Below are 56,878 nucleotides of genomic sequence, written 5' to 3'. Positions count from 1 at the left end.
CCTTTTTCTTTGCGCGCCTTTGAGGATTGAGCGATGAGTGATCCGTTGGACAAAGCCACGTCAAAAGCCCCGGCAACCTTAGGGGAGGGCTGTTTGAGCCGATATGACCCGGACGACCTGAGCAGTGAGGACGGCACCGAATTTCCCGGTGCCGCCGAGTTGTGGGAGCAAGAGCAGGCCAAGTCCGAGCCCGAGGACTCCTGATCAGATCCGGAAACTACCGACCAATTGCTTCAACCGTGCCGCTTGTTGCTCAAGGTCGGCACATGCTCGCAGCGTGGATTGCAGGTTTTCCACCCCTTCCTGATTGAGGGTGTTGATCTCGGTAATGTCCATGTTGATCGACTCCACCACTGAAGTCTGTTCTTCCGTGGCAGTGGCGACGGACTGGTTCATGCCGTCGATCTCGCCGATGCGCTGGGTCACGCTATTCAAGCGCTCGCCGGCCAGGTTGGCGATGTCCACGCTGTCGAGGCTGTGGCGCTGGCTGTCACTCATGGTGCTGACCGAATCCCGGGCGCCGACTTGCAGCTCCTCGATCATCTTCTGCACTTGCTGCGCGGACTCCTGTGTGCGATGCGCCAAGTTGCGCACTTCATCGGCAACCACCGCAAACCCACGGCCCGCTTCCCCGGCACGCGCCGCTTCAATGGCAGCGTTTAACGCCAGCAGGTTGGTTTGCTGGGAAATGCTGGTGATCACTTCGAGAATCTGGCCGATGTTCACCGTCTTGCTGTTAAGCGCTTCGATATTGCTACTGGACGCGCTGATCATCGCTGACAGCTGATTCATCGCCTTGATATTGCGCTCGACCACTTGCTGGCCGTCCTCAGCCAGATGCCGAGCATCGCTGGCCTGATGGGAAGCTTGCGCGGCATTGCGCGCAATTTCCTGAGCTGCGGCCCCCAATTCATTGATGGCGGCGGCGACGCTGTTGGTACGGTTGGCCTGCTCGTCGGAGTTGACCATCGACGAGTTGGATGCGCTGACCACCCGCAGTGCTACCTCATTCACCTGTTCGGTGGCTGAGGACACTTCGCGGATCGACGTGTGAATACGCTCCACGAAGCGGTTGAATGCGTTACCCAAGGTGCCGAATTCATCGTGATTCTGGATGGTCAGGCGGCGCGTCAGGTCCCCCTCGCCATCGGCGATGTCCTGCATGGCGCGGGTCATGACATGCAGAGGTTGCATCAGTACGCGGATCAGCATGCCCAGCAGGGCGATGATGATCACCACCGCAATCACCGTGGCGATGACCGCCGAGGTGCGGAATTCGCTGAGCATCGCGAAGGATTTGTCTTTATCTACTGAAATACCGAGGTACCAGTTCACCGAAGGCAGGCCCTTGATCGGTGTAAAGGTGACGATGTTGTCCTTGCCGTTGGCCTCGACTTCGCTGAAGTCTGCGCTGATCTTTGGCGTATTTTTCGGGTACACATCGGCCAGGGTCTTCATCACCAGGTTTTTATCCGGATGTACCAATACTTTGCCATCGGCGCTGACCAGAAACGCGTAGCCCATGCCGCCGAAGTTCAGCGCGCCAATGTTATCCACCAGGGTTTGCAGGCTCAGGTCGCCACCCACCACGCCGATGCTCTGAGTGCCTCGAGTGCTGGGGGTGGCCACGGAAATGATCAACTTGCCGGTGGCGGCATCGATATAGGGTTCGGTCAGGGTTGAGCCGTTGCTGCTCTGGGCGCCCTTGTACCAGGGCCGCACACGCGGGTCGAAGCCGTCCGGCATCTTGGTGTCGGGGCGGATGGTAAAGGCGCCCTGGCTGTCGCCGACGTAGGTCGCCATGAATGAGGACGTCAGGGTTTTCTGTTCCAGCAGGCCGGCAACTGCGGAAGACTCGGGGTTGATGGCGATGTTTTGTGCAGCGTTTTCCACCAGGGCAATACGCCCGCTCAGCCAGGTTTGAATATTGCTGGCGGTGACGTCGCCCATTTCATGCAGGTAATTGTTGAGGTCGTCGCGAATGGCGTTGCGTTGCAGGTAGTCGTTGTAGAGGGTAAACATCGCGAAAGCCGCGATGACAATAAGGGAGGCTGCAAGCAGGATTTTGTGGCTGAAGCGCAGATTTTTATTCATGGCTTGTAGGGTCCGCTAAGGTCTTAATATCCAAAGCGCGTCCTTGTGGGATGCGCAAAATGACAGCGTCAAAAAAGGTGTGATACTTCTTGTGATAGCTCCGGTGGTCCATGTAGGAACTATCTGACCTATTTTTAGACTTTGTGGGTCTTACATCTGCCTGTATCGACTTGGCGACACTAAAGATTAACCATGGGTGACGAAATGCCTGACTCCTCGCAACTGCTTATCGGTGCCGACCTTTCCGGCCAGCCCATCGCCCAGGCCATGCGGTTGACCAATCGCCACGGGTTGATCGCCGGTGCCACCGGCACGGGCAAGACCGTTACCTTGCAACGCCTGGCGGAAGCCTTCAGTGACGCCGGCGTGGCGGTGTTTGCCGCGGACATCAAGGGGGACCTATGCGGCCTGGGCGCCGCGGCGAATCCGCAAGGCAAGGTCGCCGAGCGCATCGCCGGCATGCCATTCCTGAATTACACGGCCAAGGCTTATCCGGTCACGCTGTGGGATATCCACGGGCAGTCCGGCCATCCATTGCGCACCACCATCAGCGAAATGGGCCCGTTGTTGCTCGGAAGCCTGTTGGAACTCACTGACAGCCAACAGTCGGCGCTTTATGCGGCGTTCAAGGTGGCGGATCGCGAAGGCTTGCTGCTGCTGGACCTCAAGGACCTCAAGGCGCTGCTTAACCATCTGCGCTACCACCCCGAATTACTGGGTGAAGATGCAGCGCTGATGACCACCGGATCTAGCCAGGCCCTCTTGCGCCGCCTGGCGGTGCTGGAACAGCAGGGCGCCGAGGCCTTGTTTGGCGAGCCGGCCCTGCAGTTGGAAGACATCCTGCAGCCCACCAGTGATGGGCGCGGGCGCATCCACCTGCTGGACGCCAGCCGCCTGGTGCACGAGGCGCCGAAGGTGTACGCGACGTTCCTGCTGTGGCTGTTGGCGGAATTGTTCGAGCAACTGCCCGAGCGTGGTGATGCCGACAAACCGCTGCTGGCGCTGTTTTTTGATGAGGCGCATTTGTTGTTCGCCGATACGCCCAAGGCGTTGCAGGAGCGCCTGGAACAGGTGGTGCGGCTGATTCGCTCCAAAGGTGTCGGTGTGTATTTTGTCACTCAATCGCCGGGCGACCTGCCGGACAGCGTGCTGGCCCAGCTCGGCTTGCGTATCCAGCATGGCTTGCGGGCGTTCACCACCAAGGAACAGAAATCCCTGCGCGCCGTCGCGGAGGGGTTTCGGCCCAACCCGGCATTCGATGCCTTGTCGGTATTGACCGAGCTGGGTACGGGTGAGGCGTTGGTGGGCACCTTGCAGGAAAAAGGCACGCCGGAAGTCGTCCAGCGCGTTTTGGTTGCTCCGCCGCAATCACGCATCGGGCCGCTCAGCGAAGCCGAGCGCGCCGCGTTGGTGGCCAGTTCGCCGCTGCAAGGCCGTTATGACAAGCCGATTGATCGGGAATCCGCTTACGAAGTGCTGATGTCACGCAAGGAGCTTGGCCCGACCGAAGAGACCAAGCCGACCACCGACGAGCCGAGTTTTACCGACAGGGCCGGTGCGTTTCTGGGCACCACGGCAGGCAAGGCGCTGAAATCGGCGATGCAACAGGCCGCCAATCAGATGGGGCGGCAACTGGTGCGTGGTTTGTTGGGATCGCTATTGGGCGGCAGCAAGCGCAAATAGAGACTCAGGGCTTGGGCTTGGCATGGGCTGCCAGCCGCTCAAGCGCTGCGCGCAAGGCAGGGTTACTGATCCCATCGGCCGTTGCCTGAATGGTTTCGGCGGCATGCGTCGACAGGTCGTGAGTATGCTCCACCACGCCGGGCAGGGTGGTGGGCGGTTGTACCTTGAACTGGATGCGCGTCAAGCCGCCGAACTCATCAAACGCCATCAACTGACGTTGCAGGCGTTTTTGCTGATAACGCAAACGCGTCGCCCAATGGCCATCTGTGACAATTAGCAGCAGGTTGCCTTCACGCCAGGACGCCACGCGGCAGTGTTCGCGCGCGGCCGGTTGCAGTTGGCTTTCGAGCAGGCGTTGCAGATGGCCCAGGCGTTGCGCATGGCCAAAGATGGCTTTCAGCGGCTTGGCATCGCGAAGCAACACGGCAGGCGCGCGGGCTGGCGAGGGGCGAAATGCCATTGTTGGACACCTTAAGTAACAGAGCCGCCATCTTAGCAGAAAGCGTCTGCATCTCCCCAGGCAAAGCATCCATGGGCTTTTTGTGCGTGAAATCAATCGGTAACTTCTGCGCTCCATGGGTTGAAGTTCCGGTAAAAGCCCTTATTTTAAACAGGCCCTCTCACAGCCTCATGCCAGCATCGGGGAACAACGCCACTTTCCTCACCCACGATTCCGGGTAGAATGCGCGTTCGCATGCGGCCGTGAGGGCTGCTCGGGCCACTCACGGTGCGCCCTCCATCCCTATGTGTGGAAGAACCTGCCGATATGTTTGCGCCTTTGTTAAAGAAACTTTTTGGAAGCAAGAATGAGCGCGAAGTCAAACGCATGCTCAAGACGGTGCAGCTGGTCAATGCCTTCGAAGAGCAGATGGTTGCCCTTTCGGACGAGCAATTGCGCGCCAAGACCCAAGAGTTCAAGGCCCGCATAGCCAAAGGTGAAACCCTCGACAAGCTGCTTCCCGAAGCCTTTGCGGTCGCCCGTGAAGCCGGTAAGCGTGTCATGGGCATGCGCCACTTCGACGTCCAGTTGATCGGCGGCATGACCTTGCATGAAGGCATGATTGCCGAAATGCGTACCGGTGAAGGCAAGACCCTGGTGGCAACCCTGGGCGTTTACCTCAACGCACTGTCCGGCAAGGGCGTGCACGTTGTGACGGTGAACGACTATCTGGCCCGCCGCGACGCCAACTGGATGCGCCCGCTCTATGAATTCCTCGGCCTGACCGTCGGCGTGGTAACGCCGTTCCAGCCGCCGGAAGAGAAGCGCACTGCCTACGCGTGCGACATCACCTACGGCACCAACAACGAATTCGGTTTCGACTACCTGCGCGACAACATGGCGTTCAGCATGGAAGAAAAATTCCAGCGCGAACTCAACTTTGCCGTGATCGACGAAGTCGACTCCATCCTGATCGACGAAGCCCGTACCCCGCTGATCATCTCCGGCCAGGCCGAAGACAGCTCGCGCCTGTACACCGAGATCAACAAGTTGATCCCGCGCCTGGAGCAGCACATCGAGGAAGTCGAAGGCGTGGTGACCAAAGAAGGTCACTTCAGCATCGACGAGAAGACCCGCCAGGTCGAACTCAACGAAGCCGGTCACCAGTTCGTCGAAGAAATGCTGACCCAGATCGGCGAGCTGGCCGAGGGTGAGAGCCTGTACTCGGCACACAACCTGGGCCTGTTGACCCACGTGTATGCCGGCCTGCGCGCCCACAAGCTGTTCCATCGCAACGTTGAATACATCGTGCAGGACGGCCAGGTCGTGCTGGTCGATGAACACACCGGCCGTACCATGCCGGGTCGCCGCCTGTCCGAGGGCCTGCACCAGGCCATCGAAGCGAAGGAACACCTCAACATCCAGGCTGAAAGCCAGACGTTGGCGTCCACCACCTTCCAGAACTACTTCCGTCTGTACAACAAACTGTCCGGGATGACCGGTACGGCCGACACCGAAGCGTTCGAATTCCACCAGATCTACGGCCTGTCTGTGATGGTCATTCCGCCGAACAAACCGTTGGCGCGTAAAGACTTCAATGACCTGGTGTTCCTGACCGCCGAAGAGAAATACGCGGCGATCATCAATGACATCAAGGACGGCATGGCCCAGGGTCGTCCGATCCTGGTGGGTACCGCCACCATCGAGACTTCCGAGCACGTATCGAACCTGCTCAACAAGGAAGGTATCGAGCACAAGGTCCTCAACGCCAAGTTCCACGAAAAAGAAGCCGAGATCATCGCCCAGGCCGGTCGCCCAGGCGCACTGACCATCGCCACCAACATGGCCGGTCGTGGTACCGACATCCTGTTGGGCGGCAACTGGGAAGTGGAAGTCGCGGCCCTGGAAAACCCGAGCCCCGAGCAGATCGCGCAGATCAAGGCTGACTGGCAGAAACGTCACCAGGCCGTGCTGGAATCCGGTGGCCTGCAGGTGATCGCCTCCGAGCGTCATGAATCGCGTCGTATCGACAACCAGTTGCGTGGTCGTGCCGGTCGCCAGGGTGACGCCGGTTCCAGCCGCTTCTACCTGTCCCTGGAAGACAGCCTGATGCGCATCTTCGCCTCGGACCGCGTGAAGAACTTCATGAAGGCGCTGGGCATGCAGTCCGGTGAAGCGATCGAGCACCGCATGGTGACCAACGCCATCGAGAAGGCGCAGCGCAAGGTTGAAGGCCGCAACTTCGATATTCGTAAGCAACTGCTCGAGTTCGATGACGTCAACAACGAACAGCGTAAAGTGATCTATCACATGCGTAACACGTTGCTGGCCGCCGACAACATTGGCGAGACCATCGCCGATTTCCGTCAGGACGTGCTCAACGCCACCGTCAGCGCACATATCCCGCCACAATCCCTGCCTGAACAGTGGGATGTTGCCGGCCTGGAAGCGGCGTTGAAGAGCGATTTCGGTGTGGACTTGCCAGTCCAGCAGTGGCTGGATGAAGACGACCACCTGTACGAAGAAACCCTGCGCGAAAAACTGATGGCCGAATTGCTGGCCGCGTACAACGAGAAAGAAGAGCAGGCGAGTGCCGAGGCACTGCGCACCTTCGAGAAGCAAATCGTTCTGCGCGTGCTGGACGACCTGTGGAAAGACCACCTGTCGACCATGGACCACCTGCGTCACGGCATCCACCTGCGGGGTTACGCCCAGAAGAACCCGAAGCAGGAGTACAAGCGCGAGTCGTTCACGCTGTTCTCCGAGTTGCTGGATTCGATCAAGCGCGATTCCATCCGCGTGCTGTCCCACGTTCAGGTGCGTCGCGAAGACCCGATCGAGGAAGAAGCTCGCCTGCGTCAGGAAGCCGAGGCACTGGCTGCGCGCATGCAGTTCCAGCACGACGAAGCGCCGGGCCTGGAAGCGCCTGAGGTATTGGGTGAAGAGGTCGATGTGGCCCTGGCTCAAAGCCCGGTGCGCAACGAACAGAAGCTGGGTCGCAACGAGCTGTGCTATTGCGGCTCGGGCAAGAAGTTCAAACACTGCCACGGCCAGATCGAATAAGATTTTCGCCTGACGCTGCAACACCCTGCGCCGCGACCGGCTTCTGCCGTCGCGGCGTTTTGCCATTAATTTCACCGTCGCTCACGACGGCACAGACATCACCCATTTTTAAGGAGCGCATTCATGGCTGTTGGTCTTGGTCCTTTGCCCACGTTGCACCCGGTTGCCGGTTTTGAACTCGGTATCGCTTCGGCCGGCATCAAGCGCCCTGGGCGCAAGGATGTAGTCGTGATGCGTTGCGCCGAAGGCTCGACCGTCGCCGGTGTGTTTACCCTCAACGCGTTCTGCGCCGCGCCGGTGATCCTGGCCAAGCAACGCGTGGCCGGTACCATCCGCTATTTGCTGACCAACACCGGCAACGCCAATGCCGGCACCGGCGAGCCTGGCCTGGTGGCGGCTGCGCGCACCTGCGCCAAGCTGGCCCAACTGACCGGCGTGGACGCCAGCCAAGTGCTGCCGTATTCCACCGGTGTGATCGGTGAGCCGTTGCCGGTCGAGAAAATCGAAGGCGCACTGCAAGCCGCGTTGGACGACCTGTCTGTGGATAACTGGGCGGCCGCCGCCACCGGCATCATGACCACCGACACCCTGCCAAAAGGCGCCAGCCGCCAGTTCGTGCACGATGGCGTGACTGTCACCGTGACCGGTATCAGCAAGGGCGCGGGCATGATCCGTCCGAACATGGCCACCATGCTCGGCTACATCGCCACCGATGCCAAAGTCTCCCGCGACGTGCTGCACAGCCTGATCCTGGACGGCGCCAACAAGTCGTTCAACCGCATCACCATCGATGGCGACACCTCGACCAACGACTGCTGCATGCTGATCGCCACCGGCCAGGCCAACCTGCCGGAGATCACCGCAGCCAGCGGCCCGCTGTTCGCCGCGTTGAAGCAGGCGGTGTTCGACGTTTGCATGGAAGTGGCCCAGGCCATCGTGCGTGACGGCGAGGGTGCTACCAAGTTCGTCACGGTTGAAGTCAACGGCGGCGGCAACCACCAGGAATGCCTGGACGTGGGTTACACCGTGGCTCACTCGCCACTGATCAAGACTGCGCTGTTCGCTTCTGACCCGAACTGGGGCCGTATCCTGGCGGCCGTTGGTCGTGCCGGTGTACCAGACCTGGATGTGAGCAAGATCGACGTGTTCCTCGGCGATGTGTGCATCGCCAGCCGTGGCGCCCGTGCTGAAACCTACACCGAAGCCCAGGGTTCGGCGGTGATGCAGCAGGAAGAAATCACCATCCGTATCGAGTTGGGTCGCGGCGAGTGCAGCGAAACCATCTGGACCACCGACCTGTCCCACGAGTACGTGAAGATCAACGCGGAATACCGTACCTAAGAGGATAAGCGCGGTGAAACGAGTGCATGTAGCAGCAGCGGTGATCCGCGGTGTCGACGGCAAAATCCTGCTGGCGCGCCGCGCCGATACCCAGCACCAGGGCGGCCTCTGGGAATTCCCCGGCGGCAAGGTGGAAGCCGATGAATCGGTAGCCGGCGCGCTGTCCCGCGAATTGCAGGAAGAACTGGGCATCCAGGTCACCACGGCGCGGCCGCTGATCAAGGTGCAGCATGACTATCCGGACAAACAGGTGTTGCTGGATGTCTGGGAAGTGTCGGCGTTTACCGGTGAGCCCCATGGCGCCGAGGGGCAACCGCTGGAATGGGTGGCGCCTCGGGATCTGCTCAACTACGCGTTCCCGGCGGCCAATGCGCCGATTGTTGCGGCTGCGCGCTTGCCTGCCGAGTACCTGATCACCCCGGGCGAACTGGAAACCCCGACGTTACTGCGGGGGATTCAGAAAGCCATTGCTGGCGGTATCAAGCTGGTGCAATTGCGTGCGCCCAACGGCTACGACCCCAAATACCGCGACCTTGCGGTGGATGCGGTGGGCCTGTGCGCGGGCAAGGCCCAGTTGATGCTCAAGGGGCCATTTGAATGGCTGGGGGATTTTCCTGCGGCCGGTTGGCACATGACCTCGGCGCAACTGCGCAAGTACGCGAGCAAAGGCCGACCGCTGCCGAAGGATCGCTGGTTGGCGGCGTCTTGCCACAACGCTGAGGAATTGGCACTGGCAGAAATGATGGACGTGGATTTTGTCACGCTGTCACCGGTGCAGCCGACCCAGACCCATCCTGATGCGCAGCCGTTGGGCTGGGAGCAGGCGGCGCAGTTGATCAGTGGGTTCAGCAAGCCGGTGTTTCTGCTGGGTGGGGTTGGGCCGGCCGAGCGGGAGAAGGCTTGGGAGGCTGGGGCCCAGGGCGTTGCTGGAATTCGGGCGTTCTGGCCTGAGGTTTGATGGTGTTCTGATGGGCCTCTTCGCGAGCAAGCCCGCTCCCACATTTTGATTTGTGAATACATTCAAAATGTGGGAGCGGGCTTGCTCGCGAAGGCGTCAGATCAGGCGCTGAATAATCAGTGGGGTTTAGCGGCAGCCTGCCATAAAACTTCTGTAACCCCCTGGCGCCTTGCAATCACCCGCGCCGCCACAAACAACAAATCCGACAACCGATTGATATACGCCAACCCCACGCCTTCCAACGGCTCGACCGAATTCAACTGCTGGCACCGCCGCTCTGCACTGCGCGCCAGGCTGCGACACACGTGGGCCTGGGCGATCAACGCCGAACCACCGGGCAGGATGAAGTTCTCCAGCGGCCCCACTTCTTCATTCCAGCGATCAATCGCCGCTTCCAGCCGATCCACTTCCGCCGCATTCAACGCCTTGTACACCGGCATCGCCAACTCGCCCCCCAGGTCGAACAAACGATGCTGGCATGGGGTCAGCACTTCGATCACATCCTTGAGCTCAGGATGTTTGCCGCTCTGTTCTTCAAGATTGGCCAGCAACAAACCCAACTGGCTGTTCAGCGTATCCACCTCGCCGATGGCCTCCACCCGTGGGTGATCCTTGGGCACGCGGCGGCCGTCGCCCAGGCCGGTTTCGCCTTTGTCGCCGGTACGGGTGTAGATCTTCGACAGGCGAAAGCCCATGGTCATTGCTCCAGTTGGGTGAGTTCGTAAGGCGGCAGTTGGCTGCCGGCCAGGGGTAAGCGCAAGGTAAAGCAGGTGCCCTGGCCGAGGGTGGAGTGCACTTCCATCTGGCCCTTGTGGTTGTTGGTGATGATGAAATACGACACCGACAGCCCCAGCCCGGTGCCCTGGCCAATTTCCTTGGTGGTGAAGAACGGCTCGAAGGTGCGTTTGCGCACGTTTTCGCTCATGCCGATGCCGTTGTCTTCCACCTGGATCTCCGCCCACGGCGGGTTGAGGCGCGTACGCAGGATGATGCGCCCCGGTTCGCTGTCGTCTTCCCGCAGGTGAATGGCCTGGGCCGCGTTCTTCAGCAGGTTGAGCAGGACCTGTTCGAGTTCGTTGGCGGTGCCGGGCACCGGACCCAGTTGGGGGTCGAATTGGCGGATGATCGCCTGGCCCTTGAAGTCAAAGCCGATGGCCAGGTCGAAATCGTTACCGGCGATCTCCACCGCCTGGTCGATCAATGCCGGCAAGTCGCAAGGCGCCATCTGCCGGTTGCTGCGGCGACTGAAACTGAGCATATGGGTGACGATCTTCGCCGCCCGTGCCCCGGCCTGCTGGATGCCATCGAGCAACTGCGGCACTTCGCGGCTTTGCAGGTACTGGTTGACCGTTTCCAACTCGATACCCACCTGTTCCGCGTGTTCCAGGTTCTTCGGCAAGTCAGGCGACAAGCGGCGGCGGATGTTCTGCACGTTATGCAGGATCGCGCCCAGGGGATTGTTGATCTCGTGGGCCATGCCGGCGGCCAGGCCGCCGACCGAGAGCATCTTCTCCGACTGCACCATCATTTCTTCCAGGGACAGGCGCTGGGTGATGTCATCGATACGGATCACCACGCCCCGTCCGGCACCGCCCATCAGCGGGTAGAAGGTCAGGGCGTAGTGCTTGGGCTCGTCGTCCTTGAACCAGGTGACGCGCTCGATGCGCTCCACCGTGTGTTGCTCGACCGCTGCCCTGATCTGCGGCAAGTAAGGCTTGAGCGGCTGGAAGGCCAGGTAGATCGGCTGGTTCAGGGCCTCGTCCAGGCGCGTGCCGGAGAGGGCGCTGGCTTCCTGGTTCCATTGGGTGACGTAAAGCTGTTCATCCAGGGCGATCAATGCCGAGGGCATCGAGTCGATGATGCTGTTCAGGTAATTCTGGAAACCGGTGAGTTTCTTCTCGATCTTGCTGCGGACCTGGACTTCCAGTTCCAGCTTGCGGTTGGTGTGGCGCGTCTCTTCGGCCAGGCCCTGGGCCTGGTCGTAGGCCGCCTGGGAGTCGTCCCGCGCACGCTTGAGCTGCTGCTCGCGGGCTTCGATGCGCGACAGCATGGTGTTGAAGGCTTCGGCCAGGCTGCCGATTTCATCGTGGTTGCCGCGACCGGCGCGCAGGGCGTAGTTCTCTTCGCGGGTGACCTGGCGCGACAGTTCTTCCAGTTCGTGGATCGGCCGAGTGATCAGGCGTTTGATCTGGCGGGCGATGACCAGCCACAACAGTACGCTGAAAATCAGGATGCCCAGGCTGGCTGTCAGTGTGCCGGTATAGAACGCCACTGGTAGCTCACTGCTGGCCACCAGCAGCAAATGCCCGGAGGGTTGGCCGGCGCGGGGCAGGGTGATGACCTGGTTGCTGCGAAACTCGGTGACACGCCAGGCCTCGATATGCCGGTAGTTATCGGGCAGGTGCAGGCGGTCGCCGTGTTGCATCTGCGCCAGGCGGTTGCCGTCGCCGTCGTACAGGGCGGCGGCGCGCAACGGCGAATAACTGGTCAGCTCATTGAGCAATGCGTCGGCCTTGGCCGGCGATTCGAGGGCTTCGGCGGCGAGCGCAGGGTTGGACACCAGGCGGCCGATGGCCTGCAAGGCCTGGGGCGCCATGCTTTCCTGGGAGATCCAGTAGGCGGCGCTGATAAAGGTCAGGTTGGCCACCAGCAGTACGGTGGTCAACAGCACCAGCAGGGCGGCCAGCAGTTTCTGCCCGACCGGTAGGTTTTCAAGACGCTGGCGCAGCGGCATCAGGGTTTTCCCAGGTGATAGACAGGCGGGCAGGGTAGCGCGTGGCTCAGTCGCGGGGCAATCCGCGTGCAAGCAACTGCTCGACCAGGCGCACTTGCAGCTGTTGAAGGTGCGGCAGGTTCAGTCGGTGACGGGCGGCCGCCTGGCAAGCATAGCCCAACAGGTAGCTGATTTCGGTGCGGCGGCCGGCGGCCACGTCCTGGTACATGGAGGAATAGTTGGCGGCGGTGGCCTGGATCACCCGTTCCACCTCGTGTTGCAGGTCCAGCGCGGCGGCGGGCTGGCCACAGCATTCCAGCAGCTCGCCGAGTTCGGCGCAGAGGGTGGCGACTTCGCACTGGTGGGCCTGTAGCTCGCCATTGCGGCACTGATACAGCACGGTCAGCGGGTTGATGGCGCAATTGAGCGCCAGCTTGCGCCAAAGCCGCGTGAGGATATCGGTGCTCCAGTCGTGGGGGATGCCGGCGGCGTGTAAGTCCTCCAGCCACAGCGGCGGAGTGGGGTGGCCCGCGTCGCCCAGCCAGGTGTAGCCATGGCCGGCGAACACCACGCGCCAGTCGCCGTCGCGAAACGCGCCTTCGGTGCTGGAGGCAAAGATGCAGCGGGCCTGGGGCAGTTGCGCGGCGACTGCGTCCTGGCTGCCTAGGCCGTTCTGTAACAGGATCAGTTCGGCGTCCGGTGCAAGGCGCTGTTGCAACTGTGCGACGGCGGCTTGAGCGTCGTAGGCTTTGCACGCCACCAGCAGGCGATGAATCGGCGCCGGGCTGTCAGCTGTTTCGCCGATCACCGGGTAGGTGTGTTCTACGCCTTGTTCCACCAGGGTCAGCCCCTTGGCTGCCTGATAACTGGCCAAGCGCGCTTCATCGCGCAGGATCAACCGCACGGGCACGCCAGCACGCGCCAGGCGAGTGGCCCAAAGTGTGCCCAGGCTGCCGGCGCCGAGAATATGCCAGGTGGTCGACATCAGTTTTTGCTCCGTAGGGTCGCCCGCAGCGAACGGGACGAAAGAACCGCTATAATGCCCCGGCATTTTAGCTTGGGCGCGCTCCATCTCTACTGAGCCCGCCCCTTATATTGGAGATATGACATGCCTTCGTTCGACGTGGTATCCGAACTGGACAAACACGAAGTCACCAACGCCGTCGAGAACGCCGTCAAGGAGCTGGATCGCCGCTATGACTTGAAAGGCAAGGGCAGCTTCGAGTTCAAGGAAAAAGAGCTGACCGTCAACCTGACCGCTGAAGCCGATTTCCAGCTGGAAGCGATGATCGAGATCCTCAAGCTGTCGCTGGTCAAGCGCAAGATCGACGCGCAATGCCTTGAAATCAAGGACGCCTACGCCTCCGGCAAGTTGATGAAGCAGGAAGCCATCCTCAAGGAAGGCATCGACAAGGAACTTGCGAAGAAAATCGTCGCCCACATCAAGGACGCCAAGCTGAAAGTCCAGGCCGCGATCCAGGGTGAGCAGGTTCGCGTCACCGGCAAGAAGCGTGACGACCTGCAAGAAGCCATCGCGGCCCTGCGTGCCAAGACCTTCGACATGCCGCTGCAGTTCAATAACTTCCGCGACTGATGGCACATTGGGGAACCTGCGGGCGTTTTTGACGTCCCACGCCCCACAACCTGCGCCTACTATTGAGCCCTTCGGGGCTCAATTGCTTTTATGGCCACTCACTACACCGAACATCCGGTAACCAGGAGAATGTAGATGGATTTGAATGCTGAAGTGGATCACCTGATCAAGACCTCAGAGTCGTGGCTGCCGATGATCATGGAGTACGGCAGCCGGTTTTTGCTGGCGTTGGTCACCCTGGCCATCGGTTGGTGGCTGATCAACGTGTTGACCCATCGAGTAGGTCGTTTGCTGGCACTGCGTAATGCTGACCTGGCGCTGCAACACTTCATCACCAGCCTGGCGAACATTGCGCTTAAAGTCATGCTGGTGGTCAACGTGGCCTCGATGATCGGCGTGGCAACCACCTCGTTCGTGGCCGCGATTGGTGCCGCCACCCTGGCCATTGGCCTGGCCTTGCAAGGCAGCCTGGCGAACTTCGCCGGCGGCGTGCTGATTCTGCTGTTCCGCCCGTTCCGCATTGGTGACTGGATCGAAGCCCAGGGCACCTCGGGCACCGTCGACAGCATCCAGATCTTCCACACCGTGCTGCGCACCGGTGATAACAAGACTGTGATCATCCCTAACGGCAGCCTGTCCAACGGGCTCATCACCAACACCAACCGCCAGCCGACCCGCAAGGTGGTGTTTGATGTGGGGGTGGACTATGAGGCTGATCTGCAGAAAGCCCGTGAAGTGCTGCTGGAGTTGGCGAAAGACCCTCGCGTGCTGGCCGATCCGGCTGCCGTGGCGGTGGTTTCGACCTTGGGTGACAGTTCGATCACCGTTTCCCTGCGTTGCTGGACCAAGACCGCGGATTATTGGGATGTGGTGTTCATGTTGAACGAACTGGCACGTGACCGTTTAAAAGCGGCGGGGATTGATATTCCATTTCCGCAGCGGGTTATTCGGGTGATGCAGGAAACAGCCGCCAAGTAACAGCGTTAGTCGTCTTGAACTTGGCCGTCAGGTCAGGTTCGAGGCGTTGATCTAGTTAGTTAGCTTGCTAGTTATTTTTTTACGCTGAAATATTGCAGTCATAAAAAAGCCGCTCCCTTGTTAAACAAAGGAGCGGCTTTTTGTTTAAGGCCGAGGCCTTAAGTCATCGTTGTAATCAAACCGTCAATTACAAGATGTTCAGCGGGTAGTTCGCGATCAGACGCAGTTCGTCGATCGAAGGCGAACCGTAGTAAACGCCATCACCCGAACGATAGGTGGCTTGACGCAGACGCAGGCTCAGGTCCTTGGCTGGACCGCTCTGGATCACGTACTTGGCTTCGATATCGCGTTCCCACTCTTTGCCGTTCGAGGTCGTGGCGGTTTGAGCGCCGCTACCGGTTACGTAACGAGTCATGAAGCTCAGGCCTGGAATGCCGAAGGTCGCCATGTTGATGTCATAACGCGCCTGGTAGGACTTCTCGCCTTCGGCGTTGAAGTCTGAACGGGCAATGGAGTTGGCCAGGAACACGGAACCGCCGCCATCTACACCGTAGCCGTAGTCACCGTCACCGGTGACCTTCTGAGCTGCCAGGGTGAAGGTGTGAGCGCCAATGGTGTACGCGCCCTGCAAGCTGAATGCTCGGTTATCGAGTTTGACGGATTTGTCGTAGTAAGCGCGTTGCTTGCCTTCCCCGTCGCTTTTCGTGTCGTAGATGTTGAAGTCCAGTGCGAAGGACTGATCGTTGCTCAGCGCGTGGGTCCAGTTAAGGTTGCTGTACCATTTACGGAAGTAATCTTCGGTTTTTGCGTAGTACAGGCTGCCAGTGACTTCTGGGGTGAAAGAGTAGACGGCGCCGGCAAAGTCGGTTTTCGTCAGGCCCAGGCTGTCACGGAAGGTCTGGTTCTGTGCGACGCTGGAGGTGAAGTGACCGCCTTCCAGTTTCAGGCCCTTGATCTCGTTGCTGGTGATCGAAATGCCTTGCGGCAGCTCAGGCAGCAAACGGCTGTCGTCGGAGGCGAATACTGGAGCTGTGGTGTACTGATCACCCACTTTCAGCACAGTATCGGAGATACGGAATTTAACCGCGCCGCCGCCTTTGGAGTAATCGTCCTGCGAACGACCGTCTGCACCGGTTGGGAACAGGCCGGTACCGGCGCGACCCTTGCCGCTGTCGAGCTTGACGCCCAACAGGCCGATCACGTCAACACCGACACCGATGGTGCCTTGGGTGAAGCCCGATTGGTACAGGGCGTTGAAGCCCAGGCCAGTTTCTTCGGCGCGGCTTTTGTTCTTGCCGTTGACTTTATCGTAGCCAGCCAGTGGTTCGTTGCGGAAGTCACGGCTGAAATACAGAGCGCGAGTATTGATGCTGAAAGTACTGTCTTCAACAAAGCCTTTGGCGTCGTCCTGGGAAGAGGCCATTGCGAACTGCGTAGTGCCTGCTGAAACAGCCAGGGCGATCATGCTCCACTTCATCACGCGCATCGTGATTTGCTCCTTTGGTTTTAGGAAGAGTACTGCCGTCCCACCTGTATTTTTATCTGGGCGGCTCTTTCTTTTATGTGTCGGCGCAAAGTTATATCACGCAGACCCTATTGACGATACTTACCCATCTATCCTTTCAGCTTCTTTACGAGGCTGTCGTAAATTGCTAGCTCCATGTCGCAAATTCACAGTCCTGTTGTAACCGGACTGACAACTTCAATACTGTTTCCAAACCCTTTTCAAAGTTTGAACACTTCCTTGATACGCATTGAAACGCTGCTGTTTTTTTTCGCGAAACACCTGCTTCCATTCAGGTGTCGTTGCCGACGATGCAGGTGTCAATGCAACAAGCGTGCACAAAGCGGTAACCGAATGTCATTTTTTCGTGAAAACCCTTACGGACGTGTAAAAACCGCATAAGCACGGGCTTTTTACGCCGTTTGGTTTGGGCTTGACGCGGTGGTGTTACCCCTGTTCGGTGGTGCATAAAACTTGTGCGAGGGAAAAACGTTACCGGTTCACCCTCATGAGTGGGTAATCGGCGGATCCCTTTGAAGCACAAGTGGGTCATTTTGGTGCGTCCCGGTGAGGCCCGGTTTAGCGTAGCTCAAATATTCGCCCGCCTCGAAAGGGTGCATGTTTTTTCATCATTGGCGCCGGCGCTTTCCTGCATTCGCCGTGAAGCCGGGCGCATTCGAAGGTATGCTGGGCGCCTGAACTGACTTGCCGAACGGAGTGCCCGCGGTGTTCGCCCTAGATCAACGCCTGCAACAAGACACACTGGTCATCGGGGACTTCCCGCTATGCCGCCTGCTGCTGTCCAATGACTCGAACTACCCGTGGTTCATCCTGGTGCCACGCATCAACGCTATCAGCGAAGTGTTTCAACTGGATGTCGCCGACCAGCAGCGTTTGTGGCAAGAGACGACGGCCTTGGCCCAGTTGCTGAATGAAGGCTTGGCCGCCGACAAGATGAACATCGGCGCCCTGGGCAATGTGGTCAGCCAGTTGCACGTGCATGTGATCGTGCGCAAGCGCGACGATGCTGCCTGGCCGGCGCCGGTATGGGGCAAACATCCGGCGCAGCCTTACACCGATGAGCAAGTCGCTGCCATCCGCGCCCGTCTGCGCGAGCTGTTGCCCGCCGACTTCATATTTAACCAGGGCTGAATCATGGACCTGCAAGACCGCGTCACCGACCTGGAAAGCCGCCTGGCCTTCCAGGACGACACCATTGAGACCCTCAATGACATCCTCGTCACCCAGCAGCGTGCGGTAGAACGCCTGCAACTGCAGATGACTGCGCTGCTCAAACGCCAGGAAGAAATGGGCGGCCAATTCGAAACCTCCGAAGAAGAAGCGCCGCCGCCTCACTATTAATAGCTGCGCATAAAAAAACCGCGACCCAGCCTGGCTGGATCGCGGTTTTTTTTGCTGCGAAGGCTGGGATCAGCGACGCGGCAGCGCAGCGATCACGTCTTCGGCCTGCAGGCCTTTGTCGCGATTCATCACGGAGAATTCCACACGCTGGCCTTCCACCAGGACGCGATGGCCTTCGCCGCGAATGGCCCGGAAGTGGACGAAGATATCGTCGCCCGAATCACGGGAAATAAAGCCGAAGCCTTTGGATGTGTTGAACCACTTGACGGTACCGGTATCCCGATTGGTCATGTCGTAGGTTTGCGACGAGGCCGCAGGGGACGAACGGTAGAAGCTGATGGCCAGGTGAAGAACGATGGCGACCACAGCGATCACCAGGCTGAGCAGGATGGCCGGGTGGCCGCCGACTTCAGGCATGGGTGCCAGGAGGGTGAGGGTTTGTACGACAACGGTCAGTACCAGCAGTGCGCTGACCAGGTTTTGCAGTTGATGACGTGGGCCTTTGTTCCAGTAAGGGATCACCGGTGCCAGCGTCAGGTTAAGAAGGCCGAACATGGCCAGGTATAGAGCGTCGTGTTGTTCCAGATACGGCAGGCTTTCAGGCTGCAGGCTCGGGATAAAGGACAGCAGCAAAGCTGCAACGCCCGTTAGCAGGTGGACGATTTTCAACATTTTGATCAACTCACGTTAAGACGGATCACAAGGAAGAGCTGACTGGCACGGTTCGCTTCTGAACAATGGGAGGCGTTGGGCACGTGCGCGGGGTATCAGCCTATGCCGCTGCCGCAGAAAGTAACGGCGGCGACACGCCATCTATTTAACAGCAAAGGCTGTGCCTACTCAAATCAAGCATTTCGGGGTATTGCAAGGGCGACGGCATTTCTGCGGCAAACGCTTGTCCTAGACACGTGCAGGCTTTTTCAAACGGTCAGTAGGGAAGTTTCCTACTTGCCTCAAAGGCTTGGGCCGCGCCGGGGCCAATTGCCGCGCCGGGCTGCGCATCACCAGCACTCTTGCTAGAGTGGTCCTGCACCTGATCAATGAATGCTTGTCAATTGAAGGGGATAAACATGGCAATCGATATCGGTATCAGTGAAGAAGATCGTAAATCTATCGTCGACGGGCTTTCGCGACTGCTTTCCGATACCTATGTTCTGTATCTGAAGACCCACAACTTCCATTGGAACGTCACGGGCCCCATGTTCCGTACGCTGCACTTGATGTTTGAAGAGCAGTACAACGAACTGGCGCTGGCAGTGGATTCCATTGCCGAGCGTATCCGTGCCCTGGGTTTTCCGGCGCCGGGTGCCTACTCCATCTATGCGCGTCTTTCTTCCATCAAGGAAGAAGAGGGCGTGCCCAGCGCCGAAGAGATGATCAAGCAACTGGTGGCTGGCCAGGAAGCGGTCACCCGCACCGCGCGCGGTATCTTCCCGCTGCTCGACAAGGTCAGCGATGAGCCGACGGCTGACCTGCTGACCCAGCGTATGCAGGTGCATGAGAAAACTGCGTGGATGCTGCGTTCCCTGCTTGAGAATCAGTAAACGCTGGCCTTGAGTGGCGTCGCCCTGGCGCCGCTCGCTTGTTTCCGCGCATTTCCTGGCGTTGTCCTACGCCGATCAACTCCGCGTCTTCTGGCTGCCCGCCGCTCCCTGCTGTTTTATAGGGCCATTGCCCAATGGGAGTACCCATGGGCGGTTGTTTGGCAATGGAGTGTCAGGTGTATGTCACGCGGAGTGGGTAATGGAGTGATGGAAACCGGTGGTTTTCATAAGATAAAGATCGACCCGTTTGCAAAAGGGTTCGATATGGGACTGGCCAAGCCGCTGTCCCGATCGGTAAGGCTCAATGGGTTTTCCACGTGCCTGCGGCTGGAGCAGATCTATTGGAATATCCTCACGGAAATCGCCAGGATCAATGCCTGCTCAGTCAGTGCGTTGCTGTCTTATGTTGATCGGGAAGTGCACTTGCGTTATGGCGGGGTGAAGAACTTCAGTGGGTTGGTCAGGGTGGTTTGTGTGGTGCACGTCCTGAAGGGGCGTGCTGAACCCGCCTGTTCACCGGTATAGCCACCGGGCTTCGGGGCCGGCCCTCTATCATGGCGGGCAGGGCCCCGGGCAGAATGCCGGCTGCGCTGCCTCGATTTACCGGATATAATCCCGCGCTTTGCTACGCATGCTGCGGACCCGTAGGGCAGGCGTGGCGCAGTAACGTTCTGATCGCCGAGACATCGCCATGCCCATGTACGACTACCAATGTGCTTCCTGCGGTCATCAGTTGGAAGCCATTCAGAAGATTAGCGCAGCACCGCTGGTCGATTGCCCAGCCTGCCAGGCGCCAGAGCTCAAGAAGATGTTGTCCATGCCGGGCTTCCGCTTGAGCGGCAACGGCTGGTACGAGACCGACTTCAAGACCGGCTCGAAGAAGAACCTCGCCGGCGGCGACAAAGCAGACTGAGTTGAACTCTACGCGCAGGCTCCTGCATTATCCGTCCCCTGCTTTAATGTACGGTGACGAGGCAGGCCTCCACCGAATTTCGAATTACGAGAAGTGAAACCACTACCATGATGCGCAGCCACTATTGCGGCCAACTGAACGAGACCCTGGAAGGTCAGGAAATCACCCTTTGCGGATGGGTTCACCGTCGCCGCGACCACGGCGGGGTGATCTTCCTCGATATCCGTGATCGTGATGGTCTGGCCCAGGTGGTGTTCGACCCGGATCGCGCCGAAAGCTTCGCCGCCGCCGACCGCGTGCGCAGCGAATACGTTGTGAAGATCACCGGCAAGGTTCGCCTGCGTCCGGCGGGTGCCGTGAACAAGAACATGGCGTCCGGCGGGATCGAAGTGCTGGGCTATGAGCTGGAAGTGCTGAACGAGTCGGAAACCCCGCCGTTCCCACTCAACGAATACTCTGACGTGGGCGAAGAAACCCGCCTGCGCTATCGCTTCCTGGACCTGCGTCGTCCGGAAATGGCCGAGAAGCTGCGCCTGCGTTCGCGCATGACCACCAGCATCCGTCGTTTCCTCGACGAAAACGGTTTCCTGGACGTAGAAACGCCGATCCTGACCCGGGCCACCCCGGAAGGCGCGCGCGACTACCTGGTGCCTAGCCGTACCCACGCCGGTTCATTCTTCGCCCTGCCGCAATCGCCTCAGTTGTTCAAGCAACTGCTGATGGTCGCCGGCTTCGACCGCTACTACCAGATCGCCAAGTGCTTCCGCGACGAAGACCTGCGCGCTGACCGCCAGCCTGAATTCACCCAGATCGACATCGAGACCAGCTTCCTCGATGAAAAAGAGATCATGGGCCTGACTGAACAAATGATCCGCAACCTGTTCAAGGAAGTGCTGGACCTGGAGTTCGGCGACTTCCCGCACATGACCTTCGAAGAAGCCATGCGCCGCTACGGTTCCGACAAGCCAGACCTGCGTAACCCGCTGGAACTGGTAGACGTTGCCGACCAGTTGAAAGAAGTCGACTTCAAGGTGTTCAGCGGTCCGGCCAACGATCCGAAATGCCGCATTGCAGCACTGCGCGTGCCTGGCGGCGCGAGCATGCCGCGCAAGCAGATCGACGACTACACCAAGTTCGTCGGCATCTACGGTGCCAAGGGCCTGGCGTACATCAAGGTCAACGAGCGCGCCAATGGCGTTGACGGCCTGCAATCGCCGATCGTCAAGAACATTCCTCTGGACAACCTGAACGCGATCCTCGATCGCGTCGGTGCAGTCGACGGCGACATCGTGTTCTTCGGCGCCGACAAGGCCAAGATCGTCAGTGAAGCCCTGGGTGCGCTGCGCATCAAGCTGGGTCACGACCTGAACCTGCTGACCTGCGAGTGGGCTCCGATGTGGGTCGTTGACTTCCCGATGTTCGAAGAGAACGACGACGGCAGCTTCAGCGCCTTGCACCACCCGTTCACCGCGCCGAAGTGCTCGCCGGCCGAACTGGAAGCCAACCCGGCTGGCGCGCTGTCCCGTGCCTACGACATGGTGCTCAACGGCACCGAACTGGGTGGCGGTTCGATCCGTATCCACCGCAAAGAGATGCAGCAAGCGGTGTTCCGCCTGTTGGGCATCAACGAAGCGGAACAGGAAGAGAAGTTCGGCTTCCTGCTCGACGCCCTGAAATACGGCGCGCCGCCGCACGGTGGCCTGGCGTTCGGCCTGGACCGTCTGGTGATGCTGATGACCGGCGCCCAGTCGATCCGTGAAGTGATCGCCTTCCCGAAAACCCAGAGCGCTGCGGACGTCATGACCCAGGCTCCAGGTGTGGTGGATGCCAAGGCACTGCGCGAGCTGCACATCCGTCTGCGCGAGACGCCGAAGGCTGAGTAAGGCTGCTGCGTGAAAGCGCACTGAGGTTTACGCAGTCTAAAAAGGCGCATCTTCGGATGCGCCTTTGCGTTACAAGGGTTGCATTCCGCCTGGGGCGGAATTGATAAGGTTTCTAGAGAATTTTTGGAGTTGTGTTATGGCTGGCCATTCCAAGTGGGCGAACATCAAGCACCGCAAAGAGCGTCAGGATGCCAAGAAAGGCAAGATTTTCACCAAGTGGATCCGCGAGCTGACCGTCGCTGCCCGCCAGGGTGGGGGTGACCCGGGCTCCAACCCGCGTCTGCGCCTGGCGCTGGACAAGGCCCTGGGTGCCAACATGAGCCGCGACATCATCGACCGCGCCGTGGCCCGTGGCGCCGGTGCGGCCGATACCGACGACATGGTCGAGCTGAGCTACGAAGGCTACGGCCCGGGCGGTGTGGCGGTGATGGTCGAGTGCATGACCGACAACCGCAACCGTACTGCCGCCGCTGTGCGCCACGCTTTCAGCAAATGTGGTGGCAACCTCGGCACTGACGGTTCGGTGGCCTACCTGTTCGAGCGCAAGGGGCAGATCTCCTTCGCGCCGGGCACCGATGAAGACGCGCTGATGGAAGCGGCCATGGAAGCCGATGCCGACGATGTGGTGACCAACGAAGACGGTTCAATCGACGTGTTTACCTCGTTCGCCAGCTTCTACGCCGTGCGTAATGCCCTGGAAGCCGCCGGTTTCAAAGGTACTGACGCGGAAATCGTGATGTTGCCGACCACCAGCGCCGAGCTGGACCTGGACGGTGCGCAGAAAGTGCTGAAGATGCTGGACATGCTCGAAGACCTGGATGATGTGCAGAACGTTTATTCGAATGCGGATATCCCAGAGTCTGTGGCCGAACAGCTAGGCTGAAGGGCGATGTAGATCAAAAAGTGGGAGGGGGCTTGCCCCCGATGACAGTGTGTCAGTTACGTATAAATCGACTGATCCACCGCTATCGGGGGCAAGCCCCCTCCCACATGGGGTCTTCTCTGTATCAAAAATTGTGTTTACCCAACCCGCAGGCGTTATGACTTTAATCCTAGGTATCGACCCCGGTTCGCGCGTCACCGGTTTTGGTGTGGTGCAACAGACCTCGCGTGGCTGCGTGTATGTGGCTTCGGGCTGTATCCGTACCGGCGCGGGCGAGTTGGCCGAGCGCCTGCAGATCGTCTATCGCGGCGTGCGTGAAGTGATCCAGACCTACGGGCCGGTGACCATGGGCATCGAAAAGGTGTTCATGGCGAAGAATGCCGACTCCGCGTTGAAGCTTGGCCAGGCCCGTGGCGCCGCCATCGTTGCCGGCGCCGAGGAGGGCATGGAAATCGCCGAGTACACCGCCACCCAGGTCAAGCAGGCTGTGGTCGGCACCGGCGCGGCGAACAAAGAGCAGGTGCAGATGATGGTCATGCACATGCTCAAGCTCACTTCAAAACCGCAGATCGACGCCTCGGACGCCCTGGCTATTGCCATTTGCCATGCGCACACTCGCTCAAGCTTGCTGCCTCACGGCCTGGGCACGGCACGCAGTCGTGGCGGGCGCCTGCGTCTCTGATAGCATCAGCGCAATCGTTTTTCGGTCGGGCCTTGCTCTGACCCTAGCTTTAAGGATCTGAACCGTGATTGGACGCTTGCGCGGCACCCTGGCTGAGAAACAGCCGCCGCACCTGATTCTGGATGTAAATGGGTTGGGGTATGAGCTGGAAGTGCCCATGACCACCTTGTATCGCCTACCGTCGGTCGGTGAGCCGATTACGCTGCATACCCACCTGGTAGTGCGTGAAGATGCGCAATTGCTCTATGGTTTCATTGGCAAGCGTGACCGCGACTTCTTCCGTGAGCTGATCCGCCTGAATGGAGTGGGGCCGAAACTGGCCCTGGCGTTGATGTCGAGCCTGGAAGTGGATGAGCTGGTGCGTGCCGTTTCGGCCCAGGACACCTCGGCGCTGACCAAGGTGCCAGGCGTCGGCAAGAAGACCGCCGAGCGCCTGCTGGTGGAGCTCAAGGACCGCTTCAAGGCCTGGGAAGTCGTACCGAGCATGTTTGCCCTCGTCCCGAACCAGCCGGACATGCCGGCCGGCCAGGTGGCGAGTGCCGAGAGCGATGCGGTCAGTGCGCTGATTTCCCTGGGTTACAAGCCGCAGGAAGCCAGCAAGGCCGTATCGGCCATCAAGGACAAGAACCTGAGCAGTGAAGACATGATCCGCCGCGCCCTGAAGGGAATGATTTAAGTGATTGAAGCTGATCGTCTGATTGCAGCCACCGGCCCGCGCGACCGTGAAGAGGTCCAGGACCGCGCCATCCGCCCCCTGAGCCTGGCCGAGTACATCGGCCAGCCCACCGTGCGCGAGCAGATGGAGTTGTTTATCCAGGCCGCACGCGGGCGCAGTGAGTCCCTGGACCACACGTTGATCTTCGGCCCGCCGGGGTTGGGCAAGACCACGCTGGCGAATATTATTGCCCAGGAAATGGGCGTGTCGATCAAGTCCACCTCCGGCCCGGTGCTGGAGCGTCCGGGTGACCTGGCGGCGTTGCTGACCAACCTTGAACCGCACGATGTGCTGTTTATCGACGAGATCCACCGGCTCTCGCCGATTGTCGAAGAAGTGCTGTACCCGGCCATGGAAGACTTCCAGCTCGACATCATGATCGGCGAAGGCCCGGCGGCGCGCTCGATCAAGCTCGATCTGCCGCCGTTCACGCTGGTGGGTGCCACGACCCGTGCGGGCATGTTGACCAACCCGCTGCGAGACCGTTTCGGTATTGTTCAACGTCTAGAGTTCTACAGCACAGCTGATTTGGCGACCATTGTCAGCCGTTCGGCGAGTATTCTCGGCCTGCCGCTGGACCCGGAAGGCGCGTTCGAGATCGCCCGTCGGGCCCGCGGCACGCCGCGAATCGCCAACCGCTTGCTGCGCCGCGTGCGGGACTTTGCCGAGGTGCGGGCCAAGGGGCATATCACCAAGGCTGTGGCCGACTTGGCCTTGAACCTGCTGGACGTGGACGAGCACGGCTTCGATCACCAGGATCGACGTCTACTCTTGACCATGATCGAGAAGTTCGACGGCGGCCCAGTGGGCGTCGACAGCCTGGCGGCGGCCATCAGTGAAGAGCGCCATACCATTGAGGACGTGCTGGAGCCGTACCTGATCCAGCAGGGTTACATCATGCGTACCCCAAGGGGCAGGGTGGTGACGCGCCACGCCTATCTGCACTTTGGGTTAAACATTCCGTCACGATTGGGCGAGATGCCTGTAGTAGACGAATTTCTCGATGCAGTGGACGATTAAAAGCTTCACGCCAGACGATTTATCCGAGGTTTGTGCTGTCCTAGTGGCTGGTGTCGTCATTCAGTCGGTAGAAAAGTTTCAGACAATGAAAAAACAGTTGCCCAGCCGGATTGGCAACCTGAGGAGTAAGCACTAGAGTATGCGCGCGCAAAACGGGGATCAGTCGTTCGCACATCGCTGTCGCGTTTATTACGAGGACACCGATGCCGGCGGCATCGTGTATTACGTCAACTACCTCAAGTTCATGGAGCGGGCTCGAACCGAGCGGCTACGGGAGCTGGGCTTTGCCCAATCCGAGCTGGCAGGCGAGGACCTGTTATTCGTCGTGCACTCCAGCGAGGCGCGGTATCACGCGCCGGCGCGGCTGGACGACGAGCTGTTGGTCAGCGCTGAAGTAATCGAATTGAACCGTGTCAGCCTGCGTTTCAAGCAGCAGGTCAGGCGGGCAACGGATGCAACGCTGCTCTGTGAGGGGCAGTTCCTGGTGGCCTGTGTGCGCACCAATAGTTTGAAACCCCGGGCCATTCCCGAAGCTCTACGTGCGGCCTTTGCCGACGTAAGCGGCGCGGGTAAACAATCAAAGCAGGAGATTTAGCGTGGAACCTACCGTCGTCGACCATTCCTCCATGTGGAGCCTGGTCAGCAATGCCAGTGTTGTGGTTCAACTGGTCATGCTGACCCTGGTAGCCGCATCGGTTACCTCTTGGGTCATGATTTTTCAGCGCAGCAATCTGCTGCGTGCCGGTCGACGTGCCCTGGAGAGCTTTGAAGAGCGCTTCTGGTCGGGTATCGACCTGTCCAAGCTGTACCGCCAGGCTGGCAGCAACCCGGACCCGGATTCGGGCGTCGAGCAGATCTTCCGCGCCGGCTTCAAGGAATTCTCACGTCTGCGCCAGCAGCCAGGCGTTGACCCGGAAGCGGTCATGGAAGGGGTGGCCCGTGCCATGCGCGTCGCCATTTCCCGCGAAGAAGAAAAGCTTGAGCAAAGCCTGCCGTTCCTTGCCACCGTCGGTTCCGTCAGCCCTTACATCGGCCTGTTCGGTACCGTGTGGGGGATCATGAACTCCTTCCGTGGCCTGGCCCAGGCCCAGCAAGCGACCCTGGCTACCGTGGCCCCGGGCATCGCCGAAGCCTTGATCGCTACCGCGATCGGCCTGTTTGCCGCTATCCCCGCAGTAATCGCCTACAACCGCTTCGCTGCAACCAGCGAAACGTTGATCGGCCGTTACTACACCTTCGCCGATGAGTTCCAGGCGATCCTGCACCGTAAAGTGCACACCAGCGAAGAATAAGCAGGTAATTCCCAATGGCTTTAATCGCTCGAGCTCGCAAAAAGCGCAAGCCGGTCGCCGAGATGAACGTAGTGCCTTACATCGACGTGATGCTGGTGCTGCTGGTTATCTTCATGGTGACCGCGCCGATGCTCAACCAGGGCGTGAAGGTTGATTTGCCCAAGGTTTCCAGTGAAGCCTTGCCGCAAGACAACAACACTCAAGTCCTGACCATTTCGATCAAGGCTGACAAGACCTATTACTGGAACCTTGGCAGCGAAGTCGACACGCAGAAGCAGCAAGACAAGGCTCTCACCTTGCCTGCGATGACCGATGCTGTGACCAAGATCATTCGCTCCGGCAACGAAGGCGGCAAGCACACCCAGGTGTTCATCCGTGGCGACAAATCGGTCGACTACGGCTCTGTCATGGGCGCCATGGGCGGGCTGCAGAAGGCCGGCGTGGGTAACGTTGGCTTGATTACCGAGGCGCCCTGATGCAGCAACAGCGAGAGCCGTCCGCCTCGGAAAGCTTCTTCTGGCCTAGCGTCTGGGCGATTGCCCTGCACGTCCTGGTGTTTGGCATGCTGTTCGTCAGCTTTGCCATGACCCCGGACCTGCCGCCAGCCAAGCCGATTGTGCAGGCGACCCTGTATCAGCTGAAATCGAAAAGCCAGGCCACCACCCAGACCAATCAGAAGATTGCAGGTGAGGCCCAGAAGTCGGCTGCACGCCAGACTGAAGTCGAACAGATGGAACAGAAGAAGGTCGAGCAGGAAGCGGTGAAGGCGGCTGCGGAACAAAAGAAAGAAGAGGCGGCTCAAAAGGCCGAGGAATCGAAAAAGGCTGATGAAGCCAAGAAGGCCGACGAGGCGAAAAAGGCTGATGAAGCCAAGAAAGCCGAGAAAGCTGCCGAAGCGAAAAAGGCCGAAGAGAAACAATTGGCTGATATAGCCAAGAAGAAATCTGAAGAAGAAGCCAAGAAGGCTGCCGAAGAAGAGGCCAAGAAAAAGGCCGCTGAAGACGCCAAGAAGAAAATAGTCGAAGACGCGAAGAAAAAAGCCGCCGAAGACGCCAAGAAAAAAGCTGAAGCAGACGAGGCGAAGAAGAAAGTCGCCGACGACGCGAAGAAGAAAGCTGCCGCCGACGCCCAGAAGAAAAAGGCTCAGGAAGCAGCGCGCAAATCCGCCGAAGAGAAAAAGGCCCAGGCCTTGGCAGATTTGCTCTCCGACACGCCGCAGCGTCAGCAAGCCTTGGCCGATGAGCGTGGTGATGAAGTCGCGGGCAGTTTCGATGACCTGATTCGGGCGCGGGCAGCAGAAGGCTGGACTCGTCCACCTTCGGCGCGCAAAGGCATGACAGTAGTGCTGCAGATCGGCATGTTGCCGGACGGTACGGTGACTTCGGTCAGCGTGGCCAAGTCCAGTGGTGACGGTTCGTTCGACAGTTCGGCGGTTGCCGCGGTCAAGAACATTGGCCGGTTGACCGAGATGCAGGGAATGAAACCAAGCGACTTCGCTCCCTATCGTTCATTCAAGATGACATTCACACCTGAGGATCTAGCCTTGTGAGAAACCTTCTTCGAGGAATGCTTGTCGTTATTTGCTGTATGGCAGGGATAGCGGCGGCGGATGAAAAGAACATCCTGGTCACCAGCGGTAGCGATCGGGCCACCCCGATCGCGGTAGTACCGTTCGGCTGGCAGGGCGGCAGTGTGCTGCCGGACGACATGGCCCAGATCGTCAGTGACGACCTGCGCAACTCCGGTTACTACGCGCCGATTCCAAAAGGCAACATGATCAGCCAGCCAAACCAGGCCAGCGAAGTCGTGTTCCGTGACTGGAAAGCGGTGGGTGCGCAGTACCTGATGGTCGGCAACATCACGCCGGCCGGCGGTCGCCTGCAAATCACCTACACGTTGTTCAACGTGGCGACTGAGCAGCAGGTCCTGACCGGCAGCGTCTCGGGCACTGCCGAGCAGATCCGCGACATGGCCCACTACATTTCGGACCAGTCGTTTGAAAAGCTCACCGGCATCAAGGGTGCTTTCTCGACGCGCCTGCTGTACGTAACGGCTGAGCGTTTCTCCGTGGACAACACTCGCTACACCTTGCAGCGTTCGGACTACGACGGTGCGCGCGCTGTGACCTTGCTGCAATCCCGTGAGCCAATCCTGTCGCCGCGTTTCGCGCCGGACGGCAAGCGTATTGCCTACGTGTCTTTCGAGCAGAAGCGTCCGCGTATCTTCGTCCAGCACATTGATACTGGTCGTCGTGAGCAGATCACCAACTTCGAAGGCCTCAACGGTGCACCTGCGTGGTCGCCAGATGGTTCGCGCCTCGCGTTCGTGCTGTCCAAGGACGGCAACCCGGACATCTACGTGATGAACATGGCCACGCGCCAGATCACTCGTGCAACCAGCGGTCCGGGTATCAATACCGAACCGTTCTGGGGCAAGGATGGTTCGACCATCTACTTCACCTCTGACCGAGGCGGCAAGCCACAGGTCTATAAGGCGAACGTGAATGGTGGTGGTGCGGAGCGCGTTACTTTTATTGGTAACTACAACGCCAACCCTAAACTTTCGGCTGATGAAAAGACGTTGGTGATGATCCACCGTCAGGATGGTTTCACTAATTTCCGGGTTGCGGCCCAGGATTTGCAGCGTGGAACCGTAAAAATCCTTACAGATACCAACCTTGATGAGTCAGCCACTGTTGCGCCCAACGGCACCATGGTAATCTACGCCACCCGCCAGCAGGGCCGGGGAGTCTTGATGCTCGTGTCCATTAATGGACGCGTAAGGCTCCCACTTCCTACCGCACAAGGCGAAGTCAGAGAACCATCCTGGTCCCCTTACCTGAACTGACGCGGCGCTACAAAAAGATTTGCTTAACACACTGGGGTTCATTAGGAGTTTCACGATGGAAATGCTGAAGTTTGGTAAGTTTGCTGCTCTGGCTCTGGCTCTGTCCGTAGCCGTTGGTTGCTCGTCTAAAGGCGGCGACAATGCCGGTGAAGGCGCAGCTGTTGATCCAAACGCTGGTTACGGCGCTAACACTGGTGCGGTTGACGGCTCCCTGAGCGAAGAAGCTGCTCTGCGCGCTATCACCACTTTCTACTTCGAATACGACAGTTCGGACCTGAAACCAGAAGCCATGCGCGCTCTGGACGTTCACGCGAAGGACCTGAAAGCTAACGGCGCTCGCGTTGTTCTGGAAGGTAACACTGACGAACGTGGTACTCGTGAGTACAACATGGCACTGGGCGAGCGTCGTGCGAAAGCCGTTCAGCGCTACCTGGTACTGCAAGGTGTTGCTCCAGGCCAACTGGAACTGGTTTCCTACGGTAAAGAGCGTCCAGTTGCTACTGGCCACGACGAGCAGTCCTGGGCTCAAAACCGTCGCGTCGAACTGCGTAAGTAATTCGTCATGCGAACGTGCCGTCGTGCTCTGACTGTATTGGCTCTCAGCCTCGCACCGCTTGCGGTGTGGGCTGCGGTTCCTGTGGAAGATAGCAACTCTGGCTATAACAATAGCGGGAGCAGTTATCCGCCAGCGGGTTATGGCACGAACGGCGCCTATGCGGGGGGAGCGGCTACGTCCGCTCCCTCGGCACAGGGCGAACTGTTCAACCAGCTGCAACGCATGCAGGATCAATTGGCGCAGCAACAAGGCACCATTGAAGTACTGCAGAATCAAGTGAACCAGCTGAAGCAAGAAGGCCTGGAGCGTTACCAGGATCTTGATCGACGTATTGGAGCCGGCGTTCAACCTGCCGCAACTCCTGATAATTCTTCTGCCGGTGGCGCGCCTAGCGCTGCTGCCGGTGCAGCAGCAGGGGCGGCCGCAAGCCAAGCCCCTGCCGCGAGCAGTGAACCGGGTGATCCGGCGAAGGAAAAGCTGTATTACGATGCGGCCTTCGACCTGATCAAAGCCAAGGATTTCGACAAAGCCAGCCAGGCCTTTACCGCTTTCCTGCGTAAATACCCGAACAGCCAATATGCGGGCAACGCCCAATACTGGTTAGGTGAAGTCAACCTGGCAAAGGGTGATCTACAGGGCGCGGGCCAGGCATTTGCCAAGGTCAGTCAGCTGTACCCCAAGCACGCCAAGGTGCCGGACTCGCTGTACAAACTCGCTGACGTAGAACGCCGGCTGGGTCATACCGACAAGGTCAAAGGCATTCTGCAGCAGGTGGTAGCCCAATATCCGGGCACTTCCGCTGCCCAGTTGGCCCAACGGGATCTGCAGCGCTTGTAAGCGAGGTTTGCCCGTTTAGAAGAAACCCGCGCCTGGCGCGGGTTTTTTCGTTAGAATCCACGCCCTTTTATGAAACACGCTTTTTGGGGTCTACGCGTTGGCGGGGTCCCTTAAAGTGCCTGACGGAGGCGGACAGCCTGTTTAGCTGTTACGCCCGTGGCGACTATGCAAGACACATTACGTATTACCGAAGTTTTTTACTCGTTGCAGGGTGAAACGCGAACGGCCGGCCTGCCCACAGTATTTGTGCGTCTGACCGGTTGCCCCTTGCGTTGCCAGTATTGCGACAGCGCCTACGCCTTCAGTGGCGGCACGGTGCGCACCCTCGATGACATCCTGGAGCAGGTTGCCGGCTACAAGCCGCGCTACGTCTGTGTGACCGGCGGTGAGCCGCTGGCCCAGCCCAATGCCATCCCATTACTCAAGCAGCTGTGTGATGCCGGTTACGAGGTCTCCCTGGAAACCAGTGGCGCCCTGGATATCTCGGCGGTCGATCCGCGTGTAAGCCGCGTGGTGGATCTCAAGACCCCCGGCTCCAAGGAAGCGCACCGCAATCGCTACGAGAACATCGAGCTGTTGACGGCCAACGATCAGGTCAAGTTCGTCATCTGTTCGCGTGACGACTACGACTGGGCGAACTCCAAGCTGATCCAGTACGGCCTTGATCGCCGCGCAGGCGAAGTGCTGTTCTCGCCAAGCCACCATGATCTGAATGCGCGCGACCTTGCCGACTGGGTGGTGGCTGATAACCTGCCAGTCCGTCTGCAATTGCAGTTGCATAAATACCTTTGGAACGACGAGCCAGGACGCTGAAATGACTGAACCAATGATTGATCAAAAACGCGCGGTAATCCTGCTGTCCGGTGGCCTGGACTCGGCAACCGTGGTGGCGATGGCGCAAGCTGAAGGTTATGCCTGCTACACCATGAGCTTCGACTACGGCCAACGTCACCGTGCCGAGTTGAACGCTGCGGCCCGCGTCGCCCGCGACATGGGCGTGGTCGAACACAAAGTGATCGGTCTGAATCTCGACGGCATCGGCGGCTCCGCACTGACCGACAGCAGTATCGATGTGCCGGAAACCCCCGGTGAAGGCATCCCGGTGACCTACGTGCCGGCACGCAACACCGTGTTCCTGTCCCTGGCGCTTGGCTGGGCAGAAGTGCTCAATGCTCGCGATATTTTCATCGGCGTCAACGCAGTGGATTACTCCGGTTACCCTGACTGCCGCCCGGAGTTCGTCGAGTCGTTCGAGCGCATGGCCAATCTGGCGACAAAGGCCGGCGTAGAGGGGCAGGGCTTCCGCATCCTGGCTCCGCTGCAAAACCTCAGCAAGGCCGATATCGTGAAGGCAGGTGTAGGACTTGGCGTCGATTATTCGCTGACTGTTTCCTGCTACCAGGCAGACGATGACGGCCGTGCTTGTGGGAAATGCGACAGCTGCCGACTGCGTGCAGAAGGCTTCCAAGCCGCCGGAATTACTGACCCAACGCGTTATTTCTGATTTATTTCAAATAAGGTGTTGAATAATCCTTAGAAATCAGTATTATACGCGCCACCACACAGCGGGTCGTTAGCTCAGTTGGTAGAGCAGTTGGCTTTTAACCAATTGGTCGTAGGTTCGAATCCCACACGACCCACCATTTTTGGCGGTTTAGAAAATCCGGAAGGCCCACGCAAGTGAGGATTTCCGGGTTTTTTTTTGTCTGTTTGAAAACCCAGCAGCCCCAGGCGAATGAAAAACCTGGGGCTTTTTTACATCTGCGCGAGGTTGACGCTATCGCCGAAACCCATGGGTCACAATCGGGTTTTCAGGTCATTACTGGAAACGAAAAATCAGCCAAAGTCTTTGAAATACATAGAATTGTCCGACAATCATGCGCATGAAAAACTCTTCATAAACCCCCCGCTCGAACGTTGGTAGCTTCCCCATCGCTGCCCCACAATTCGAGTCCTAATAATGAATAACAAAACTCTTAAAGGCGCCTTGGCGCTCGCCGTTTCCCTTGCCTCAACCCCGTTGTTCGCCGGTGGTTTCGCGCTCAATGAACAAAGCATCAGTTCAATGGGCACGGGCTATGCTGGTCGTTCCTCCTCTGCCGAAGATGCCAGCACGGTGTTCGGCAACCCTGCCGGCATGTCGCGCCTGAAGCAGAATGAAGTCAGCCTCGGCGCGACTTACCTCGATGCCAAATCCAACATCAAGGACGCCAGTTCCGCGCAGTTTGGTGCCGACAACCCTGGTACCAACAAAGGCGATATGGTGCCCGGCATTGCCGTGCCGATGGGCTACCTGGTCACGCCCATCGATGAGCACTGGGCGTTCGGCCTGGGCATCTACGCGCCGTTCGGCCTGGTGACCGACTATGAACACAGCTTCCAGGGCAATGGCTTTGGCAACAAGAGCAAGGTCCAGGTCATCACCGTGCAGCCGACGGTCAGCTATGCCTTCAACGACAAAGTGTCGGTGGGCTTTGGTCCGACCTTCAACCGCATCAGCGGCGAGCTGGATTCGAAGGTGCCACTGGGTGGCGGCGCTGGCGAAAGCGTGAAGGTCAAAGGTGACGACAACGCCACCGGTTTCAACGCCGGTATCCTGGTGCAGCCCCTTGAAAGCACGCGCATCGGTGTGACCTACCACTCGCAGGTGGTCTACCACCTCAGCGGCAAGACCCATGCCTCCGGCTTGATTTCCGATGCGTTCGACGGTGGGCCGCAGAAGTATGACGCCAGCCTGGATGTGACCACGCCGTCATCGGTGGATTTCTCGGTAACCCATCAACTCAATGACGACTGGACCCTCTACCTCGGCAGCACCTACACCCGTTGGAGCCAGTTGAAGAAGATCACCATCAACAACGACGGAGTCTCCGACCTCACCGCTCAATTCGGTGGCCTGGGCTCCATCACCGAGCAGCAGCACTGGCATGACACGTGGTCCCACGCGATCGGTGCGGCCTATCGGGTCAACAAAGAACTCGTACTGCGGACCGGTTTCTCGGTGGACCAGACGCCTACCAACAACACCGACCGCTCCGTTCGAATTCCTACGGGGGACCGCACTGTTTTCAGCTTGGGTGCTGGCTGGACGCCCGTCGATAACCTGACCTTCGATGTGGCGTATTCCTACCTCAAGGAAGAACCGATCAAGGTGCGGCAGAACCTTTCCCAGGTTGGCCTGACTTACGATGCCAAATATGAAAACAGTGCCAACGGGTTCGGTGGCTCGGTGACTTACCGTTTTTGATAAAAAAACCGGCGGTAAATACGGGAAGCCCCATGTGGGGCTTCCCGTATTTTTGCCCGACGCAGGCGCAGGCGAACACCAGATTAGGCTTTTGAAACCATTCGATATTCTGTAGCCTTGCCGAGCTTCACCTTAACCCGTGCTTGATGAACACAATCACTTCGTCCGGCGGTGCCCGAAGGGCTCCAGAGCCGGTGGTACACTCGACTTTCGCGCAACTGCGCCTGCAGGTCTTGCGAACATGACGCAAATTTCCGAACGCCTTCTGGTTCAAGCCCACCTCGACGCCAAGCAGCCCAAGGCCCTCAGCGCCGATGAAGAGGCGAGCCTGCGCACTGCCATCGCCGCCGAGCTCAAGGCTCAGGATGCGGTGCTGGTTGCCCACTTCTACTGTGACCCGGTGATCCAGGCCCTGGCCGAAGAAACCGGTGGCTGTGTCTCCGACTCCTTGGAAATGGCCCGCTTCGGCGCCGCTCACCCGGCCAAGACCGTGTTGGTCGCCGGTGTGCGTTTCATGGGCGAGACCGCCAAGATCCTCACCCCTGAAAAACGCATCCTCATGCCCACCTTGGAAGCCACCTGCTCCCTGGACCTGGGCTGCCCCGTCGATGAGTTTTCGGCGTTCTGCGACCAGCATCCCGAACGCACCGTGGTGGTGTATGCCAACACTTCGGCGGCGGTCAAAGCCCGGGCGGATTGGGTGGTGACGTCAAGCTGCGCGCTGGAAATCGTCGAAAGCCTGATGGACAACGGCGAGACGATCATCTGGGGGCCAGACAAGCACCTGGGCACATACATCCAGCGTCAGACCGGTGCAGATATGCTGCTGTGGGACGGCGCCTGCATCGTCCACGAAGAGTTCAAGTCCAAGCAGTTGGAAGATATGAAGGCGCTTTACCCGGATGCAGCCATTCTGGTGCATCCGGAGTCGCCGACGTCGGTGATCGAACTGGCGGATGCCGTGGGCTCGACCAGCCAGCTGATTGCAGCGGCCCAGCGCCTGCCGAACAAGACGTTTATCGTCGCCACCGACCGCGGCATCTTCTACAAGATGCAGCAGCTGTGCCCGGACAAGGTCTTCGTCGAAGCGCCTACCGCCGGTAACGGCGCCGCTTGCCGCAGTTGCGCACACTGCCCGTGGATGGCAATGAACACGCTGGAGCGCACGTTGCAGTGCCTGCGTGAAGGCAGTAACGAAATTTTCGTCGAACCGTCGGTGATACCTCATGCCGTGCGTCCGCTCAAGCGCATGTTGGATTTCACCCAGGCGGCGCGGCTGAAGCTGGCCGGTAACGCATAGTCGAACGCGGTAAAAAATGTGGGAGGGGGGGCTTGCCCCCGATAGCAGTGTGTCAGTCACAGGTGTATTAACTGATCCACTGCTATCGGGAGCAAGCTCCCTCCCACATTTTGATCTCCAATAGGCAGAAGGTTATTTCTTCTGCTTCGGAATCCGCACCAACTGCGAGTCCGAATAGATGTCATGCCAGCTGCGTTTGCGCTTATCAAACAGCGACCAGATAAACCCCAGCCCCAGGCACAACCATGACGCAATCGACACCACGAAGCGCAGCAGCGCCTGCCACAGGCTGATCCGCGAGCCGTCAGCGTTCTGCACGCGTACGCCCCACACCTGCATGCCCAGGGTCTGGCCGGAATGAGTCCAGAACTTGGCGAAGAAGCCGAACAGCACAAACAACAGGATCGTCGACAACAACGGGTCGCCATCCAGCGCGCCGGATTCGGTGAGGGTGCGCATCCTGGCTTCACCGACAAACGCGATCCAGATCAGCTTGTAGATAAACGCGGTGACGATCATTAGTGCGGTACATAGCAGGAAATCATAGAACATCGCTGCCAGGCGACGGCCCAGGCCAACGGCGGGGAATTCGCCTTGCGGGCTCAGCAGGGGGTTCGGCATGGCAGGGCTCTCTTATGAAAAAAGCCATTTTACGAGCAAACGCATATAAAAAAGCCCCTGATGTCACCATCAGGGGCTTTTTGTCGCAGAAGAACTCAGTGGTTTTCTGCTTGTACTTCGTCAGCCTGCATGCCTTTCTGGCCTTGCACAGCAACGAATGTCACTTTCTGGCCTTCTTTCAGGCTCTTGAAGCCGTTGCCCTGAATAGCGCGGAAATGCACGAACAGATCCGGACCGCTTTCTGGAGTGATAAAACCAAACCCTTTCTCGTCGTTGAACCACTTGACGGTACCGCTCTGACGTTCAGCCATTTTCTTATTTCCTTGACGCTAAAAATTAATGACAGCCCCTTTCGCATGAAAGAGTACTGGGCTGGGTTGCAGGAAAGTAAGAGACGTCGAACGGGTTGTAGCGGACTTCTTTGGCTACTGCCCAGGTCCAGGTTCCAAGCGACCCATGCAAACACAGTGGGCAAACTCTACGCCAACTAATAGAGAAAAAACAAGCCCTGCCAAAAGCCCAGGTTTTGCTGGGGATCATGACACTTGGGTGAATAGTGTGAATCCGACTTATTCGATAGAGTTGATCACTTGTTATAGGTTAATCGCTCTAGTAGAGACTATCGGTAGTGCACTGTTTTATGGCGATTGCGTTACAGATTAGTGCACGTTAACGCAATCGCGTTACTTATAGAAACAGTCAATCAGCCACGATAGTAACGTTGTGGCACAAATGGCATTTTACTTACACGAAGTGGCACCTTTTTCCCACGCACCAACGCAGAGACTTCGGTATCCAGTGCGATGAATGCGCTGTCCAGGTAACCCATAGCGAGCGGGCCGCCGAGGGTCGGGCCGAAACCGCCGCTGCACACGCTGCCGATCACGGTGCCGTCTGCGTCGACAATCTCCGCGCCTTCACGTACGGGCGTGCGTTCCTGTGGCAGCAGGCCTACACGTTTGCGGCTCACGCCGGTTTGCTGCTGGGTGAAGATCTGGTCGGCGCCAGGGAAGCCACCGGCACGTGCACCGTCGGCACGGCGCGCCTTCGAGATAGCCCACAACAGGCTGGCCTCGATCGGGGTGGTGTCGGTGTTCATGTCGTGGCCGTACAGGCACAGCCCTGCTTCCAGGCGCAACGAGTCGCGGGCGCCCAGGCCGATGGCCTGTACTTCGGTCTCGGCCAGCAGGCTGCGCGCCAGGCTTTCGGCATTGGCGGCAGGCACGGAGATTTCGAAGCCGTCTTCACCGGTGTAGCCCGAACGGCTGACATAGCAGTCCACGCCCAGCAGGCGCAGGGAAGCGAATTGCATGAAGGTCATCTTGGTCACTTCCGGCGCCAGGCGCGCCAGCACCTTGACCGCGGCCGGGCCCTGCAGGGCCAGCAATGCACGCTCTTCGAACAGCGGCTCGATGGTGCACTGGTCGCCGATATGCTGGCGCAGGTGCGCCAGGTCCTGGTCCTTGCAGGCCGCATTGACCACCAGGAACAGTTCGTCGTTACCCAGGTTCGCCACCATCAGGTCATCGAGAATGCCGCCCTGCTCATTGGTGAACATCGCGTAACGCTGCATGCCCACCGGCAGATCGATGATGTCGACCGGCACCAGGGTTTCCAGAGCCTTGGCGGCGTTGGCACCGGTGAGGCGGATCTGGCCCATGTGGGACACATCGAACAAGCCGGCTTGATCACGGGTGTGCAGGTGTTCCTTCATCACGCCCAGCGGGTATTGCACTGGCATGTCGTAGCCGGCGAAGGGCACCATGCGTGCGCCCAGTTCGAGGTGCAGGGCGTGCAGAGGGGTTTTCAACAGGGTTTCGGTGGACATATTCAGCTCCTGAAAAACGTGCTGGCGCGCTTTTAGGCGTCAGCACTCGATAATGTTGACCGCCAAACCGCCACGGGCGGTTTCCTTGTATTTGCTTTTCATGTCGGCGCCGGTCTGGCGCATGGTGCGGATGACCTTGTCGAGGGACACAAAGTGCTGCCCATCGCCGCGCAAGGCCATGCGCACTGCATTGATCGCCTTGACCGAGCCCATGGCGTTACGCTCGATGCAGGGCACCTGCACCAGCCCGCCAATCGGGTCGCAGGTCAGGCCGAGGTTGTGTTCCATGCCGATTTCGGCGGCGTTTTCCACCTGGGACACGCTGCCGCCCAACACTTCGCACAACGCACCGGCGGCCATGGAACAGGCCACGCCGACCTCGCCTTGGCAGCCGACTTCGGCCCCGGAGATCGAGGCATTTTCCTTGTACAAAATGCCAATGGCCGCCGCCGTGAGCAGGAAGCGCACAACACCATCTTCATTCGCGCCGGGAATGAAGCGCATGTAGTAATGCAGCACCGCCGGTACGATCCCGGCCGCGCCATTGGTGGGCGCCGTGACCACGCGCCCGCCGTTGGCGTTTTCTTCGTTGACCGCCAGGGCGTAGAGGTTGACCCAGTCGAGCACCGACAACGGGTCGCGCAACGCCGACTCCGGGTTCTTGCACAACTGGCGATGCAGGGCCGCAGCACGACGCTTGACCTTCAAGCCGCCGGGCAGGATCCCTTCGTTGCGACAACCGGCGTCCACGCAGTCCTGCATCACCTGCCAGATTTTCAGCAAACCGGCGCGGGTTTCCGCTTCCGGGCGCCAGGCGCTTTCATTGGTCAGCATCACCTGGCTGATGGACAGCCCGTAAGTGGTGCAATGGCTCAGCAAATCCTTGGCGTGCTTGAACGGGAAGGTCAGGGGCGTGGCGTCTTCGACAATCCGGTCGGCGCCGGCGGCGTCTTCGTCCACCACAAAACCACCGCCGACCGAGTAGTACTCGCGGCTGCGGATCTGGATGCCCGCCGCATCAAAGGCACGAAAAATCATGCCGTTGGGATGGTAGGCGAGGGGTTTGCGAATCATCGCCAGGTGTTCTTTCTCGTTGAACGCAATGCGGTGTTCACCGAGCAGGTTCAGGTGGCCGTCCTTGCGCATCTGCGCCAGGCGTGTTGCCACGGTTTCGGTATTCACAGTGTCCGGGTGTTCGCCTTCCAGGCCCAGCAGTACGGCTTTGTCGCTGCCGTGGCCTTTGCCGGTGGCGCCCAGCGACCCATAGAGTTCCACCTTGACGCAGGTGGTGGCGCTCAGCAGGTTGTCACGCTTGAGACCCTCGACGAATCGAGCGGCCGCACGCATCGGGCCGACGGTGTGGGAGCTGGAGGGGCCAATGCCAATCTTGAACAGGTCGAACACGCTAAGGGACATGGTTGTTCTCCGGTTTCTTATTATTGGACGCGGTCAGTGTGGGAGGGGGCTTGCCCCCGATAGCGGTGGGTCAGCTACAGATTAGCTGGCTGACCCACTGCAATCGGGGGCAAGCCCCCTCCCACAGGGGACCGAGTTGATCTCTTGGTTACGCGTAGCTCTCGATGGAAGGGCATGCGCAAACAAGGTTGCGATCACCAAACACGTTGTCGACACGCCCCACCGGCGGCCAGTACTTGCCCTCGATCAACGACGGCACGGGGTACACCGCCTGCTCGCGGGTGTACGGGTGCGTCCACTCACTCACCAGTTCAGCGGCCGTGTGCGGGGCGTTTTTCAGAGGGTTGTCGTCCTTGTCCAGGGTGCCGTTTTCCACCGCGCGGATTTCTTCGCGGATGGCGATCATTGCGTTGCAGAAGCGGTCCAGTTCTTCCTTGGATTCACTTTCGGTCGGCTCGATCATCAGCGTGCCAGCCACCGGGAACGACATGGTCGGCGCATGGAAGCCGAAGTCGATCAGGCGCTTGGCCACGTCATCCACGCTGATGCCGCTGCTGTCCTTCAACGGGCGCAAATCCAGGATGCATTCGTGGGCCACCAGGCCGTTGCTGCCGGTGTACAGCACGGGGTAGTGCTCTTCCAGGCGACGGGAAATGTAGTTGGCGTTCAAAATCGCCAGCTGTGAAGCGCGCTTGAGGCCCGCACCGCCCATCATGCTGATGTACATCCAGGTGATCGGCAGGATGCTTGCGCTGCCGAACGGCGCCGCGCACACCGCGCCTTCCTTGCGTTCCATGGCCGCGTGGCCTGGCAGGAACGGCGTGAGGTGCGACTTGACGCCAATCGGGCCAACGCCCGGGCCGCCACCGCCGTGAGGAATGCAGAAGGTCTTGTGCAGGTTCAGGTGGGACACGTCGCCGCCGAACTTGCCCGGGGCGCACAGGCCGACCATGGCGTTCATGTTGGCGCCGTCGATGTACACCTGACCGCCGTTGTCATGAATGATGCCGCAGATTTCGCGGATGCCTTCTTCGAACACACCGTGGGTGGACGGGTAGGTGATCATCAGCGCGGCGAGGTGCTCACGATGCTCGATGGCCTTGGCACGCAGGTCTTCGATGTCGACGTTGCCACGGGCGTCGCACGCAGTGACGACCACGCGCATGCCGGCCATGTTGGCGGTCGCCGGGTTGGTGCCGTGGGCCGAAGACGGGATAAGGCAGATGTCGCGACGCTCTTCACCACGGCTCTGGTGGTAGGCACGAATGGCCAGGAGGCCGGCGTACTCACCCTGGGAACCGGCGTTCGGTTGCAGCGAGATCGCGTCGTAGCCGGTAGCCGCGCAGAGCATCGCTTCCAGTTCGGACGTCAGTTGCAGGTAGCCGGCGCTTTGTTCGGCCGGGGCGAACGGGTGCAGGGCACCGAACTCGGCCCAGGTCACCGGGATCATTTCGCTGGCGGCGTTGAGCTTCATGGTGCACGAGCCCAGCGGGATCATGGTGCGGTCCAGCGCCAGGTCCTTGTCGGCCAGTTTGCGCAGGTAGCGCATCAGCTCGGTTTCGGAATGGTAGCGGTTGAATACCGGGTGGCTGAGCACAGGCGACTGGCGCAGCAGGGCGGCAGGCAGGGTGCTGTCGACGCTGGCGTTGAAGGCCGGCAGGGCCTTGCCGTTGGCGAAGATGGACCACAGGGCTTCGATATCGGCCTGGGTGGTGGTTTCGTCCACCGACACACCCAGACGCTCGGCGTCCACCACACGCAGGTTGATGCGCTGGGCGCGGGCCTTGTCGTGCAGGGCGGCAGTGTTGGGGCCAGTGTTCAGGGTAATGGTGTCGAAAAAGTGGGCTTGTTCGACGGTCAGGCCCAGGGCGGTCAGGCCCTTGGCCAAAATCGCGGTGAGTTGATGCACACGCTGGGCGATCTGGGTCAGACCCTTGGGGCCGTGGTACACGGCGTACATGCTGGCGATGTTAGCCAGCAATACCTGGGCGGTGCAGATGTTCGACGTGGCTTTCTCGCGACGGATATGTTGTTCGCGGGTCTGCATGGCCAGGCGCAGGGCCGGTTTGCCGAAACGGTCGACGGACACACCGACCAGGCGGCCCGGCATGTCGCGCTTGAACGCATCCTTGGTGGAGAAGTACGCCGCGTGCGGGCCACCAAAGCCCAGCGGCACGCCGAAGCGTTGCGCGCTGCCGATGGCCACGTCGGCACCGAACTCGCCCGGTGGGGTCAGCAGGGTCAGGGCCAGCAGGTCGGCGGCCACGGCCACTAGGGCATTGGCGGCGTGGAAGCGCTCGGTCAGTTCGCGGTAGTCGAAGACGTCACCGTTGCTGGCTGGGTATTGCAACAGGGCGCCGAAGAATGGGCTGACGTCGGTCAATTCACGCTCATCGCCCACCACCACGTCGATGCCCAACGGCTCGGCACGGGTGCGCAGCACGTCGAGGGTCTGCGGGTGGCTGTGGATCGAAGCGAAGAAGGCGCTGCTGCCCTTGTTCTTGCTCAGGCGCTTGCAGAAGGTCATGGCTTCGGCGGCGGCGGTGGCTTCGTCGAGCAGGGAGGCGTTGGCGATCGGCAGGCCGGTGAGGTCGCTGATCAGGGTCTGGAAGTTCAGCAGCGCTTCCAGGCGGCCTTGGGAAATCTCGGGTTGGTACGGGGTGTAGGCGGTGTACCAGGCCGGGTTTTCCAACAGGTTGCGTAGGATCGGCGACGGCGTGTGGCAGTTGTAGTAGCCCTGACCGATGTAGGTCTTGAACAGTTGGTTCTTGCCGGCGATGGCCTTGATCTTGGCCAGGGCCTCGGCTTCGCTCAGGCCGTCTTCCAGGCCGAGCACGCTGGTGCCCTTGATGCTTTCCGGGATCACGCTGGCGCTCAGGGCTTCCAGGGAGTCAAAACCGAGGCTGGCGAGCATCTGCTGCTCGTCCTCCTGGCGCGGGCCGATGTGGCGGGCGATGAATTCGTTGGCGGTGGTGAGATTAACGGTCATGGCGCGCTCCTCAGGCTTCAGCGTTGGCTTTGATCAGGCGGTCGTACGCGTCCTGATCCAACAGTTTAGCCACTGCACTGGCATCGGCCGGTTTAAAGCGGAAGAACCAACCCTCGCCCATCGGGTCTTCGTTGACCAGTTCCGGGCTGCCGTCAAGTTTGTCGTTCACTTCGAGGACTTCCCCGTCCAGCGGCATGTACACGCCGCTGGCGGCCTTGACCGATTCCACGGTGGACGCTTCGGCGCCCTTGTCGTAGGCCTGCAACTCCGGCAGTTGCACGAAAACCACGTCACCCAGCGCGTTCTGCGCGAAAGCGGTGATACCCACGGTGACGCTGCCGTCAGCTTCGGCGCGCAGCCATTCGTGATCTTCAGTGAAACGCAACTCGCTCATGGAAACTCCTCAGGGCCAGATTCGTCTGGTGGACGGGATTGGAATAATGGGGAGTTGCTTAGCAATATCGCGGCCAACGTCATTAAGCCTATATAAATCAATGACTTGATAGATTTTGTTATGACGATATGCATTTTGCCTGTAGCGATTTCGCTACAGTTTGGCCTGTGAAAAAAAGCCTATGTGGATCAAAGCCTTGCATGGCGCGCAAAAAATAGGGCTGTAGCGATATCGTTACGCTGTAGCGCTTTCAGTACAGTCGATGTCGTTCTCAGACCAACATTTGCAATGCGATCCCTGTGGGAGCGGGCTTGCTCGCGAATGCGGAGGGTCAGCCAACACACCTGTGACTGATACACCGTATTCGCGAGCAAGCCCGCTCCCACATTTTTGAACCATGTTCACTCAAGGCTTGTTGGGAATGCCGTACTTGCGCAGACGATGGGCAATCGCCGTATGGGACGTCTGCAACCGGCTGGCCAGTTGGCGAGTCGAGGGGTAGCTGGTGTAGAGGGTTTCCAGCAGGTTGCGCTCGAAGTCTTCCACCGCCTGTTCCAGGCTGTCGATTTCGCCGTCGCTCTGGCGGGCTACCGAGGTGCCGGCGATGTCGAGGTCGCCGATGTCCACCAGGCTGCTTTCGCAGATCGCGGCGGCGCGGAAGATCACGTTCTGCAATTGGCGCACGTTGCCTGGCCAGCGGTTGCCCAGCAGCGCCGGGTAGGTGCCGGGCGCCAGGCGGCAAACCGGACGCTGGATCTGCGCACAGGCCTGCTGCATGAAATAGCGGGCGAGCAACAGGATGTCCTGGCCGCGTGCACGCAGCGGCGGCACTTCGACGTTGAGCACGTTGAGGCGGTAGAACAGGTCTTCGCGGAAGGTGCCCTCGCTGACCATCTTCTCCAGGTCGCGGTGGGTGGCGCTGAGGATGCGCACATTGACCTTCACTTCACGGTCGCCGCCAACGCGTCGGAAGCTGCCGTCATTGAGAAAACGCAGCAGCTTGGCCTGTAAGTAAGGTGACATCTCGCCGATTTCATCGAGGAACACCGTGCCTTGGTTAGCCAGTTCCATCAGGCCGGGCTTGCCACCGCGTTGCGCGCCGGTAAAGGCGCCGGGTGCATAGCCGAACAGTTCGCTTTCGGCGAGGTTTTCCGGCAGCGCCGCGCAGTTCAAGGCCAGGAACGGCGCGCTGTGGCGTGCGCTGATGGCATGGCAGGCACGCGCCACCAGTTCTTTGCCGGTGCCCGTCTCGCCCTGGATCAACAGCGGCGCATCCAGCGCCGCCACCCGCTGCGCACGCGCCTTGAGGGTGCGGATCACCGGGGACTCGCCAAGCAGTGCATCAAACCCTTCGGCATGGTCATGGTGCAGCGCCGACAGTTGTTCGCCGATGCGGTTGGGTTGGTACAGGGTGAGCAGGGCGCCGGCGTCGGTGATCGGCGTGGCGTCCAGCAGCAGGGTCTGGCCGTTGACGCTGATCTCGCGCAGGGGCAGGCGAAAGCCGTGTTCGAGCAAGGTGTCCAGCAGCGCCGGGTCGTTGAACAGTTCGCTGATGCTTTCGCCGGCCGGTTCGCGGCCATACAGGGCGATCAGCGCCGGGTTGGCCAGCAGGATCTTGCCCGCGCTGTCCAGCGCCAGCACCGGGTCGGTCATGGCGGCCAGCAGGGCGTCGAGTTGCAGGTGGCGGCGTTGGCCGGGGAGGATGTCCACCACGGTCACCGCCTGCACGCCGTGCACGCTGAACAGCGCGTCGCGCAGCTCTTCGAGCACATTGGCGCTCAGGGTCGGTGCGTCGATGTAGACGTTGGGCGGCACCATCTCCACCGCATCCAGGTTGAGATTGCGCCCACCGAGCAGGGCCAGGACTTCCTGGGTGATGCCGACGCGGTCGATGAAGCTGACGTGGATACGCATGGGGCGGTTGTTGGTTCTGGCGTACTGAGGGTGGCCAGTATGCCTGACGGGTGATGGAGATCAAAAATGTGGGAGCGGGCTTGCTCGCGAATACGGTGGGTCAGTGAAAAAATTGCTGACTGACACACTGCATTCGCGAGCAAGCCCGCTCCCACATTTGATTGTTGGTGCCTGGGAAATCGGGTTATTCGAGGTGCTCGGGCTTGATCGGGTCCCCGGCCTTCACATCCAGTTGATGCCGCACATCCTCGAACATCAAGTCGTACTGCTTGTGCATCGAGCCATTCAACACCGCGACCTTCGGCATCCCATACTTCTGCGCGATGTTCATCGCATGCCGCGCAAAGTCGAATGCCTGGTCCTTGGGCAGGAAAAACTCCTCCTTCAGGTCCTTGCCCTGCACCGAGCCATGCAGCTTGAACAGCATGCCCTTGCCTTCCTTTGGGTCCTGGCTGACTTCGTAGTCGATGCACAGGTTGTAGCTGTAGTCCTGGGCATTCAGCGCGTGACGTTCAACATGCAAGTGACCGGGTTCAAAGGTGGCCATAGGCGTCTCTCCTCTACTTCAAAGATAGGTGATGCCAGGTGTTGCCGTACTGATGCGTGTACCGGCACTGCCCTGGACGATGGCTTCGATGTCCGAGAGTGAACCGATGACGGCGGTTTTGCCAGTCTTGCGGGCGAACTCGCAGGCCGCTTGGACCTTGGGCCCCATGGAACCGGCGGCGAAGCCGAGCTTTTCCATTTCGTCGGGGTGGGCCTGGCCGATGGCTTTCTGGGTCGGCTTGCCGTAGTCGATGAAGGCCGCGTTGACGTCGGTGGCGATCACCAGCAGATCGGCCTCCAGTTGCGAGGCCAGCAGCGAGGAACACAGGTCTTTGTCGATCACGGCCTCAATCCCGCGCAGCTTGCCGTCTTCGCCATACATGGTCGGGATGCCGCCGCCGCCGGCGCAGATCACGATGGCGCTTTTTTCCAGCAGCCACTTGATCGGGCGGATTTCAAAGATGCGTTTGGGCCGTGGGCTGGCGACCACGCGACGATACTTGTCGCCATCCGGTGCAATGGCCCAGCCTTTTTCGGCGGCGAGTTTCTCCGCTTCGGCCTTGGAATACACCGGGCCGATGGGCTTGGTCGGGTTCTTGAAGGCGGGGTCCTTGGCGTCCACTTCCACTTGGGAGAGCAGGGTAGCGAAGGGCACTTCGAAGTCCAGCAGGTTGCCCAGTTCCTGTTCGATGATGTAGCCGATCATGCCTTCGGTCTCGGCGCCGAGCACGTCCAGCGGGTATGGCGAGACCTGGGTGTAGGCCGCCGCCTGCAATGACAGCAGGCCGACTTGCGGCCCATTGCCGTGGGCGATCACCAGCTCGTTGCCGGCATGGATCTTGGCGATCTGTTCAGTGGCGATGCGGATATTGGCGCGTTGGTTGTCCGCGGTCATGGGTTCACCACGGCGGAGCAGGGCGTTGCCGCCCAGGGCTACGACGATGCGCATAATGCAATCCTTCTAGAATTCAGCGTTGTGAACACCGGACAAAATGTGGGAGGGGGCTCGCCCCCGATTGCAGTGTGCCAGTCGAAAAATCTGTCACTGATGCGCCGCCATCGGGGGCAAGCCCCCTCCCACATTTGACCGTGTTGACTTTAGATATCAGCGAGTGCCGACACCAGAATCGCCTTGATGGTATGCATGCGGTTTTCCGCCTGCTCAAACGCGATGTTGGCCGGCGACTCGAACACCTCTTCGGTCACTTCCACGCCATTGGCCAGGTTCGGGTACCGCGCGGCGATGTCCTTGCCCACCTTGGTTTCGCTGTTGTGGAACGCCGGCAGGCAGTGCATGAATTTCACCCGTGGGTTGCCCGAGGCTTTCATCATCTTGGCGTTGACCTGGTACGGCAGCAGTTGCTCGATGCGCTCGTCCCACGCTTCCACCGGCTCGCCCATGGACACCCAGATATCGGTGTGGATGAAGTCCACGCCTTTCACCGCTTCCTTCGGGTCTTCGGTGATGGTGATACGCGCGCCGCTTTCTTCGGCAAACGCATGGCATTGCTTGATGAAGTCCGCGTGCGGCCACAGCGCTTTCGGCGCGCCGATGCGCACGTCCATGCCCAGCTTGGCGCCGATCATCAGCAGCGAATTGCCCATGTTGTAGCGCGCATCCCCCAGGTAGGCGTAGCTGATGTCATGCAGCGGCTTGTCGCTGTGCTCGCGCATGGTCAGGGTGTCGGCGATCATTTGGGTCGGGTGGAATTCGGCGGTGAGGCCGTTGAACACCGGCACGCCGGCGAACTTGGCCAGTTCTTCGACGATTTCCTGCTCGAAGCCACGGTACTCGATCGCATCAAACATGCGCCCGAGCACGCGGGCGGTGTCTTTCATGCTTTCCTTGTGGCCGATCTGCGACGACACCGGGTCGATGTAGGTGACGTGGGCGCCTTGGTCATGGGCTGCGACCTCGAAGGCGCAGCGGGTGCGGGTCGAGGTTTTTTCGAAGATCAGCGCGATGTTCTTGCCTTGCAGGTGCGGACGCTCGGTGCCGGTGTATTTGGCGCGCTTGAGGTCGCGGGACAGGTCCAGCAGGTAATGCAGCTCGCGGGTGGTGTGGTGCATCAGCGACAGCAGGCTGCGGTTGCGCATGTTGAAAGCCATGATGGAATCTCCTTAGTAGTCGATTGGGTCGCGGATGATCGGGCAGGTCATGCAGTGGCCGCCGCCACGGCCACGACCGAGCTCACCGGCGCTGATAGTGATGACTTCCACCCCGGCCTTGCGCAGCAAGGTGTTGGTGTAGGTGTTGCGGTCGTAGCCGATCACCACGCCAGGCTCCACCGCCACCACGTTGTTGCCGTCATCCCACTGTTCGCGCTCGGCGGCGAAGCTGTTGCCGCCGGTCTCGACCACACGCAGGGCCTTGAGGTTGAGGGCCGCGGCGACGGTTTCGAGGAAGTTGGTTTTTTCGCGTTGGATGTCGATGCCGTGTGGCTTGCTTTCATCCGGGCGCAGGGTGAAAGGCACGATCTGGTTGACCACTTCGGGGAAGATGGTCACCAGGTCGCGGTCGCAGAAGCTGAACACGGTGTCCAGGTGCATCGCCGCGCGGGACTTCGGCAGGCCGGCGACGATCACGCGTTCCACCGCCTTGTTCTTGAACAGGTTGCGCGCCAGTTGACCGATGGCCTGGTGGGACGAGCGCTCGCCCATGCCGATCAGTACCACGCCGTTACCAATCGGCATTACGTCGCCACCTTCCAGGGTGGAGGCGCCGTGCTCCTGGTCGGGGTCGCCGTACCAGATCTGGAAGTCGGCGTTGGTGAACTCGGGGTGGAACTTGTAGATGGCCGAGGCCAGCAGGGTTTCCTGGCGTCGCGCCGGCCAGTACATCGGGTTGAGCGTCACGCCGCCGTAGATCCAGCAGGTGGTGTCGCGGGTGAACTGGGTGTTGGGCAGCGGCGGCAGTATGAAGCTCGAATGCCCGAGGAAATCGCGGAACATCTCGATGGTCTTGCCGCCGAAACTGCTTGGCAGGTCATCGGCCGACACGCCACCGATCAGGTACTCGCTGATTTTGCGCGGCTCCAGGCTGCGCAGCCAGGAGCTGACTTCATCGACCAGGCCCAGGCCCACGGTGTTGGAGGTGATCTTGCGCTCCAGGATCCAGTCCAGTGCTTCGGGGATGGCGACGATGTCGGTGAGCAGGTTGTGCATTTCCAGCACATCAATGTCCCGCTCGCGCATCTTGGTCACGAAGTCGAAATGGTCGCGCTTGGCCTGGGCCACCCACAGCACGTCATCGAACAGCAGTTCATCGCAATTGTTGGGGGTCAGCCGCTGGTGGGCCAAACCTGGGGAGCACACCATGACTTTGCGCAGTTTGCCGGCTTCGGAATGTACGCCGTACTTCACTTTTTCCGTGGTCATTACAGATCCTCCAGTCAGAATTACAGAGTCAGGAAGCCGTCGTAGAGGCCATAGGCAGCCACCAAGGCGCCAATGACTACTGCGGCGAAAATCAGCTTCTCGACGTTGGTGAAAATCGGTTTGCCCAGTTCATGCTTGGCCTTGGCGAACAGGATCACGCCAGGGGCATACAGCAGGGCGGAAAGCAGCAGGTATTTGACGCCGCCGGCGTAGAGCAGCCAGACCGCGTAGACCAGCGCGATACCGCCGATGAACAGGTCTTTCTTGCGCTCGGCAATGGCGTTTTCGTAAGTCTCGCCGCGCACCGCCAGCAGCAACGCGTAGGCTGCCGACCACAGGTAGGGCACCAGGATCATCGAGGTGGCGAGGTAGATCAGCGACAGGTAGGTGCTGGCGGAAAACAGCGTGATCACCAGGAATATCTGCACCATGGCGTTGGTCAGCCACAGGGCGTTGGCCGGTACGTGGTTGGCGTTCTCCTTGCGCAGGAACTCCGGCATGGTGTGGTCCTTGGCGGCGGCGAACATGATTTCCGCACACAGCAGCACCCACGATAGCAACGCCCCCAGCAGTGAGATGATCAAGCCGACGCTGATCAGCACCGCGCCCCAGTGGCCCACCACATGCTCCAGCACGGCGGCCATCGACGGGTTCTGCAGCTTGGCCAGTTCCGGTTGGGTCATGATCCCCAGGGACAGCACGTTCACCAGCATCAGGAACAGCAGCACGGTGATAAAGCCGATCACGGTGGCCTTGCCGACGTCGGAGCGTTTTTCCGCACGGGACGAGAAGATGCTCGCGCCTTCGATGCCGATGAACACCCAGACGGTGACCAGCATCATGTTGCGCACTTGGTTCATCACACTGCCCAGGTCAGGGTTTTTCACGCCCCAGATGTCGGCGGTGAAGATCTCCAGCTTGAACGCGAACAGCGCGATCAATACGAACAGCACCAGCGGCACGACCTTGGCGACGGTGGTCACCAGGTTGATGAACGCCGCTTCCTTGATCCCGCGCAGTACCAGGAAGTGCACGGCCCACAGCAGCACCGAAGCACCGATCACCGCAGCCGGCGTGTTGCCTTCGCCGAAAATGGGGAAGAAGTAACCCAGGGTGCTGAACAGCAACACGAAGTAACCGACGTTGCCCAGCCACGCACTGATCCAGTAACCCCAGGCGGACGAGAAACCCATGTAATCGCCAAAGCCCGCCTTGGCGTAGGCGTATACGCCACCGTCGAGGTCGGGCTTGCGGTTGGCGAGGGTCTGGAACACAAAGGCGAGGGTCAACATGCCGATGGCGGTAATCACCCAACCAATCAATACCGCGCCGACATCGGCACTGGCGGCCATGTTTTGCGGCAGTGAAAAGATCCCGCCGCCAATCATCGAGCCCACGACAAGTGCAACCAGTGCGCCCAGTCGAAGTTTTCCGGGAGATTCAGACATCGCATAACTCCAATGCAGGAGAAGAGAGACCACAGAATAAATCCGTGCGCTAATCAAACAGCTGACTCAGATCACTTCATTGGCACATTCCATTGTGAATTAATGACTTAGGCTGGAAAATCGTGGGCGATAAGAATCCTCGGAAAGTATTGGCGCAGAGCCATTCTTTCCTTTTGGTTAATCATTTAGTCAGCGCTATGGAGGTTTTAAGCTAGACCGTATTCTTGAATATGCAAACTTTTCGGATGGCGTTTCACGAACTGTCAGACAATCCGGTATTTAAATTCTAAATAAGACTAAACTCGAATGCCTGACATGCAATTGCGTTATGAGCCTCCCGGTTTTATCGCCTTCACTAATAAACGCTACACTCGCTGAGTTAATTAGCCGAGTGCACAGTTGTCAGCTCAAGTTGTTGTTCATTCAGGAGTGTTCATGTCTCAACCGGCCCAGAAACTGCGACTTGGTGCCCTGATTGCCCTGGTGGTGGGGTCGATGATCGGCGGGGGGATTTTTTCCTTGCCGCAAAACATGGCCGCTCGCGCCGAGGTCGGGGCCGTGTTGATCGGCTGGGCGATCACTGCCGTTGGCATGCTGACCCTGGCCTTCGTGTTCCAGACCCTGGCCAATCGCAAACCCGAGTTGGACTCGGGCGTGTATGCCTACGCCAAGGCGGGTTTTGGCGACTACATGGGGTTTTCGTCGGCTTGGGGTTATTGGATCAGTGCGTGGATGGGCAACGTCGGTTACTTCGTGTTGCTATTCAGTACCCTGGGTTACTTCTTCCCCGTGTTCGGCCAGGGCAACACGCCGGTGGCGATCGGCTGCGCGTCCTTGCTGCTGTGGGCCGTGCATTTCCTGGTGCTGCGCGGGATCAAGGAGGCGGCGTTCATCAACCAGATCACAACGGTGGCGAAGATCGTACCGCTGCTGATGTTTATCGTGATCGCCGCCGTGGCGTTCAAGGCGGATATCTTCACCCGCGATATCTGGGGCCTGGGCAACCCGAACATCGGCAATGTGGTGGACCAGGTGCGCAACATGATGCTGGTCACCGTGTTTGTATTTATTGGTATCGAGGGCGCCAGCGTGTACTCGGCGCGGGCCGAGAAACGCTCGGACGTGGGCCGCGCCACGGTGATCGGTTTTCTGGGCGTGCTGGCCTTGCTGGTGCTGGTGAACGTGCTGTCCCTGGGGATCATGAGCCAGCCGGAACTCGCGCAATTGCAAAACCCGTCCCTGGCCGGCGTGCTGGAACATATCGTCGGCCCCTGGGGGGCGATGGCGATCAGCATCGGCCTGGCGGTGTCGCTGCTCGGCGCGTTGCTGTCCTGGGCGCTGCTCTGTGCGGAAATCCTCTACGCCACGGCCCATGACAAGACCATGCCGGCGTTCCTGAAGAAGGAAAACGCCAACCAGGTGCCGGTCAACGCGCTGTGGCTGACCAATGTGATGATCCAGGTCTTCCTGGTGATCACGCTGTTTTCCCACAGCACCTACACCACACTGATTTACCTGGCCTCATCGATGATCCTGGTGCCCTACTTGTGGTCGGCCGCCTATGCCGTGCTGTTGAGCGGGCGCGGCGAGACCTACGAAGGCGCCCACGGCCAGCGCATGAAGGATCTGCTGGTGGCGCTGATCGCCCTCGGCTACGCGGTGTGGCTACTGTATGCCGGGGGCTTGAAGTACCTGCTGCTATCGGCGCTGCTGTATGCACCGGGGGTGATCCTGTTTGCCCTCGCCAAGCGTGAGCAGCGCCAGCCCTTGTTTACCCACATGGAAAAAGGCATTTTCAGCTGTGTGATCACCGGCGCGGGGCTGGCGGCGTATGGGTTGTACAGCGGGGTATTGTCGTTGTGAAACTGGTGTATCAACCGCCTTATGATTGGGCGGCGATGGTGGGGTTTCTGTCGGCGCGGGCGATCGGCGGGATGGAGACGGTCGAGGCGGGGGTGTACCGGCGCAGTATCAGCCTCGGCGGGCAGCACGGCTGGATCAGCGTGGCACTGGGGGATGGCGATTGGCTAGACGTGGAGGTGGGTTTTCCAGACCCGGCGGCGTTGCCTGAGATCGAACGGCGCCTGCGCACGATGTTCGATCTGGATGCGCAGCCCCAGTTGATCAACCCGCAATTGGCGACGGACCCCTTGATGGCGCAGTTGGTCGCGGCCCGTCCGGGTCTGCGCGTGCCGGGCACCTGGGATGGCCTGGAACTGGCGATTCGTGCGGTGCTGGGCCAGCAGATTACCGTGGCGGCGGCGATTCGCCTGGCGGGCAAGCTGGTGGCGCAGTATGGCCAGCCGCTGGAGACGCCGTACGTCGGTATCACCCATGTGTTCCCCACGCCCGAGGTATTGGCGGCAGCGGACCTGGCCACACTGGGCATGCCCAAGGCACGTGGGCGGACCTTATCCGGCGTCGCGCAGGCGTTGCTGGATGACCCTCAGCTGTTCGAACCCAAAGCCAGTCTCAAGGAAGGCGTGGCGCGCTTGGTGGCGTTGCCGGGGATCGGCGACTGGACCGCGCAATACATCGCCATGCGCCAGATGCGCGAGACGGATGCGTTTGCGTCGGGGGATATCGGCTTGATCAATGCGCTGGCGGCGTTGGAGGGCGGGCCGGTGTCGGCGCGGCAGTTGTTGGCGCGGGCTGAGGCTTGGCGGCCGTTGCGGGCGTATGCAGCGCAGCATCTCTGGACGTCGTTGCAGCGCTCAGATTGAGGGTGCCTGTACTGGCCTCATCGGGGGCAAGCCCCCTCCCACAGTTTGATTTGTGAACAACATCCAAAAATGTGGGAGGGGGCTTGCCCCCGATGGCGATAGTCGAGTCACCACTGCGCTCGGTGTGAACCCAGTTCCCCAGCCGCTAGATCCCACTGCAACGGCGTGCCGCTGATAGTCACCGGCGGCAACAATCGATGCGCCTGGCCCCAGGCCGTCTGTTCCACCACCAGGCCTTGATCGCTCGGTTGCTCAGCCCGCAATGCCGGCTGCTCCGGCATCTGCCCGGCGTCCACCAGCAACTTCGCCGTACGCGCCAACGACAACTGCGCCGATCCACCACGGCCGGATTTCAATCTTTCGCTCAATGCCCGAATCGCACTGGCCGCCATCAAATACCCGGTGGCGTGATCCAGTGCCTGCAACGGCAGCGGCACCGGTTTGTCCCCCTGTTTCCAGGCCATGCCTGCGGCGGCAATCCCGCTGCTCATCTGCACCAGGCTGTCGAAACCCCGGCGATTGCGCCACGGGCCGCTCCAGCCGTAGGCGTTGAGGCTTACGTCGATCAGGCCGGGGGCGAGGGTTTGCAGTTCACTGGCGCTGTAGCCCAGTAGTTCCAGGGCGTCGGCGCGGTAACCGTGGAACAGGATGTCGGCCTCCCTGAGCAGGCATTCGAAAACCTGGCGGTCTCGGGCGCTTTTCAAGTCCAGGCGGGCGCAGCGTTTGCCCAGGGTCATTTCCGGCACTACGCCGGGCTCGTTCCAGGTCGGTGAGTCGATGCGCAATACATCCGCACCCAGCCCTGCGAGGAAACGGCTGGCCACCGGGCCGGCCAGCACGCGGGTCAGGTCCAATACCTTGAGGCCCGCCAGTGGACGCGCCACCGAGCCGAGCCAGGGTTTGTCGAGGGCGGTTGCAAAGGTCTGGCGCTGCACCAGTGCCTCGGCATTGACGGCCAGGCCCTGAGGGTGGGTTTGCCAGGCTTGCCAGGTACGCATCTGCGCGGCACAACCGCCTTCATCGACAATCGCCTGTTCCAGTTCGGCAGCGGTCCAGGCGGCAACCTTGTTGGCCAGGCCGCTGCGGTCGACGGCTTTGCCCAGTACGCGCTCAGCGGAGGCACGGTGATGGGGTGCGTTGGTGTGCAGGCGAATCCAGCCATCGGCGCAGGCGTAGTCGCCGGCCACCGGGTCCCACAGCGGTGGCGTTTTCCAGCCTACCGGGCGAATCGATGACGAGAACCAGAAGGACGCAAATCGCCGATCCACACTGACGCCGGGCAGGCGCCCGGTCTGTTGCTGGATCAACTGGGCCACAGCCTGGCCGGCGGCACCGATGCTGGCGCAGGCCAGTTCGGTGACGGCGAAGGCCGAGGGCAGGGCGCCGGCCTCGGTGGTGGTCAGTGGCGTGCGCGGTAAATCGAGTGCGGCTTGGATGGGGGTCAGCAGGTCAGTCATCAACGGCCCTCCTTAAGAGAAGGGCCACTATAGAAGATGATCAGGCGGGTGTGACAATCCCAGGTTCCAGCGGCAGGTCGATACTGGCGATAAAACCGCCTTGGGCATGATTGGCCAGGAACAGGCTGCCGCCATGGCGCTCGGCGGCGCGACGGGCAATCGCCAGGCCCAGGCCGTGGCCTTGTGCGGTCTGGCCTGGGGCGCGGTAGAACGGTTCGCCCAATTGGCTCAGGTGTTCGGCGTCAACGCCGGGGCCGTGGTCGCGCACGCTGATCACAATATGCTCGCCGTGAAGGTGGGCGTGTAGCTCGATCGGCTGGCTCGGCGGGTTGAAGCGCTGGGCGTTGCGCAGCAGGTTATCCACTGCCCGTTCGATCATGGTCGGCCACCCCTTGAGGTGCAGTTCGGTATCGGTGGTGAGCTGCACCACCTGATCCGGCGCGCTGAGTTGGGCGTCTTTTTGCAGGGTCTTGAGCAACGGGTTGAGGTCGATCTCTTCGGCGCTGGCGTTATCGGCATCAACGCGGGCCAGTACCAGGATCTCGCTGATCAGCGCTTCGAGTCGGTCGCACTCTCGAGTCAGGCGCGGCCAGAGTTTCTCCCGCTCTTCGGGGTTGGCTCGTTCGGCCAGGGCCAGGGCGATGCGCAGGCGGGCCAGGGGCGAGCGCAATTCGTGGGACACGTCGCGCAGTAACTGGCGCTGGCTGCCGATCAGGCTTTGCAGGCGCGCGCCCATGCGGTTGAAGTCGGTGGCCAGCACGCCGAATTCATCGCGTCGGTTGGCCAACTGCGCCAGGCTGTTTTGCTGGTAGGTGGCTTGCCCCAGGTCATGCACGGCACCGCGCAGTCGGCTTAAGGGGCGCGTGATGGACAGTGTGACGAACAGGCTGAACAGGGTCAGCACCACCAAGGCGATGACCAATGCGCTCAACGGCCATGTCAGGCTGCTGCGATGCCATTCGTCCAGTTCCGGGTGCGGGATGCGGTAGATCAACAGGTAAGTGTCGCCGGTCTTCTCGCTGGTGTATTCAGCGGTCAGGCGGCGCCAGGGCAGGTGGCCGTCCTTGCTATCGTTCTGGCGGGCTTCGAAGGCGGCGGCGCGGCGTGGGAAGGTGCCGCGCACCACCGGCTCGCCGCTTTCGTTCAGCACCTGCACGTCGATGTGGTACTGGCGTTTGCGCTGTTGCAGCAACTCCTGGGCAGCGTCCTCACCCTGGGTTTCGTAGAGTTGGGTCCACTCTTCGGCCAGGTTGTTGAGGCCGGGGTGACGGCTGAGAATCCAGGCATCTTGATTGAGCATATGCCCAAGCAGGATCGACAACCCGGCAACCAAGGCGATGGCCAGCCAGAAACTGGCCAGGATGCGCCAGAACAATGAACGCACAGGAAACCCTCAAGCAGGAAAAGCCCAGTGGCGGGGGCCACTGGGCTGGGAGCGTTAACGCGAGGGCATTATTGCGCTTTTTGCGGCTGTTGCGCTTTCCAGGCCTGGAATTCCTTCCATTCGGCGCGGCGCTGTTCCTGTTGCTTGACGATCTCGTCGAATTTCTTCTGCTGGTCAGGCTTGAGTACCGCGCGGATATCCGCCTGGGTTTTCTGCTTGCCGGCGGCGATTTCGTCTTGCATGGCCTTCTGGTCAGCCGGCGGGAGCTTGTCCAGGTACTTTTTGGTCAGGTCCTTGCGAGCGTGCCATTGGTCGCCCATCAGTTTGCCGATCTGCTGGCGCTGTTCCTTGCTCAGGTCCAACTGGCTGAAAGGGCCGCCTTTGCCACGCGGACCGTGTTCGCCGCCGTGACCCGGGCCACCCATCATGTGGCCTTCGGGGCCGCCCATCGGGCCTGGGCCTTCGGGCATTGCGGCCATGGCAACGGTCGGCAGGGCAGCGGCGAACATCAAAGCGATAAGGGTCTTGCGCATGGTGATTCTCCTGTCTCTATTCCGGTGAGTCCGGATGTGAGTAGATTACGGAGATCAAGGTCAGCCGCCGTCAGGAGAGGGTAAAGGTTTGGTAAGGGGAAGGTGGCAGCTGTCAGTTTCGAGCGGCAAGCGGCAAGTAACCGCTTTAGCTTGCCGCTTGTAGCTTGCAACTGATAGCTGCTTCAAAGGCTGTAATAGTAACCCCGACTGCGCAACGCCACGATCCGTGGCCGGCCATCCGGGTGCGGGCCGATCTTTTTGCGCAGGTTGCTCACGTGCATGTCCAGGCTGCGATCGTAAAGGGTCAACTTGCGCCCCAGTGCGATCTGCGCCAGTTCCTGTTTGTCCAGGGGCTCGCCGGGCTGGCGCAGCAAGGCTTCCAGCAGGCGGCTTTCGGAGACGGTGAGGGAAAATTCCTGATCATCGATGCTGACCACGCCGCGCACCGGGCTGAAACACAGGTCGCCCAATTCGAGCTGGGTGGACACGGCGGCCGGGTGGCTGCGGCGCAGTACCGCGCGCAGCCGGGCGGTAAGCTCGCGTGGGTCGCAGGGCTTGGCCAGGTAATCGTCGGCGCCCAGTTCCAGGCCGAGGATGCGGTCCAGTGGTTCACCACGTGCCGACAGCATCAGCACCGGCAGCTCCGGGTGGTCGTTGCGCAATTGCTTGAGCAGTTCCAGGCCGCTGCCGTCGGGCAGCATAACGTCGAGTACCACCGCGGCCGGGGCACTGTCAGCCAAGGCTTTGCGGGCGCTCAATCCGTCATGGCAGGCGCGCACCTGGAAACCTTCCTGGCCCA

Annotated in this window: 52 protein-coding genes, 1 tRNA gene and 1 pseudogene (1 of these 54 cut by a window edge); 30 read left to right on the top strand and 24 right to left on the bottom strand. The window is 60.1% G+C overall.

Annotated elements, in window-relative coordinates; translation table 11 throughout:
- Positions 1-204 precede the first annotated feature (204 nt).
- Both BLR69_RS31555 and BLR69_RS31550 read right to left on the bottom strand, forming a co-directional pair.
- Entirely contained in the window at positions 205-969 is a 765-nt protein-coding gene (locus tag BLR69_RS31555) for a methyl-accepting chemotaxis protein (protein WP_371322068.1), read from the bottom strand.
- A 93-nt stretch (positions 970-1,062) separates the two neighbouring features.
- Positions 1,063-2,022 (bottom strand): annotated as a pseudogene (locus BLR69_RS31550) (HAMP domain-containing protein); the annotation flags it as partial.
- Positions 2,023-2,298: 276 nt separating this feature from the next.
- Here BLR69_RS31550 and BLR69_RS15330 point away from each other — a divergent pair.
- Complete coding sequence (locus BLR69_RS15330) at positions 2,299-3,777, top strand: helicase HerA-like domain-containing protein (RefSeq protein ID WP_071496601.1); 1,479 nt, start codon at positions 2,299-2,301, stop codon at positions 3,775-3,777.
- Between the two features lie 4 nt (positions 3,778-3,781).
- On the opposite strand, the gene BLR69_RS15325 is transcribed toward BLR69_RS15330, so the two are convergent.
- Complete coding sequence (locus BLR69_RS15325) at positions 3,782-4,237, bottom strand: DUF721 domain-containing protein (protein ID WP_071496524.1); 456 nt, start codon at positions 4,235-4,237, stop codon at positions 3,782-3,784.
- Between the two features lie 306 nt (positions 4,238-4,543).
- Here BLR69_RS15325 and secA point away from each other — a divergent pair, with 306 nt between their 5' ends.
- The 3 genes from secA to BLR69_RS15310 all read left to right on the top strand — a co-directional run bounded on the left by secA (position 4,544) and on the right by BLR69_RS15310 (position 9,578).
- Entirely contained in the window at positions 4,544-7,279 is a 2,736-nt protein-coding gene (gene secA, locus BLR69_RS15320; RefSeq protein WP_071496525.1) for a preprotein translocase subunit SecA, read from the top strand.
- A gap of 123 nt (positions 7,280-7,402) precedes the next feature.
- On the top strand, positions 7,403-8,620 hold the full coding sequence (argJ, locus tag BLR69_RS15315) for a bifunctional glutamate N-acetyltransferase/amino-acid acetyltransferase ArgJ (protein ID WP_071496526.1): 1,218 nt from the start codon (positions 7,403-7,405) through the stop codon (positions 8,618-8,620).
- Between the two features lie 13 nt (positions 8,621-8,633).
- Positions 8,634-9,578, top strand: coding sequence for a Nudix family hydrolase (locus tag BLR69_RS15310; protein WP_071496527.1), 945 nt, complete (start codon positions 8,634-8,636; stop codon positions 9,576-9,578).
- Between the two features lie 116 nt (positions 9,579-9,694).
- Here BLR69_RS15310 and BLR69_RS15305 read toward each other — a convergent pair whose 3' ends face one another.
- Genes BLR69_RS15305 through BLR69_RS15295 form a run of 3 tightly spaced genes read right to left on the bottom strand, consistent with a single transcriptional unit; the run spans position 9,695 to position 13,276 of the window.
- Positions 9,695-10,273 carry a cob(I)yrinic acid a,c-diamide adenosyltransferase gene (locus BLR69_RS15305; RefSeq protein ID WP_071496528.1) on the bottom strand — a complete coding sequence of 193 codons (579 nt, stop codon included), beginning with the start codon at positions 10,271-10,273 and terminating at the stop codon, positions 9,695-9,697.
- Positions 10,274-10,275: 2 nt separating this feature from the next.
- A complete protein-coding gene (locus tag BLR69_RS15300) occupies positions 10,276-12,312 on the bottom strand; it encodes a sensor histidine kinase (RefSeq protein ID WP_071496529.1) in 2,037 nt (678 codons plus the stop codon).
- Between the two features lie 46 nt (positions 12,313-12,358).
- Positions 12,359-13,276 carry a putative 2-dehydropantoate 2-reductase gene (locus tag BLR69_RS15295; RefSeq protein ID WP_071496530.1) on the bottom strand — a complete coding sequence of 306 codons (918 nt, stop codon included), beginning with the start codon at positions 13,274-13,276 and terminating at the stop codon, positions 12,359-12,361.
- A gap of 123 nt (positions 13,277-13,399) precedes the next feature.
- On the opposite strand from BLR69_RS15295, the gene BLR69_RS15290 reads away from it, so the two are divergent.
- Both BLR69_RS15290 and BLR69_RS15285 read left to right on the top strand, forming a co-directional pair.
- Positions 13,400-13,885, top strand: coding sequence for a YajQ family cyclic di-GMP-binding protein (locus tag BLR69_RS15290; RefSeq protein WP_010208088.1), 486 nt, complete (start codon positions 13,400-13,402; stop codon positions 13,883-13,885).
- Positions 13,886-14,020: 135 nt separating this feature from the next.
- Complete coding sequence (locus BLR69_RS15285) at positions 14,021-14,863, top strand: mechanosensitive ion channel family protein (protein ID WP_071496531.1); 843 nt, start codon at positions 14,021-14,023, stop codon at positions 14,861-14,863.
- A gap of 187 nt (positions 14,864-15,050) precedes the next feature.
- Here the strand turns inward: BLR69_RS15285 and BLR69_RS15280 are convergent, their stop codons facing one another.
- Positions 15,051-16,349, bottom strand: coding sequence for an OprD family porin (locus BLR69_RS15280; protein WP_071496532.1), 1,299 nt, complete (start codon positions 16,347-16,349; stop codon positions 15,051-15,053).
- 744 nt (positions 16,350-17,093) lie between these two features.
- On the opposite strand from BLR69_RS15280, the gene BLR69_RS15275 reads away from it, so the two are divergent.
- Together BLR69_RS15275 and BLR69_RS15270 are read left to right on the top strand one after the other, a co-directional pair.
- Positions 17,094-17,519, top strand: coding sequence for an HIT domain-containing protein (locus BLR69_RS15275; RefSeq protein WP_071489388.1), 426 nt, complete (start codon positions 17,094-17,096; stop codon positions 17,517-17,519).
- A 3-nt stretch (positions 17,520-17,522) separates the two neighbouring features.
- Entirely contained in the window at positions 17,523-17,729 is a 207-nt protein-coding gene (locus BLR69_RS15270; RefSeq protein WP_015885618.1) for a SlyX family protein, read from the top strand.
- A 69-nt stretch (positions 17,730-17,798) separates the two neighbouring features.
- Here BLR69_RS15270 and BLR69_RS31325 read toward each other — a convergent pair whose 3' ends face one another.
- On the bottom strand, positions 17,799-18,401 hold the full coding sequence (locus tag BLR69_RS31325) for a cold-shock protein (protein ID WP_058423272.1): 603 nt from the start codon (positions 18,399-18,401) through the stop codon (positions 17,799-17,801).
- Between the two features lie 398 nt (positions 18,402-18,799).
- On the opposite strand from BLR69_RS31325, the gene BLR69_RS15260 reads away from it, so the two are divergent.
- The 20 genes from BLR69_RS15260 to nadA all read left to right on the top strand — a co-directional run bounded on the left by BLR69_RS15260 (position 18,800) and on the right by nadA (position 35,448).
- Positions 18,800-19,273, top strand: a complete 474-nt coding sequence (locus BLR69_RS15260) for a Dps family protein (RefSeq protein ID WP_003193874.1) — start codon at positions 18,800-18,802, stop codon at positions 19,271-19,273.
- A gap of 180 nt (positions 19,274-19,453) precedes the next feature.
- Positions 19,454-19,798 (top strand): ribbon-helix-helix domain-containing protein, encoded by a 345-nt coding sequence (locus tag BLR69_RS15255; RefSeq protein ID WP_071496533.1) that lies wholly within the window; start codon positions 19,454-19,456, stop codon positions 19,796-19,798.
- A gap of 166 nt (positions 19,799-19,964) precedes the next feature.
- Entirely contained in the window at positions 19,965-20,186 is a 222-nt protein-coding gene (locus BLR69_RS15250; protein ID WP_003209804.1) for an FmdB family zinc ribbon protein, read from the top strand.
- A 107-nt stretch (positions 20,187-20,293) separates the two neighbouring features.
- On the top strand, positions 20,294-22,069 hold the full coding sequence (aspS, locus tag BLR69_RS15245) for an aspartate--tRNA ligase (protein WP_021491234.1): 1,776 nt from the start codon (positions 20,294-20,296) through the stop codon (positions 22,067-22,069).
- 136 nt (positions 22,070-22,205) lie between these two features.
- Positions 22,206-22,952 (top strand): YebC/PmpR family DNA-binding transcriptional regulator, encoded by a 747-nt coding sequence (locus BLR69_RS15240; protein ID WP_058423270.1) that lies wholly within the window; start codon positions 22,206-22,208, stop codon positions 22,950-22,952.
- Positions 22,953-23,109: 157 nt separating this feature from the next.
- Complete coding sequence (ruvC, locus tag BLR69_RS15235) at positions 23,110-23,634, top strand: crossover junction endodeoxyribonuclease RuvC (RefSeq protein ID WP_071496534.1); 525 nt, start codon at positions 23,110-23,112, stop codon at positions 23,632-23,634.
- Positions 23,635-23,698: 64 nt separating this feature from the next.
- Positions 23,699-24,310: a Holliday junction branch migration protein RuvA gene (gene ruvA, locus BLR69_RS15230; protein WP_003175802.1), complete on the top strand. Its 612-nt coding sequence runs from the start codon at positions 23,699-23,701 to the stop codon at positions 24,308-24,310.
- Entirely contained in the window at positions 24,311-25,369 is a 1,059-nt protein-coding gene (gene ruvB, locus BLR69_RS15225; RefSeq protein ID WP_003193867.1) for a Holliday junction branch migration DNA helicase RuvB, read from the top strand.
- Positions 25,370-25,508: 139 nt separating this feature from the next.
- Positions 25,509-25,964 (top strand): tol-pal system-associated acyl-CoA thioesterase, encoded by a 456-nt coding sequence (gene ybgC / locus BLR69_RS15220; RefSeq protein ID WP_025854760.1) that lies wholly within the window; start codon positions 25,509-25,511, stop codon positions 25,962-25,964.
- Position 25,965: 1 nt separating this feature from the next.
- Positions 25,966-26,661: a protein TolQ gene (gene tolQ, locus BLR69_RS15215; RefSeq protein ID WP_015885609.1), complete on the top strand. Its 696-nt coding sequence runs from the start codon at positions 25,966-25,968 to the stop codon at positions 26,659-26,661.
- 23 nt (positions 26,662-26,684) lie between these two features.
- Positions 26,685-27,137, top strand: coding sequence for a protein TolR (gene tolR, locus BLR69_RS15210; protein WP_161793227.1), 453 nt, complete (start codon positions 26,685-26,687; stop codon positions 27,135-27,137).
- Positions 27,137-28,210 carry a cell envelope integrity protein TolA gene (gene tolA, locus BLR69_RS15205; RefSeq protein WP_071496535.1) on the top strand — a complete coding sequence of 358 codons (1,074 nt, stop codon included), beginning with the start codon at positions 27,137-27,139 and terminating at the stop codon, positions 28,208-28,210. Before tolR ends, tolA begins: the two co-directional genes overlap by 1 nt.
- A 17-nt stretch (positions 28,211-28,227) precedes the next feature.
- Positions 28,228-29,508: a Tol-Pal system beta propeller repeat protein TolB gene (gene tolB, locus BLR69_RS15200; RefSeq protein ID WP_071496536.1), complete on the top strand. Its 1,281-nt coding sequence runs from the start codon at positions 28,228-28,230 to the stop codon at positions 29,506-29,508.
- A 55-nt stretch (positions 29,509-29,563) separates the two neighbouring features.
- Complete coding sequence (pal, locus tag BLR69_RS15195; protein ID WP_003209827.1) at positions 29,564-30,064, top strand: peptidoglycan-associated lipoprotein Pal; 501 nt, start codon at positions 29,564-29,566, stop codon at positions 30,062-30,064.
- Positions 30,065-30,070: 6 nt separating this feature from the next.
- Complete coding sequence (gene ybgF / locus BLR69_RS15190; RefSeq protein WP_071496537.1) at positions 30,071-30,901, top strand: tol-pal system protein YbgF; 831 nt, start codon at positions 30,071-30,073, stop codon at positions 30,899-30,901.
- Between the two features lie 165 nt (positions 30,902-31,066).
- On the top strand, positions 31,067-31,714 hold the full coding sequence (gene queE, locus BLR69_RS15185) for a 7-carboxy-7-deazaguanine synthase QueE (protein ID WP_025854757.1): 648 nt from the start codon (positions 31,067-31,069) through the stop codon (positions 31,712-31,714).
- Between the two features lie 16 nt (positions 31,715-31,730).
- On the top strand, positions 31,731-32,405 hold the full coding sequence (gene queC / locus BLR69_RS15180; RefSeq protein ID WP_071496602.1) for a 7-cyano-7-deazaguanine synthase QueC: 675 nt from the start codon (positions 31,731-31,733) through the stop codon (positions 32,403-32,405).
- A 63-nt stretch (positions 32,406-32,468) separates the two neighbouring features.
- Positions 32,469-32,544 (top strand) — tRNA-Lys (locus BLR69_RS15175).
- 317 nt (positions 32,545-32,861) lie between these two features.
- The gene (locus tag BLR69_RS15170) at positions 32,862-34,148 is read left to right on the top strand and encodes an OmpP1/FadL family transporter (RefSeq protein WP_071496538.1); all 1,287 of its coding nucleotides are present in this window, start codon (positions 32,862-32,864) and stop codon (positions 34,146-34,148) included.
- A gap of 241 nt (positions 34,149-34,389) precedes the next feature.
- Positions 34,390-35,448, top strand: a complete 1,059-nt coding sequence (gene nadA / locus BLR69_RS15165) for a quinolinate synthase NadA (protein WP_071496539.1) — start codon at positions 34,390-34,392, stop codon at positions 35,446-35,448.
- A gap of 132 nt (positions 35,449-35,580) precedes the next feature.
- Here the strand turns inward: nadA and BLR69_RS15160 are convergent, their stop codons facing one another.
- The 12 genes from BLR69_RS15160 to arcD (BLR69_RS15105) all read right to left on the bottom strand — a co-directional run bounded on the left by BLR69_RS15160 (position 35,581) and on the right by arcD (BLR69_RS15105) (position 49,982).
- Complete coding sequence (locus BLR69_RS15160) at positions 35,581-36,069, bottom strand: RDD family protein (RefSeq protein WP_071496540.1); 489 nt, start codon at positions 36,067-36,069, stop codon at positions 35,581-35,583.
- 95 nt (positions 36,070-36,164) lie between these two features.
- A complete protein-coding gene (locus BLR69_RS15155; protein ID WP_071496541.1) occupies positions 36,165-36,380 on the bottom strand; it encodes a cold-shock protein in 216 nt (71 codons plus the stop codon).
- A gap of 392 nt (positions 36,381-36,772) precedes the next feature.
- Positions 36,773-37,897: a glycine cleavage system aminomethyltransferase GcvT gene (gcvT, locus tag BLR69_RS15150; protein WP_071496542.1), complete on the bottom strand. Its 1,125-nt coding sequence runs from the start codon at positions 37,895-37,897 to the stop codon at positions 36,773-36,775.
- Between the two features lie 39 nt (positions 37,898-37,936).
- Positions 37,937-39,313, bottom strand: coding sequence for an L-serine ammonia-lyase (locus BLR69_RS15145; RefSeq protein WP_071496543.1), 1,377 nt, complete (start codon positions 39,311-39,313; stop codon positions 37,937-37,939).
- Between the two features lie 148 nt (positions 39,314-39,461).
- Positions 39,462-42,302, bottom strand: coding sequence for an aminomethyl-transferring glycine dehydrogenase (gene gcvP / locus BLR69_RS15140; RefSeq protein ID WP_071496544.1), 2,841 nt, complete (start codon positions 42,300-42,302; stop codon positions 39,462-39,464).
- Positions 42,303-42,312: 10 nt separating this feature from the next.
- Positions 42,313-42,696 (bottom strand): glycine cleavage system protein GcvH, encoded by a 384-nt coding sequence (gene gcvH / locus BLR69_RS15135; protein ID WP_015885597.1) that lies wholly within the window; start codon positions 42,694-42,696, stop codon positions 42,313-42,315.
- Positions 42,697-43,101: 405 nt separating this feature from the next.
- The gene (locus BLR69_RS15130) at positions 43,102-44,610 is read right to left on the bottom strand and encodes a sigma-54-dependent transcriptional regulator (RefSeq protein ID WP_071496545.1); all 1,509 of its coding nucleotides are present in this window, start codon (positions 44,608-44,610) and stop codon (positions 43,102-43,104) included.
- A 184-nt stretch (positions 44,611-44,794) separates the two neighbouring features.
- Complete coding sequence (locus BLR69_RS15125) at positions 44,795-45,157, bottom strand: DUF5064 family protein (RefSeq protein ID WP_058423256.1); 363 nt, start codon at positions 45,155-45,157, stop codon at positions 44,795-44,797.
- Between the two features lie 18 nt (positions 45,158-45,175).
- Complete coding sequence (arcC, locus tag BLR69_RS15120; RefSeq protein ID WP_071496546.1) at positions 45,176-46,105, bottom strand: carbamate kinase; 930 nt, start codon at positions 46,103-46,105, stop codon at positions 45,176-45,178.
- Between the two features lie 149 nt (positions 46,106-46,254).
- A complete protein-coding gene (locus tag BLR69_RS15115) occupies positions 46,255-47,265 on the bottom strand; it encodes an ornithine carbamoyltransferase (RefSeq protein ID WP_071496547.1) in 1,011 nt (336 codons plus the stop codon).
- A 12-nt stretch (positions 47,266-47,277) separates the two neighbouring features.
- Positions 47,278-48,534, bottom strand: coding sequence for an arginine deiminase (gene arcA, locus BLR69_RS15110; protein WP_071496548.1), 1,257 nt, complete (start codon positions 48,532-48,534; stop codon positions 47,278-47,280).
- A gap of 20 nt (positions 48,535-48,554) precedes the next feature.
- On the bottom strand, positions 48,555-49,982 hold the full coding sequence (gene arcD / locus BLR69_RS15105) for an arginine-ornithine antiporter (protein ID WP_071496549.1): 1,428 nt from the start codon (positions 49,980-49,982) through the stop codon (positions 48,555-48,557).
- 435 nt (positions 49,983-50,417) lie between these two features.
- On the opposite strand from arcD (BLR69_RS15105), the gene arcD (BLR69_RS15100) reads away from it, so the two are divergent.
- Positions 50,418-51,845, top strand: a complete 1,428-nt coding sequence (gene arcD / locus BLR69_RS15100; protein WP_071496550.1) for an arginine-ornithine antiporter — start codon at positions 50,418-50,420, stop codon at positions 51,843-51,845.
- On the top strand, positions 51,842-52,705 hold the full coding sequence (locus tag BLR69_RS15095) for a DNA-3-methyladenine glycosylase family protein (RefSeq protein ID WP_071496551.1): 864 nt from the start codon (positions 51,842-51,844) through the stop codon (positions 52,703-52,705). The genes arcD (BLR69_RS15100) and BLR69_RS15095 overlap by 4 nt, the downstream gene beginning before the upstream one ends.
- Positions 52,706-52,812: 107 nt before the next feature.
- Here the strand turns inward: BLR69_RS15095 and BLR69_RS15090 are convergent, their stop codons facing one another.
- From BLR69_RS15090 to BLR69_RS15075, 4 genes are all read right to left on the bottom strand, one after another.
- Positions 52,813-54,162, bottom strand: a complete 1,350-nt coding sequence (locus BLR69_RS15090; protein WP_071496552.1) for a CoA transferase — start codon at positions 54,160-54,162, stop codon at positions 52,813-52,815.
- Between the two features lie 40 nt (positions 54,163-54,202).
- Positions 54,203-55,546 carry a sensor histidine kinase gene (locus tag BLR69_RS15085; protein WP_071496553.1) on the bottom strand — a complete coding sequence of 448 codons (1,344 nt, stop codon included), beginning with the start codon at positions 55,544-55,546 and terminating at the stop codon, positions 54,203-54,205.
- A 68-nt stretch (positions 55,547-55,614) separates the two neighbouring features.
- Entirely contained in the window at positions 55,615-56,079 is a 465-nt protein-coding gene (locus tag BLR69_RS15080; protein WP_071496554.1) for an LTXXQ domain protein, read from the bottom strand.
- Positions 56,080-56,261: 182 nt separating this feature from the next.
- On the bottom strand, positions 56,262-56,878 hold the 3' portion of the coding sequence (locus tag BLR69_RS15075) for a response regulator transcription factor (protein WP_071496555.1). Its footprint extends 61 nt past the window's final position; the window shows 617 of its 678 coding nt (coding positions 62-678); its start codon lies off the right edge, out of view; it ends in the stop codon at positions 56,262-56,264.

The sequence above is a fragment of the Pseudomonas azotoformans genome (genome assembly GCF_900103345.1).
Taxonomy (GTDB): domain Bacteria; phylum Pseudomonadota; class Gammaproteobacteria; order Pseudomonadales; family Pseudomonadaceae; genus Aquipseudomonas; species Aquipseudomonas azotoformans.
This window is presented reverse-complemented; position numbering and strand designations above follow the sequence as displayed.

Excerpts from the sequence above, each read along its gene's own strand:
- BLR69_RS31555 (WP_371322068.1), bottom strand. The coding sequence starts at position 969 with ATGGTCAACTCCGACGAGCAGGCCAACCGTACCAACAGCGTCGCCGCC.
- BLR69_RS15330 (WP_071496601.1), top strand. The coding sequence starts at position 2,299 with ATGCCTGACTCCTCGCAACTGCTTATCGGTGCCGACCTTTCCGGCCAG.
- BLR69_RS15325 (WP_071496524.1), bottom strand. The coding sequence starts at position 4,237 with ATGGCATTTCGCCCCTCGCCAGCCCGCGCGCCTGCCGTGTTGCTTCGC.
- secA (WP_071496525.1), top strand. The coding sequence starts at position 4,544 with ATGTTTGCGCCTTTGTTAAAGAAACTTTTTGGAAGCAAGAATGAGCGC.
- argJ (WP_071496526.1), top strand. The coding sequence starts at position 7,403 with ATGGCTGTTGGTCTTGGTCCTTTGCCCACGTTGCACCCGGTTGCCGGT.
- BLR69_RS15305 (WP_071496528.1), bottom strand. The coding sequence starts at position 10,273 with ATGGGCTTTCGCCTGTCGAAGATCTACACCCGTACCGGCGACAAAGGC.
- BLR69_RS15300 (WP_071496529.1), bottom strand. The coding sequence starts at position 12,312 with ATGCCGCTGCGCCAGCGTCTTGAAAACCTACCGGTCGGGCAGAAACTG.
- BLR69_RS15295 (WP_071496530.1), bottom strand. The coding sequence starts at position 13,276 with ATGTCGACCACCTGGCATATTCTCGGCGCCGGCAGCCTGGGCACACTT.
- BLR69_RS15290 (WP_010208088.1), top strand. The coding sequence starts at position 13,400 with ATGCCTTCGTTCGACGTGGTATCCGAACTGGACAAACACGAAGTCACC.
- BLR69_RS15285 (WP_071496531.1), top strand. The coding sequence starts at position 14,021 with ATGGATTTGAATGCTGAAGTGGATCACCTGATCAAGACCTCAGAGTCG.
- BLR69_RS15280 (WP_071496532.1), bottom strand. The coding sequence starts at position 16,349 with ATGCGCGTGATGAAGTGGAGCATGATCGCCCTGGCTGTTTCAGCAGGC.
- BLR69_RS15270 (WP_015885618.1), top strand. The coding sequence starts at position 17,523 with ATGGACCTGCAAGACCGCGTCACCGACCTGGAAAGCCGCCTGGCCTTC.
- BLR69_RS31325 (WP_058423272.1), bottom strand. The coding sequence starts at position 18,401 with ATGTTGAAAATCGTCCACCTGCTAACGGGCGTTGCAGCTTTGCTGCTG.
- BLR69_RS15260 (WP_003193874.1), top strand. The coding sequence starts at position 18,800 with ATGGCAATCGATATCGGTATCAGTGAAGAAGATCGTAAATCTATCGTC.
- BLR69_RS15255 (WP_071496533.1), top strand. The coding sequence starts at position 19,454 with ATGTCACGCGGAGTGGGTAATGGAGTGATGGAAACCGGTGGTTTTCAT.
- BLR69_RS15250 (WP_003209804.1), top strand. The coding sequence starts at position 19,965 with ATGCCCATGTACGACTACCAATGTGCTTCCTGCGGTCATCAGTTGGAA.
- aspS (WP_021491234.1), top strand. The coding sequence starts at position 20,294 with ATGATGCGCAGCCACTATTGCGGCCAACTGAACGAGACCCTGGAAGGT.
- BLR69_RS15240 (WP_058423270.1), top strand. The coding sequence starts at position 22,206 with ATGGCTGGCCATTCCAAGTGGGCGAACATCAAGCACCGCAAAGAGCGT.
- ruvC (WP_071496534.1), top strand. The coding sequence starts at position 23,110 with ATGACTTTAATCCTAGGTATCGACCCCGGTTCGCGCGTCACCGGTTTT.
- ybgC (WP_025854760.1), top strand. The coding sequence starts at position 25,509 with ATGCGCGCGCAAAACGGGGATCAGTCGTTCGCACATCGCTGTCGCGTT.
- tolA (WP_071496535.1), top strand. The coding sequence starts at position 27,137 with ATGCAGCAACAGCGAGAGCCGTCCGCCTCGGAAAGCTTCTTCTGGCCT.
- tolB (WP_071496536.1), top strand. The coding sequence starts at position 28,228 with ATGCTTGTCGTTATTTGCTGTATGGCAGGGATAGCGGCGGCGGATGAA.
- pal (WP_003209827.1), top strand. The coding sequence starts at position 29,564 with ATGGAAATGCTGAAGTTTGGTAAGTTTGCTGCTCTGGCTCTGGCTCTG.
- ybgF (WP_071496537.1), top strand. The coding sequence starts at position 30,071 with ATGCGAACGTGCCGTCGTGCTCTGACTGTATTGGCTCTCAGCCTCGCA.
- queE (WP_025854757.1), top strand. The coding sequence starts at position 31,067 with ATGCAAGACACATTACGTATTACCGAAGTTTTTTACTCGTTGCAGGGT.
- BLR69_RS15170 (WP_071496538.1), top strand. The coding sequence starts at position 32,862 with ATGAATAACAAAACTCTTAAAGGCGCCTTGGCGCTCGCCGTTTCCCTT.
- nadA (WP_071496539.1), top strand. The coding sequence starts at position 34,390 with ATGACGCAAATTTCCGAACGCCTTCTGGTTCAAGCCCACCTCGACGCC.
- BLR69_RS15160 (WP_071496540.1), bottom strand. The coding sequence starts at position 36,069 with ATGCCGAACCCCCTGCTGAGCCCGCAAGGCGAATTCCCCGCCGTTGGC.
- BLR69_RS15155 (WP_071496541.1), bottom strand. The coding sequence starts at position 36,380 with ATGGCTGAACGTCAGAGCGGTACCGTCAAGTGGTTCAACGACGAGAAA.
- gcvT (WP_071496542.1), bottom strand. The coding sequence starts at position 37,897 with ATGTCCACCGAAACCCTGTTGAAAACCCCTCTGCACGCCCTGCACCTC.
- BLR69_RS15145 (WP_071496543.1), bottom strand. The coding sequence starts at position 39,313 with ATGTCCCTTAGCGTGTTCGACCTGTTCAAGATTGGCATTGGCCCCTCC.
- gcvP (WP_071496544.1), bottom strand. The coding sequence starts at position 42,302 with ATGACCGTTAATCTCACCACCGCCAACGAATTCATCGCCCGCCACATC.
- gcvH (WP_015885597.1), bottom strand. The coding sequence starts at position 42,696 with ATGAGCGAGTTGCGTTTCACTGAAGATCACGAATGGCTGCGCGCCGAA.
- BLR69_RS15130 (WP_071496545.1), bottom strand. The coding sequence starts at position 44,610 with ATGCGTATCCACGTCAGCTTCATCGACCGCGTCGGCATCACCCAGGAA.
- BLR69_RS15125 (WP_058423256.1), bottom strand. The coding sequence starts at position 45,157 with ATGGCCACCTTTGAACCCGGTCACTTGCATGTTGAACGTCACGCGCTG.
- arcC (WP_071496546.1), bottom strand. The coding sequence starts at position 46,105 with ATGCGCATCGTCGTAGCCCTGGGCGGCAACGCCCTGCTCCGCCGTGGT.
- BLR69_RS15115 (WP_071496547.1), bottom strand. The coding sequence starts at position 47,265 with ATGGCTTTCAACATGCGCAACCGCAGCCTGCTGTCGCTGATGCACCAC.
- arcA (WP_071496548.1), bottom strand. The coding sequence starts at position 48,534 with ATGACCACGGAAAAAGTGAAGTACGGCGTACATTCCGAAGCCGGCAAA.
- arcD (WP_071496549.1), bottom strand. The coding sequence starts at position 49,982 with ATGTCTGAATCTCCCGGAAAACTTCGACTGGGCGCACTGGTTGCACTT.
- arcD (WP_071496550.1), top strand. The coding sequence starts at position 50,418 with ATGTCTCAACCGGCCCAGAAACTGCGACTTGGTGCCCTGATTGCCCTG.
- BLR69_RS15090 (WP_071496552.1), bottom strand. The coding sequence starts at position 54,162 with ATGACTGACCTGCTGACCCCCATCCAAGCCGCACTCGATTTACCGCGC.
- BLR69_RS15080 (WP_071496554.1), bottom strand. The coding sequence starts at position 56,079 with ATGCGCAAGACCCTTATCGCTTTGATGTTCGCCGCTGCCCTGCCGACC.